General features: G+C 67.7%; 52 protein-coding genes. 17 read left to right on the top strand and 35 right to left on the bottom strand.

Going from position 1 to position 56,252, the window contains the following annotated elements; genetic code table 11:
- Positions 1-371, bottom strand: a 371-nt coding sequence (locus tag GL279_RS14790; protein WP_155065415.1) for a GTP-binding protein, incomplete at its 3' end; no start/stop codon positions are given.
- 266 nt (positions 372-637) lie between these two features.
- Here GL279_RS14790 and GL279_RS14785 point away from each other — a divergent pair.
- Complete coding sequence (locus GL279_RS14785; protein ID WP_155065414.1) at positions 638-1,567, top strand: DUF533 domain-containing protein; 930 nt, start codon at positions 638-640, stop codon at positions 1,565-1,567.
- On the opposite strand, the gene dinB is transcribed toward GL279_RS14785, so the two are convergent.
- From dinB to GL279_RS14770, 3 genes are read right to left on the bottom strand one after another with little or no spacing between them, the layout of a single operon-like run.
- Positions 1,558-2,649 (bottom strand): DNA polymerase IV, encoded by a 1,092-nt coding sequence (gene dinB, locus GL279_RS14780; protein WP_343039823.1) that lies wholly within the window; start codon positions 2,647-2,649, stop codon positions 1,558-1,560. The genes GL279_RS14785 and dinB overlap by 10 nt on opposite strands.
- On the bottom strand, positions 2,646-3,362 hold the full coding sequence (gene ygfZ, locus GL279_RS14775; RefSeq protein WP_155065413.1) for a CAF17-like 4Fe-4S cluster assembly/insertion protein YgfZ: 717 nt from the start codon (positions 3,360-3,362) through the stop codon (positions 2,646-2,648). The genes dinB and ygfZ overlap by 4 nt, the downstream gene beginning before the upstream one ends.
- Positions 3,362-5,101 carry an ABC transporter ATP-binding protein gene (locus GL279_RS14770; RefSeq protein ID WP_155065412.1) on the bottom strand — a complete coding sequence of 580 codons (1,740 nt, stop codon included), beginning with the start codon at positions 5,099-5,101 and terminating at the stop codon, positions 3,362-3,364. The genes ygfZ and GL279_RS14770 overlap by 1 nt, the downstream gene beginning before the upstream one ends.
- A 162-nt stretch (positions 5,102-5,263) precedes the next feature.
- Here GL279_RS14770 and GL279_RS14765 point away from each other — a divergent pair, with 162 nt between their 5' ends.
- A complete protein-coding gene (locus GL279_RS14765; RefSeq protein ID WP_155065411.1) occupies positions 5,264-6,436 on the top strand; it encodes a pyridoxal-phosphate-dependent aminotransferase family protein in 1,173 nt (390 codons plus the stop codon).
- Positions 6,437-6,551: 115 nt separating this feature from the next.
- On the opposite strand, the gene GL279_RS14760 is transcribed toward GL279_RS14765, so the two are convergent.
- Genes GL279_RS14760 through GL279_RS14745 form a run of 4 tightly spaced genes read right to left on the bottom strand, consistent with a single transcriptional unit; the run spans position 6,552 to position 10,304 of the window.
- The gene (locus tag GL279_RS14760; RefSeq protein WP_343039822.1) at positions 6,552-7,325 is read right to left on the bottom strand and encodes a heme ABC transporter ATP-binding protein; all 774 of its coding nucleotides are present in this window, start codon (positions 7,323-7,325) and stop codon (positions 6,552-6,554) included.
- Entirely contained in the window at positions 7,322-8,389 is a 1,068-nt protein-coding gene (locus tag GL279_RS14755) for a FecCD family ABC transporter permease (RefSeq protein WP_155065410.1), read from the bottom strand. The genes GL279_RS14760 and GL279_RS14755 overlap by 4 nt, the downstream gene beginning before the upstream one ends.
- Complete coding sequence (locus GL279_RS14750) at positions 8,389-9,267, bottom strand: heme/hemin ABC transporter substrate-binding protein (protein ID WP_155065409.1); 879 nt, start codon at positions 9,265-9,267, stop codon at positions 8,389-8,391. Before GL279_RS14750 ends, GL279_RS14755 begins: the two co-directional genes overlap by 1 nt.
- Entirely contained in the window at positions 9,264-10,304 is a 1,041-nt protein-coding gene (locus GL279_RS14745) for a hemin-degrading factor (RefSeq protein ID WP_155065408.1), read from the bottom strand. The genes GL279_RS14750 and GL279_RS14745 overlap by 4 nt, the downstream gene beginning before the upstream one ends.
- Before the next feature lie 165 nt (positions 10,305-10,469).
- Between GL279_RS14745 and GL279_RS14740 the strand changes: the two genes are divergently transcribed.
- From GL279_RS14740 to GL279_RS14720, 5 genes are all read left to right on the top strand, one after another.
- On the top strand, positions 10,470-12,533 hold the full coding sequence (locus tag GL279_RS14740; protein WP_155065407.1) for a TonB-dependent receptor domain-containing protein: 2,064 nt from the start codon (positions 10,470-10,472) through the stop codon (positions 12,531-12,533).
- 117 nt (positions 12,534-12,650) lie between these two features.
- Positions 12,651-13,685, top strand: coding sequence for a siderophore-interacting protein (locus GL279_RS14735; RefSeq protein WP_155065406.1), 1,035 nt, complete (start codon positions 12,651-12,653; stop codon positions 13,683-13,685).
- Positions 13,686-13,837: 152 nt separating this feature from the next.
- Positions 13,838-14,980, top strand: coding sequence for a tonB-system energizer ExbB (gene exbB / locus GL279_RS14730; RefSeq protein WP_155065405.1), 1,143 nt, complete (start codon positions 13,838-13,840; stop codon positions 14,978-14,980).
- Positions 14,981-14,982: 2 nt separating this feature from the next.
- Positions 14,983-15,471 (top strand): TonB system transport protein ExbD, encoded by a 489-nt coding sequence (gene exbD / locus GL279_RS14725; RefSeq protein ID WP_155065404.1) that lies wholly within the window; start codon positions 14,983-14,985, stop codon positions 15,469-15,471.
- Positions 15,468-16,310, top strand: coding sequence for a TonB family protein (locus tag GL279_RS14720; protein WP_155065403.1), 843 nt, complete (start codon positions 15,468-15,470; stop codon positions 16,308-16,310). The genes exbD and GL279_RS14720 overlap by 4 nt, the downstream gene beginning before the upstream one ends.
- Before the next feature lie 40 nt (positions 16,311-16,350).
- Here GL279_RS14720 and GL279_RS14715 read toward each other — a convergent pair whose 3' ends face one another.
- Both GL279_RS14715 and GL279_RS14710 read right to left on the bottom strand, forming a co-directional pair.
- The gene (locus GL279_RS14715; protein WP_155065402.1) at positions 16,351-17,298 is read right to left on the bottom strand and encodes a hydrogen peroxide-inducible genes activator; all 948 of its coding nucleotides are present in this window, start codon (positions 17,296-17,298) and stop codon (positions 16,351-16,353) included.
- Positions 17,299-17,352: 54 nt separating this feature from the next.
- A complete protein-coding gene (locus tag GL279_RS14710; protein ID WP_155065401.1) occupies positions 17,353-18,627 on the bottom strand; it encodes a hemolysin family protein in 1,275 nt (424 codons plus the stop codon).
- A gap of 572 nt (positions 18,628-19,199) precedes the next feature.
- Between GL279_RS14710 and GL279_RS14705 the strand changes: the two genes are divergently transcribed.
- Positions 19,200-20,351 (top strand): patatin-like phospholipase family protein, encoded by a 1,152-nt coding sequence (locus GL279_RS14705; protein ID WP_155065400.1) that lies wholly within the window; start codon positions 19,200-19,202, stop codon positions 20,349-20,351.
- An 11-nt stretch (positions 20,352-20,362) separates the two neighbouring features.
- Here GL279_RS14705 and GL279_RS14700 read toward each other — a convergent pair whose 3' ends face one another.
- From GL279_RS14700 to hutI, 11 genes are all read right to left on the bottom strand, one after another.
- The gene (locus tag GL279_RS14700; RefSeq protein ID WP_155065399.1) at positions 20,363-21,451 is read right to left on the bottom strand and encodes an acyltransferase family protein; all 1,089 of its coding nucleotides are present in this window, start codon (positions 21,449-21,451) and stop codon (positions 20,363-20,365) included.
- A 73-nt stretch (positions 21,452-21,524) separates the two neighbouring features.
- Positions 21,525-22,295: an amino acid ABC transporter ATP-binding protein gene (locus GL279_RS14695; RefSeq protein WP_155065398.1), complete on the bottom strand. Its 771-nt coding sequence runs from the start codon at positions 22,293-22,295 to the stop codon at positions 21,525-21,527.
- 1 nt (position 22,296) lies between these two features.
- Positions 22,297-22,953 (bottom strand): amino acid ABC transporter permease, encoded by a 657-nt coding sequence (locus tag GL279_RS14690; protein ID WP_155065397.1) that lies wholly within the window; start codon positions 22,951-22,953, stop codon positions 22,297-22,299.
- Positions 22,953-23,600: an amino acid ABC transporter permease gene (locus tag GL279_RS14685; RefSeq protein WP_155065396.1), complete on the bottom strand. Its 648-nt coding sequence runs from the start codon at positions 23,598-23,600 to the stop codon at positions 22,953-22,955. Before GL279_RS14685 ends, GL279_RS14690 begins: the two co-directional genes overlap by 1 nt.
- A 60-nt stretch (positions 23,601-23,660) precedes the next feature.
- On the bottom strand, positions 23,661-24,470 hold the full coding sequence (locus tag GL279_RS14680; RefSeq protein ID WP_155065395.1) for a transporter substrate-binding domain-containing protein: 810 nt from the start codon (positions 24,468-24,470) through the stop codon (positions 23,661-23,663).
- A gap of 67 nt (positions 24,471-24,537) precedes the next feature.
- On the bottom strand, positions 24,538-26,217 hold the full coding sequence (gene hutU / locus GL279_RS14675) for a urocanate hydratase (RefSeq protein WP_155065394.1): 1,680 nt from the start codon (positions 26,215-26,217) through the stop codon (positions 24,538-24,540).
- A 12-nt stretch (positions 26,218-26,229) separates the two neighbouring features.
- Positions 26,230-27,384 (bottom strand): acyl-CoA dehydrogenase family protein, encoded by a 1,155-nt coding sequence (locus tag GL279_RS14670; protein WP_155065393.1) that lies wholly within the window; start codon positions 27,382-27,384, stop codon positions 26,230-26,232.
- A complete protein-coding gene (locus GL279_RS14665) occupies positions 27,381-28,514 on the bottom strand; it encodes a CaiB/BaiF CoA transferase family protein (protein ID WP_155065392.1) in 1,134 nt (377 codons plus the stop codon). Before GL279_RS14665 ends, GL279_RS14670 begins: the two co-directional genes overlap by 4 nt.
- Positions 28,511-29,302 (bottom strand): N-formylglutamate deformylase, encoded by a 792-nt coding sequence (gene hutG, locus GL279_RS14660; protein ID WP_155065391.1) that lies wholly within the window; start codon positions 29,300-29,302, stop codon positions 28,511-28,513. Before hutG ends, GL279_RS14665 begins: the two co-directional genes overlap by 4 nt.
- Positions 29,299-30,840 carry a histidine ammonia-lyase gene (gene hutH, locus GL279_RS14655; RefSeq protein ID WP_155065390.1) on the bottom strand — a complete coding sequence of 514 codons (1,542 nt, stop codon included), beginning with the start codon at positions 30,838-30,840 and terminating at the stop codon, positions 29,299-29,301. Before hutH ends, hutG begins: the two co-directional genes overlap by 4 nt.
- Complete coding sequence (hutI, locus tag GL279_RS14650; RefSeq protein ID WP_155065389.1) at positions 30,833-32,035, bottom strand: imidazolonepropionase; 1,203 nt, start codon at positions 32,033-32,035, stop codon at positions 30,833-30,835. Before hutI ends, hutH begins: the two co-directional genes overlap by 8 nt.
- A 96-nt stretch (positions 32,036-32,131) precedes the next feature.
- Here hutI and GL279_RS14645 point away from each other — a divergent pair, with 96 nt between their 5' ends.
- The 4 genes from GL279_RS14645 to GL279_RS14630 all read left to right on the top strand — a co-directional run bounded on the left by GL279_RS14645 (position 32,132) and on the right by GL279_RS14630 (position 36,071).
- Positions 32,132-33,490, top strand: a complete 1,359-nt coding sequence (locus tag GL279_RS14645; RefSeq protein WP_155065388.1) for a formimidoylglutamate deiminase — start codon at positions 32,132-32,134, stop codon at positions 33,488-33,490.
- Positions 33,487-34,188, top strand: coding sequence for a histidine utilization transcriptional repressor HutC (locus GL279_RS14640; protein ID WP_343039821.1), 702 nt, complete (start codon positions 33,487-33,489; stop codon positions 34,186-34,188). The genes GL279_RS14645 and GL279_RS14640 overlap by 4 nt, the downstream gene beginning before the upstream one ends.
- 74 nt (positions 34,189-34,262) lie before the next feature.
- Entirely contained in the window at positions 34,263-35,051 is a 789-nt protein-coding gene (locus tag GL279_RS14635; RefSeq protein WP_155065387.1) for an inositol monophosphatase family protein, read from the top strand.
- A 90-nt stretch (positions 35,052-35,141) separates the two neighbouring features.
- Positions 35,142-36,071: a DMT family transporter gene (locus tag GL279_RS14630; RefSeq protein WP_246175329.1), complete on the top strand. Its 930-nt coding sequence runs from the start codon at positions 35,142-35,144 to the stop codon at positions 36,069-36,071.
- Here GL279_RS14630 and GL279_RS14625 read toward each other — a convergent pair.
- Positions 36,022-38,208, bottom strand: coding sequence for a lytic transglycosylase domain-containing protein (locus tag GL279_RS14625; RefSeq protein WP_155065385.1), 2,187 nt, complete (start codon positions 38,206-38,208; stop codon positions 36,022-36,024). The genes GL279_RS14630 and GL279_RS14625 overlap by 50 nt on opposite strands.
- A gap of 128 nt (positions 38,209-38,336) precedes the next feature.
- Here GL279_RS14625 and dapA point away from each other — a divergent pair, with 128 nt between their 5' ends.
- A complete protein-coding gene (gene dapA, locus GL279_RS14620; protein ID WP_155065384.1) occupies positions 38,337-39,212 on the top strand; it encodes a 4-hydroxy-tetrahydrodipicolinate synthase in 876 nt (291 codons plus the stop codon).
- 57 nt (positions 39,213-39,269) lie between these two features.
- On the opposite strand, the gene GL279_RS14615 is transcribed toward dapA, so the two are convergent.
- The 6 genes from GL279_RS14615 to GL279_RS14590 are packed head-to-tail and all read right to left on the bottom strand — an operon-like array spanning position 39,270 to position 45,006.
- The gene (locus GL279_RS14615) at positions 39,270-39,638 is read right to left on the bottom strand and encodes a Na+/H+ antiporter subunit G (RefSeq protein WP_155065383.1); all 369 of its coding nucleotides are present in this window, start codon (positions 39,636-39,638) and stop codon (positions 39,270-39,272) included.
- Positions 39,639-39,649: 11 nt separating this feature from the next.
- Complete coding sequence (locus tag GL279_RS14610) at positions 39,650-39,919, bottom strand: K+/H+ antiporter subunit F (protein WP_155065382.1); 270 nt, start codon at positions 39,917-39,919, stop codon at positions 39,650-39,652.
- Positions 39,916-40,407: a Na+/H+ antiporter subunit E gene (locus GL279_RS14605; protein WP_155065381.1), complete on the bottom strand. Its 492-nt coding sequence runs from the start codon at positions 40,405-40,407 to the stop codon at positions 39,916-39,918. Before GL279_RS14605 ends, GL279_RS14610 begins: the two co-directional genes overlap by 4 nt.
- The gene (locus GL279_RS14600) at positions 40,404-41,897 is read right to left on the bottom strand and encodes a monovalent cation/H+ antiporter subunit D (protein ID WP_155065380.1); all 1,494 of its coding nucleotides are present in this window, start codon (positions 41,895-41,897) and stop codon (positions 40,404-40,406) included. Before GL279_RS14600 ends, GL279_RS14605 begins: the two co-directional genes overlap by 4 nt.
- Positions 41,894-42,244: a Na+/H+ antiporter subunit C gene (locus GL279_RS14595; protein ID WP_155065379.1), complete on the bottom strand. Its 351-nt coding sequence runs from the start codon at positions 42,242-42,244 to the stop codon at positions 41,894-41,896. The genes GL279_RS14600 and GL279_RS14595 overlap by 4 nt, the downstream gene beginning before the upstream one ends.
- Positions 42,232-45,006: a monovalent cation/H+ antiporter subunit A gene (locus GL279_RS14590; protein WP_155065378.1), complete on the bottom strand. Its 2,775-nt coding sequence runs from the start codon at positions 45,004-45,006 to the stop codon at positions 42,232-42,234. The genes GL279_RS14595 and GL279_RS14590 overlap by 13 nt, the downstream gene beginning before the upstream one ends.
- Before the next feature lie 117 nt (positions 45,007-45,123).
- Between GL279_RS14590 and ruvC the strand changes: the two genes are divergently transcribed.
- The 4 genes from ruvC to ruvB are packed head-to-tail and all read left to right on the top strand — an operon-like array spanning position 45,124 to position 48,257.
- Positions 45,124-45,618 carry a crossover junction endodeoxyribonuclease RuvC gene (gene ruvC, locus GL279_RS14585; RefSeq protein WP_155065377.1) on the top strand — a complete coding sequence of 165 codons (495 nt, stop codon included), beginning with the start codon at positions 45,124-45,126 and terminating at the stop codon, positions 45,616-45,618.
- 20 nt (positions 45,619-45,638) lie between these two features.
- Complete coding sequence (gene ruvA / locus GL279_RS14580; RefSeq protein ID WP_155065376.1) at positions 45,639-46,313, top strand: Holliday junction branch migration protein RuvA; 675 nt, start codon at positions 45,639-45,641, stop codon at positions 46,311-46,313.
- Positions 46,314-46,317: 4 nt separating this feature from the next.
- Positions 46,318-47,232 (top strand): zinc metalloprotease HtpX, encoded by a 915-nt coding sequence (htpX, locus tag GL279_RS14575; protein ID WP_155065375.1) that lies wholly within the window; start codon positions 46,318-46,320, stop codon positions 47,230-47,232.
- Positions 47,229-48,257 carry a Holliday junction branch migration DNA helicase RuvB gene (gene ruvB / locus GL279_RS14570; protein ID WP_155065374.1) on the top strand — a complete coding sequence of 343 codons (1,029 nt, stop codon included), beginning with the start codon at positions 47,229-47,231 and terminating at the stop codon, positions 48,255-48,257. Before htpX ends, ruvB begins: the two co-directional genes overlap by 4 nt.
- A gap of 147 nt (positions 48,258-48,404) precedes the next feature.
- Here ruvB and GL279_RS14565 read toward each other — a convergent pair whose 3' ends face one another.
- From GL279_RS14565 to GL279_RS19600, 7 genes are all read right to left on the bottom strand, one after another.
- A complete protein-coding gene (locus GL279_RS14565; protein WP_155065373.1) occupies positions 48,405-48,722 on the bottom strand; it encodes a chorismate mutase in 318 nt (105 codons plus the stop codon).
- A gap of 318 nt (positions 48,723-49,040) precedes the next feature.
- Positions 49,041-50,939 (bottom strand): ATP-dependent zinc metalloprotease FtsH, encoded by a 1,899-nt coding sequence (ftsH, locus tag GL279_RS14560; protein WP_155065372.1) that lies wholly within the window; start codon positions 50,937-50,939, stop codon positions 49,041-49,043.
- A 60-nt stretch (positions 50,940-50,999) separates the two neighbouring features.
- Positions 51,000-52,253, bottom strand: a complete 1,254-nt coding sequence (gene tilS / locus GL279_RS14555) for a tRNA lysidine(34) synthetase TilS (protein WP_155065371.1) — start codon at positions 52,251-52,253, stop codon at positions 51,000-51,002.
- Positions 52,240-53,169: a tetratricopeptide repeat protein gene (locus GL279_RS14550; RefSeq protein WP_170293988.1), complete on the bottom strand. Its 930-nt coding sequence runs from the start codon at positions 53,167-53,169 to the stop codon at positions 52,240-52,242. Before GL279_RS14550 ends, tilS begins: the two co-directional genes overlap by 14 nt.
- Positions 53,170-53,183: 14 nt before the next feature.
- A complete protein-coding gene (gene pal / locus GL279_RS14545; protein WP_211371323.1) occupies positions 53,184-53,699 on the bottom strand; it encodes a peptidoglycan-associated lipoprotein Pal in 516 nt (171 codons plus the stop codon).
- A 24-nt stretch (positions 53,700-53,723) separates the two neighbouring features.
- A complete protein-coding gene (gene tolB, locus GL279_RS14540; protein WP_155065369.1) occupies positions 53,724-55,049 on the bottom strand; it encodes a Tol-Pal system beta propeller repeat protein TolB in 1,326 nt (441 codons plus the stop codon).
- Between the two features lie 60 nt (positions 55,050-55,109).
- Positions 55,110-56,252: cell envelope integrity protein TolA (locus tag GL279_RS19600; protein WP_170293987.1), on the bottom strand; the 1,143-nt coding region annotated here is incomplete at its 5' end.

The following is a 56,252-nucleotide window of genomic DNA, read 5'->3' as shown; positions in this document are numbered from 1 at the left end:
GGGATGCCGACCTGACGGCCCAGCAGGATGTGCTCGCGGGTTTGCGGCATCGGACCGTCGGCGGCGTTCACCACCAGGATCGCGCCGTCCATCTGCGCCGCACCGGTGATCATGTTCTTCACATAGTCGGCGTGGCCGGGGCAGTCGACGTGCGCATAGTGGCGCGCGTCCGATTCGTATTCCACGTGAGCGGTCGAGATCGTGATCCCGCGCGCACGCTCTTCCGGAGCGCCGTCGATCTGGTCATAGGCGCGGAATTCACCAAAATACTTGGTGATCGCTGCCGTCAGCGTCGTCTTGCCGTGGTCAACGTGACCAATGGTCCCGATGTTGACGTGCGGCTTGTTACGTTCAAACTTTGCCTTTGCCATCATGGCCTCCTATCGGGGGGGCCACCCGCGCGACAGCCCCCGTCGTGAAACATCCGCCGCGACTTATAATCGTGCCGGGGAAAAATCAAGGGCAGCAAGGCTTGACAGCCCGGCCGGCGTGGCTCTTCGTGAAGGCACCGGAGAAAAGCGGAACCGCCGCCAGTCCAAGACGTTGGAAAGCCGGTCCGCGCCCCATCCGGTGACGGTCGCAGGCAGCATCGCTGCCCCGGCGCGCAAGCCGGCCCTGTATCCAGTTGGAGGTCTTGATGAGCCTGATGAAATCCCTTGCCCGCGTCGCCGCAGGCGTGATGCTGGCCAAAGGCATTGGCACGATGATGCGCAATGCCCATGAGCGCAAGGCGGCCGGACAGGCCACAGGCCAGAGCGCAGGCCAGACCGGCGCCCCGTCCGGCGGCATCCTTGGCGATCTGTTGCAGAACAACGCGACCCGCGGTGGCGCGGCTGGCGGAGGTCTGGGCGATATTCTGGGTCAGGTGCTGGGCGGGCGCAGCGGTGCCGGCAGCGGCACGCCCTATGGCGGCGCGCATTCGCCCGCAGGCGGCGGGCTGGGCGGCATCCTTGACCAGCTGACCGGCGGCCGGGGCGGAAGCACCGGCGCCTCGTCGGGCGGTGGTCTGGGCGGCATTCTGGGCGGGGCTGCGGCCGGCGGCCTTGGCGGTATCCTTGGCGATCTTCTGGGCGGCCGGGGCGCGGCTGCGGCCGGCGGTGCCGGCGGGCTGGCGCAAAAGGGCTCGCAGCCCAGCAATGATTCCAGCTTCGGCGATCTCTTCAACCAGTCGCTGGCCAGCGGCGACGAGCCCGAGACCGCGCCCACGCCGGAGCAGAACGCGCTGGCCGGGCTGATGCTCAAGGCGATGATCCAGGCGGCGAAATCCGACGGCCAGATTGACGATGCCGAAAAGGCCCGGCTGATGGAACAGTTCGGCGAGCTCGACGACGAGGAACGCGCCTTTATCCGCGACCAGATGGCCGCTCCGGTCGATGCTGCGGCGCTGGCGGCCGAGGTGCCGGCGGGCGCCGGCGCGCAGGTCTATCTGATGTCGTTGATGGCCATCGATTTCGACAACCGCAAAGAGGCCGAATATCTGCACGCGCTGGCGCAGGGGCTGGGTCTGGACCGCGAGGCGGTGAACGGCATCCACGCTCAGGTCGGCGCGACCAATCTTTACGCCTGATCGAACAGGCCCAACTGCTGCGGGGGCGGCTCGCCCTGCCCCCGCAGCTCCAGCCCCGAAAGCGTGATCCCCAAAAGCCGCACCCCATGCGGATCGGCAAAGACCGGCGCCAGCAGCTCGCAGGCGATGGCGAGGATCGCGGCCTGGTCGCGCAGCGGCTGCGCCAGCGACCGCGCCCGGGTGATCTGGCGAAAATCCCCGTATTTCACCTTCAGCGTTACCGTCCGGCCCTGCCGCCCGGCCTTGTCGGCATGGCGCCAGACCTTTTCGGCCAAGGGCGCCAGCGCCGCCTCGGCGTCCTCGATCCGGCGCAGATCCTCGAAATAGGTGTTCTCGGCGCCGATCGACTTGCGGATGCGGTCGGGGCGCACCTCGCGATGGTCGATGCCGCGCGCGATGTTCCAATAGAACTGGCCCGACTTGCCAAAGCGCGCGGTCAGAAACTCAAGGCTTTGCCGCAGCAGATCGGCGCCGGTCTCGATGCCATGCGCCTGCATGCGCGCGGCGGTGGCGGGGCCGACGCCGTGAAAGCGGCCGATGGGCAGGGATTGCACGAATTCCGCCCCTGCCTCGGGCGGGATCACGAACAACCCGTCGGGCTTGCGCTGGTCCGAGGCCAGTTTCGCCAGAAACTTGTTGTAGCTGACCCCGGCCGAAGCGGTCAGCCCGGTCACCTCGCGGATGCGCGCGCGGATCTCCTGCGCGATGCGGGTGGCGGTGCGCCCTTCAAGGTGGTCGGTCAGATCCAGATAGGCCTCATCCAGCGACAGGGGTTCGATCAGCGGCGTGTAATCGGCAAAGATCTCGCGGATCTGCTGGCTGACGGCGCGATAGACGTCGAAGCGCGGCTTGACAAAGATCAGATCCGGGCAGAGCCGCATCGCCCGCATCGAGGGCATCGCCGAGCGCACGCCAAAGCGCCGCGCCTCATAGCTGGCCGCCGCCACCACCCCGCGCTGGATACCGCCCACGGCAACGGGCCGGCCACGCAGCGCCGGATCGTCGCGCTGTTCGACCGAGGCATAGAAGGCATCCATGTCCACATGCACGATGCGGCGGATGCGCTCCGCGCCTTCGGTCACGGGCTGATGCGGGCGTCCCCCGCCACCAACCCCTCACCCATGCGGTCAAAGCGCATGTAAGCGATGGCGCGCCCGCCGGACTGGGTGAACAGCGTCCCCGCCTCGCGCCCGTCGGGCATCAGGATAGGCGTGCCAACGGCAGCGGCGCCCTCGATGCCCACGGTGATCAGCCCCTTGCGCAACTCGGTCTTGTGCTTCATCCGCGCGGTGACCTCTTGCCCGACATAGCAGCCCTTGCGGAAGTCGACGCCATGCAGGCGCTCGAACCCGGCCTCAAGGATGAAGGTCTCGTTCGGGATCAGCTCGATCAGGGTTTCGGGGATGCAATGCGCGACCCGGATCGCGTCCCAATCGCTGCCATCGTCGCCCTGCCCGCCGTAAAGCCGCCACCCAAGCGCCGGGTGGCGCGGATCGGCAATCCCCGCATCCGGCATGTCGCCGGTGCCGCGCGCGACGGTCAGATCGGTCGCCGCGATCTCGACCTTCGAGCGCAGCCGATACATCGACAGCCGACGCAACAGGTCATCGGCCAGCCGCGCATCGACATCTACCAGCAGCCGGCCGCCATCGGGCACGACGAGAAAATCGGCCAGATACTTGCCCTGCGGGGTCAGCAGCGCGGCCCAAGCGGGCAGATCACCCACCTTGTTGGTGACAAGCCCCTGCAGAAAGGCGACCCGATCCTCGCCCGTAACCGCCAATATGCGTCGCATCACTTGTCTCCGAACTGCAGCTTGACCAGCGCGGCATAGGCGCCATCCTCGGCCATCAATTGGTCATGTGTACCTTCTTCGACAACCCTGCCGGCCTCGATGACGACGATCTTGTCGGCCTGACGCACGGTGGATAGCCGGTGCGCGATGACCAGCGTGGTGCGGCCCGCCGACAGCTCGTCCAGCGCCTGCTGCACCAGCCGCTCGCTTTGCGCGTCCAAGGCACTTGTCGCCTCGTCCAACAGCAGGATCGGCGCATCGCGCAGCACGGCGCGCGCGATTGCCACGCGCTGACGCTGCCCCCCCGACAGGGCCGAGCCGCGCGGCCCCGCCGGCGTGTCGAGCCCGCCGGGCAGCTTGTCCGAGAAATCGGCGACATGGGCGGCAACGATGGCCTGACGCAGCGCCTGATCTTCCTCGGGATGGCCCAGCAGGATGTTTTCGCGCAGCGTCTCGTCAAACAGCGCCGCATCCTGACTGACGGTCGAGAACTGGTCGCGCAACACGCCCAGATCGAAGTCCTTCAGCGCCACCCCGCCCAGCGTGATGCTGCCCGAATCCGGGTCCACCATGCGGGTCAGCAGGTTGAAGACCGTGGACTTGCCCGCCCCCGACGGCCCGACCAGCGCGGTGGTCCGCCCCGCCTCGGCCACCAGATCAAGCCCGTTCAGCACCGGATGGCCGTCATAAGACATGCGCACATCCTGCAACCGGATGGTGGTGTCCTGCGGCGGTGCGCTGCGCGTCCCCGAGGTGATCGAGGGGCGCAGGTCCATGACGGCATAGATCCGCTCCAGACTGGCGGCGGCGATCTGCCAGGTGCCGGTCAGGCTGCCCAGCCGGCGCAGCGGCTGAAAGGCCAGCGCCATGGCCGTAAAAAACGCCATGAAATCGCCGACCGTGCGCTCGCCCGAAGTGACCTCAGCGCCGCCCATCCACAGAACGCCCATGAAGCCAAGGCCGGTGACCACATCGACCAGCGCCGGAATGGTGGCGCCGATGCCCGACATCTTGATCTCGGAGGTGCGGATGCGGCCGACGATCTCGCCAAAACGCCGGGTCTGGTAGTCCTCCATCCGGTTCAGCTTGACGGCGTTGATGCCGTGCAGCACCTCGTCCAGCCGCGTGGCGCGCTGGCTGGCATTGACGCGGTTTTGCCGCATCTTGCGCCGGATATAGCGCTGCACCAGCAGCATCGGCAGGATCAGCAACGGCGCGCCGATCAGCGCGGCCAGCGTCCACTCCGGGTCGGTGGCGATGGCCACGCCAAACAGCGACACCAGCGAGACGATGTCGCGCCCCATCCCCGAGATGAAGGTCGACCATACCCCTTGCACGGCGATGGTGTCACCCTGCACCCGCTCGATCATCGCGCCGGGCGGGTTCTTCTGGAAAAAGCCGCCGTCCAGCGTCATGATATGGCGCAGCATATCCGTCTGCATCTTGGTCGAGACCGCCAGCGACACCGAGGTCATCAGGCTGCGGTTGATGACAAAGGTCGTGGCCCGGATCAGGAACAGGCCAAAGATCGCGCCGCCGACCCACCAGATCGCCGCCGTGTCACCGCCGACGAACACCCGGTCAAAGAGTGGCTTCAGCATCCAGCTGAGCAGGCCCAGCGTCGAGCCCTCGACGATCAGGAAGAACAGCGCCAGCAGGATGCGGCCCCAGTAGACATGCAGATAGTCCCGCCACATGCGTGCGAACAGATTGGCGGTTTTCTGGATCTTGTCGGCCATGGGCACCTCGGCTGGGACTTGGCCAAGGGATAAGGCCGCGGGCATCTCAGGGCAAGGCGGGCCGCGCACACCGGGCAAGGGGCCGGACCACACCCTGGCGGACGTTGACCTTGGCCCGGCCCCGGCCTACCGATGAGCCGATCTTTCGAAAGGTAGCTTGCCATGAGCCTTGCCCAAGGCCGCCCGGTCATTGCGATTCCCGGTCCCTCGCCCGTTCCCGACCGCGTGCTGAACGCCATGCACCGGCCCTCGCCCGACATCTACGGCCCGGAGCTCGCCGCCAAGAACCGGGACCTGATCGCCCGGCTGAAGCGGCTCGCCGGCACCATGGCGCATTGCGTGCCCTATATCGGCAACGGCCACGCCGGCTGGGAGGCGGCGAACCTGAACCTCTTCAATCGCGGCGACCGGGCATTGGTGCTGACCTCGGGCCATTTCGGGCGCAGCTGGGCCGAGACCGCCCGCGCCGTCGGCATCGATGTCGAACAGATGGACTTCGGCCTTGCCCCGCCCGATCCGCAGCGTCTGGCCAAGCGGCTGGCGCAGGACCGCAGCCATGCGATCAAGGCGGTGCTGGTCTGTCAGGTCGATACCGCCAGCTCGGCGCGCGCCGACATCCCGGCGCTGCGGCAGGCGATGGGCGATCACCCGGCCTTCTTCGCCGTCGATGCCATTGCCTCGCTCGGATGCGAGCCGATGCTGATGGACGCATGGGGCGTCGACCTTCTGGTCTCGGCCAGCCAGAAGGGGTTGATGGTGCCACCGGGCCTCGCGCTTTTGTGGTTCTCGGAACGGGTCCGGGCGCAGCCGCGCAGCAACCTGACCACGCCCTATTGGGACTGGACCCCGCGCTGCGAGGCCAGCGAGCTTTGGCAATATTGGGGCGGCACGCCGCCGGTCCAGCATATCTTCGGCATGAACGAGGCGCTGCGCCTGCTGCTGGACGAAGAAACCCTGCCGACCGCCTGGGCCCGGCACGAGGCGCTGGCCGAAGCGACCTGGGCCGCGCTCGACGCCTGGGGCCAAGGCGGCAGCGGCATCGCGCCGGTGGTCGCGGACCGCGCCGGCCGCGCCCGCTCGGTCACGGCGGCAACCATCCCGCGCGCGGCAGAACTGCGCCGCTGGACACAGGACCGCACCGGCGTGACGCTGGGCGTGGGCCTTGGCGCAGCCGATCCCGAACACGGGCTGCGGATCGCCCATATGGGCCATGCCAACGCCCACCAATTGCTGGGCACGCTGGCGGTGATCGAGGCCGGCATGGACGCCCTTGGCATCGCACATGGCGCCGGCGGCATAGAGGCTGCAGCCCGGCGGATCGCCCGACTGGCCTGAGTCCATCTCTTGCGGAACGCTCGCATGGGTATTTGGAAAATGGTGAATGGCGGGCGCGGCGCTTGGTTTTCACCATTTCACAAATACCCATGCGGCATCTGCCACAGGCGCAAGCTCAGGCTGCCGTATGCGGCAGGATCCATGTGCCCTGCGGCGGCGGGGTATTGACCCGCAGGCTGCAACCATAGGCATCGGTCAGGGCGACGTCGGTCAGCACCTGATCGGGGCGCCCCCGCGCCAGAACCAGCCCTCTGGCCATCAGAACGACGTGGTGGGCGAACATGGCGGTAAGGTTCAGGTCATGCATGACCGCGACCACGCCGCCGCCGCGCCGGGCGTAATCGGCGGCCAGCCGCATGACCGTCAGCTGATGCGCGATGTCGAGGCTTGAAACCGGCTCGTCCAGCATCAGCCAGCGCGCACCATAGCGATCAAGAGGATGCCAGACCTGAGCCAGCACACGGGCGAGCTGCACCCGTTGTTGTTCTCCGCCGGAAAGCTGCTGGTAGAGCCGGCCGGCAAAGCCCGGCAGGCCGACGGCGGCCAGTGCCGCCGGGACCGGCGCCTCGGCCCGCTCGCCGCGCGCCTGAAGGCCGATGCGCACCACTTCGGCCACAGTAAAGGGAAAGGATAGCGCCGCGAATTGCGACAGCACCGCCCGACGGGAGGCCAGTTCCTCGACACTCATGCCCGCCAGATCGGCGCCGCCCAGGGTGATCCGGCCCTGATGCGGCAGTTCTCCGGTCAAGGCGCGCAAGAGCGTGGTCTTGCCCGAGCCGTTCGGCCCGACGATGGCGGTCAACTGGCCGGGCCGCGCCTGAAAGGACAGGTCGTGCAGGATCCGGGCGCGGCCAAGGCTGACGCTGATGTTTTCGGCGATCAGGCTCACAGCTCCAGCACTCCGCGATTGCGCAACAGGATCCACAGAAAGAACGGCCCGCCGAGCATGGCCGTAACGATACCGATCGGCAGCTCGGCCGGAGCGACGGCGGTCCGGCTTGCCATATCCGCGAGCAGCAGGACGACCGCGCCCAGAAGCCCGCTGTTGACCAGAAGCCAGCGATGATCCGGCCCGCTGGCCAGCCGCAGCAGATGCGGCACCACGATGCCGACAAAGGCGATGCCGCCCGAAACCGCGACCGCTGCCCCCGTCGCCGCCGCCGCCGTCAGGACGGCGCGGTTCTTGACCCGCTGCACGCGGATGCCGACATGGCCCGCCGCCGCCTCGCCCAGCGCCAGGGCGTTCAGCCCACGCGCCAGGCTGGGGGCATAGAGCAGCGCAAGCAGCATGATCGGCGCCGCAGCGGCGAGTTTGGGCCAGTTCGCGCCGGCAAGCGAGCCGAGCCCCCAGAAGGTCAGGTCGCGCAATTGCGCGTCAGTGGCGCGCAGGATCAAAAGCCCGGCCACCGCGCTGAGGATCGCCGCCAGCGCAATTCCGGCCAGCAGCATGGTCGCGACCGAGGTCCGCCCCTGCCGCGTCGCGATGCGGTAAAGCGCCAACGTGGTCAGCCAGCCGCCGAAGAAGGCCGCGACCGGCACCAGATACCAGCCAAAGAGCCCCGCCAGCGCCGGCGGCAAGAGCCCGCCCAGCACGATGGCAAGGATCGCGCCAAGCCCGGCCCCCGCCCCCACGCCGACGATGCCCGGATCGGCCAGCGGATTACGGAACAAGCCCTGCATCACCGCCCCCGACACCGCAAGCGAGGCGCCGACCAGCGCGCCCATCAGGATGCGCGGCAGGCGGATGTCCAGGAGCACCACGCGGTCCTGCACGGCCAGCTCACGCCCGGCCAGCGCATCTGAAACCGCCCGCGTCAGCGAGGTACCCGAGGCGCCCCAACCCAGCGACACCAGCGCCGTCACCGCAAGCGTCAGTGCCAGCAGCAGCGCCAGCCGGCGGCCGCGCTGGCTGCGGTCGCCAGCGAGCGGCAAATCGGGACTGATCGCCACCATCACGAGCCCTCGTAAAGCAGATCGTGCAATTCCAGAGCCGCCTCACCCGTGCGGGGACCAAAGCCCAGAAGCTTCAAGCCGTCCATCATCACCACCGCGCCGTTGCGACCGGCGGGCGTCTGCGCCAGCGCCGGCAGAGCCAGTGCCGCGGCGCGGGCCTCGGCCTGACCATCGCCACCATTGGCCTGCGCATCGGCCCGCGCATCGCCGCGCCGCATCATCAGGATCACGTCCGGCGCTGCGGCAATTACCGCCTCGTCGGTCACAGGCTTGTAGCCCTGCACGCCGGAAATGGCATTCTGCCCCCCGGCCAGCCGGATGATGCCATCCGCCGAAGTGCCCGCGCCGCCGACCGTCAGCTTGCCGCCCTGCATCGACAGGATGAACAGCACCTTGCGCGGCGCACCCACTGCCGCCGCCTTGGCGGAGACCTCGGCCAGTTCCTCGGCCAGCCGCTGATGCAGCGCACGGCCCTGTTCGGGCACGGCCAGCACCTCGGCCACCTCATCGACCTTGCGCAGCACGCCTGCAGGATCGGGGCTTTCGGCGACACTGACATAGGGCACACCGGCCGATTTCAGCACCGAAACCGCCTCGGGCGGGCCGGCGCCCTCTTCGGCCAAAATCAGATCGGGCGAGACCGACAGCACCGCCTCGGGCGACAGCGCGCGCATGTAGCCGACATCGGGCAAAGACGCAGCCTCGGGCGGCCAGGTCGAGGTCTGGTCACGCCCGACCAGCCGGTCCTGTTGCCCCAGCGCATAGACAATCTCGGTCACCGCGCCGCCGATGGCCAGCACGCGCCGCGCCTCGGGGTGGCTGTCGGCCGCTGCCACGGCGGGCAGAACCGCCATCAAGGCCAGCAGCGCGGCTTTCATTCCGCCGCCTCGGCCATGGCCGGCAGACCCGCGACAAGCCCCGCCCATTGCGCCGCATCGCCGCCCTTTTCGGGGCGCAGGCCGAAGCATTGAAAGATCAGCGCGCCCTCGGCATCGAACGCCTCGACCGAGATCGCCGGACCGCGCCGGGTCGGCTTTTCCACCGCCCAGACCTCGGCCACATGATCGCCGCGCAGATGCAGGTTGAAGCGCGGATCCATCACGTTCAGCCACGGCCCCATCGGGCGCAGGTTCTGGAAATGGCCAGAGTGGATCTCGATACAGCCCTGATTGCCGACGAACATCATCACCCCGCAATGATCGTCATGGACGCGCTGCAACAACGCCGGGACGGCCTCGACCGCCAGGGGCCGCACCCAGGGCGCGCCCGCGATGCGATAGGCGCCCAACCGGTTCATCTTCAGCCGCCGGATCAGCGTGTTGAACTGATGCGTGTCGGTCATCGCCGCCCATTCGCGCAGCAGCGTGTCCAGCCGCTCGGGCTGGGCGCGCGGCGGCTCGACCGGGGCGCGCGGCTCGAATGTGGCATGGTCGGACTGGTCCTGCAGCGCCAGATCGCGCGTCAGCGCCTGCCACGCCGACAGATCGGATCCGGGCCGCAGATGCACCTTGTGGATCGCGTCCCCCGCCGCGTCGAACACCTGGATCGAGCGGCGGATGCCCTGCGCGGACTCGGCCTCGACCGCGAAACCATGCACCCAATGGCGCGGGAACATGCGCATGTCGATTTCCTCGTCCACCGTCATCGCGGCATGTTCGCCGTCGTGGAAATCGTTGTAGGTGCCGATCTTTTCGATGACGCAGGACCGGTTGCGGGTCAGGGCCATCACCTCGCCCAGAGCCTGCACCGCCGGGATCAGCTGACCGGGCACAGCGTCGATCCGCAGCACACCATGGCCCACGCGCGCGGCGACCAGCGCCGCCTCGGGCACCCCCAGCTTGTGGGCCAGATCGAAGGGCCGGCCCTCGTCCTCGGCCTGAAGGCGGCGCAGTTCGGCGGGAGAATGATCTGTCATGACGGGCCCCTTGCAGTTCGTCCTGCGGTGGCCGCATTCCGATGTCGGATGCGGCCTTCGCGATTATTGACAGATTTAGTCAGAAAATATAACGCAGCGCAAGTCGCCAGCCCCGTGGCCAGCTTTCGCAACCCGAAAATCCACTCCGAACAGCCACGGGAACCCATGTCACGTCACTCTCTGAACGTCGCGCTGCTTGCCGGCTCGACCTGCCTGACGGCATTTGCCGCTGCCTTTGTCCTTGCCGCGCCGGTGCTGGCCCAAGACAGCGCCACGGCAAAGACGCCCTTTACGCTCGACCCGCTGGTGCTGCGCGCCGGCCAGCCGAAAGTCGCCTCCGAGGTGCCGCAATCGGTCAGCGTGGTCGACGCGGCGCAGCTTGATGACATCGCGCCGGTGCATATCGGCGAGGTGCTGGCCACCGTGCCGGGTGTCGCCGGCGTCGGCTCGGGCAGCTTCTTTGGTCAGGGCTTCAACATCCGCGGCTTTGGCTCGTCCAGCGCGGCGGCGGCCGAAGCCGGCATCGTGCAGATGATCGACGGCGAAGAGAAATATTACGAATCCTATCGGCAGGGCGCGCTGTTCGTCGAGCCGGACTTCCTGCGTCAGGTCGAGGTGCTGCGCGGTCCCGGCGCGTCCACGCTTTATGGTGCCGGCGCGCTGGGTGGCGTGATCGCGATGGAGACCATCGAGGCGAGCGACCTGCTGAAACCCGGGCAAACCTTCGGCGGCCGCGCGAAACTGGGCTATGCCAGCAACCCCGAGACATGGCTGGGCAGCGTCGCTCTGGGATGGCGGCCGACCGAGGATTTCGAGGCGCTGGCGGCATTCGCCTGGCGCAAGCTGGGCGATACCGAGGATGCGGACGGCAAGACCACCGTGCGCTCGAACTCAAAGACGCCGAACCTGCTGCTGAAAGCGAAAAAGACCTTCGGCGACCAATATGTCGCCTTTTCCTATCAGCATCTGGAAGCCAAGGGCCGGGATCAGGATTACAACCAGCTTGAGGGTGCACAAGTCGGCGTGTTCTATCCCGGCTTCCCCGGCTGGGGCGTCGGCGACATCACCACGCGCGACCAGACCGCAAAGCTGGTCTGGGGCTGGAACCCGGCCGAAAACCGCTATGTCGATCTGACCGCGACGCTGTCCTATACCAATACCATGAAGAACATCGAGCAGGGCGACAACCCGGCCGAGCCGATCATGCCGTCGCTTTTGGGCGAGCGCCAATACAAGCTGTGGAAGTTCAAGCTGGCCAATACCGCCGATCTGTCCGGCGAGGGCTATCAGCACCTCCTGACCACCGGCGTCGAGATGCTGAAACAGGACCGCGCCAATACCGCGCCTTCGTCCAGCCATCCCGAGGGTTTTACCCGCGCCTGGGGCGCCTATGCGCAATCCGAACTGACGTGGCAGCGGCTGAGCGTAACCACCGGGCTGCGCTATGAACGCCAGCGCACCGAACCCAAGGATACGCTGGGCTTTGCCTCTGACCGGCGCGATTTCGAATCGATCGAGCCTCAGGTGGCGGCGCTTTATCGCCTGAACGAGCAGTGGTCGGTGTTTGGCTCGGTCGCCTTTGTCCAGCGCATGCCGACGGTGGACGAGCTTTACGACGGCGCGATGGCCGCCGCGCCGAACCCGGACCTGAAGGACGAAAAGGGCAAGAACATCGAAATCGGCACCTCGTATCGCGCCACCGGCCTTTTGGCGGGCGATGACGAGGCGGTGCTGAAGCTGACGCTGTTTCGCAACCATATCGACGACATGATCGCCCGCTCGGGACCGGGGCCGGACGCCTATTACACCAATATCGCGCGCGCCTATCTGCGCGGCGGCGAGCTGGAGGGCAGTTATGCCATCGGCGCCTGGGAACTGGGCGCCGCCGTCTCGGTGGTGAACGGCGTCAATCAGGACGGCACCGATCTGGACACGCTGCCCAACAACCGCGTGACGCTGAGCGCGATCTGGCAGGCCAATGACGCCTGGCGTCTGGGCGCGCGCAGCACGCTGGCCGCTGGCCGGGACAAGCCCGATGGCTCGCGCCGCGCCGGTTATGGCGTGCATGACATCTTTGCCACCTGGACCGGCCAAAGCGGCATGGCCGAGGGGCTGGAGGTGCATGTCGGCGTCGATAACCTGTTTGACCGCGATTACACCCCGGCCACATGGCTGACCGGGCCGGCTCCGGGCCGGAATATCAAGCTCTCGGTCTCGCGCAGCTTCTAGGCGGCGGGATTCACTTGCCCGCCCGGCCATCTCGTGCCGGGCGGGTCTTTTATTCCGGCGGTTGCGGCGCAGGCCCGCAACCGCCATCCTTGTTCCGGTTCCAACAAGGCCAGCCCGATGCGCACCACCCCCCTTCCCGAATTTCAGGCCGAGGCCATGCTGCCCGCCACCGATTTCGCCCCGGTCGAGACGCTGCTGCGCGCCATGGCCCGCGCGCAGGGGCTGGAGCTGCACGAAGGCCATGGCCGCTCGGTCTGGTGTGTGCTGGATCAGGGCGAATTCGGCGCCAAGAAACGGGGCGAGAACGTGCTGGTCTTTGCCCGTGCACACCGGCCCGGCGATCTGCCCGGCCTGCAGGACCGGATCACGCAAGAGCTGGCCGTGATCGCGCCCGAGCGGGTGGAGGAGATGCGCTGGCCCTCGCCCGCCGATGCCGGCAAGCCGCCGACGAATTTCGGGCTGGTCCGGGTGGGGACCACCCAGCGTATCGCCCGCGATTTCCTGCGATTGCGGCTGCATGGCGCGGATCTGGACCGGCTGGCCCATGCGGATTCGATGCATTTCCGGCTGGTCCTGCCGCCCCAGGGCGATGCTGCCCCCGAATGGCCCCGGATGGGCGCGAATGGCCAGACCCTCTGGCCCTCGGGGGCCAAGACGCTGCATCGGCCGGTCTATACCGTGCGCGCCATCGACGCCGCAGCCGGCTGGCTCGATACCGACATCTTCCTGCATCCCGGCGGGCGGGTGACGGATTGGGCGCTGTCGGCACCGGCGGGCCAAAAGGTTGGCCTGTCGGGTCCCAGCGGCGGCGGCGTGCCCTTCCGGTCCCGCCTGCTGCTGGCTGGCGACGAAACCGCCTATCCCGCCATGGCGCGAATCATCGCCGCCCGCCCCGATGCGCAGGGACAGGTCTGGCTTCTGGGCGCCTCGGGTGATTACCCGTTTCCCGACAGTCCGGGCCTGATGCGGCAGCATTTGCCGGGCGGCGCCCCGGCGCTGACGGCGCGGCTGCGCGATGACCCGCCGCCTGCCGATGCCTTTCTGTGGATGGCGGCGGAAAAGGCCGCGATCGGGGCGCTGCGCGAGCTGATCTTTGATCAGATCGGCCATGACAAGCACCAGACGCATCTCGCCGCCTATTGGTCGGCCTGAGCCCGGACAAATCCGGCCCTAATAGTTGACAATTTTACCATGGTGTTCGATACCCGGCCCCGACACCCGCAGGCCAGCGGCCGGGAGCGCCGTATTCGCCCCTCCCGAAGCCAGAAGCGGACGGACCCATGCCGAAGATACGAAGGATCGCAATGAGCCACTCGTCGCTACCGCGCCGCAGCGCGGGCCCCGCCCTTATGCTGGCCTGCATCATGCTGACCGCCCCCGTGCTGGCACAAGAGACTGCCGCCCCCGCAGCGGGCACCGCCCCGACCGAGGCGGCGGGGGCAGGGGTTCCCGCGCCTGCTCCGGCAGTTCCGGCCCCCGCCGCGCCCGGCCCCGAGGCTGCTGCGACGACCCAAGACCCGGCGCCGGTGGCAGCCGCGCCGCAAACCCCTGCCCCCGCCGCCTCGGCCGCAAATGATCCGGCGGCCTCGCCCGGCAATGCCGTACCGGTCGAGACCGTGCCAAGCCCGCAACCGGCGCCCGTGGCAGAGCCGAAACCCGCCGCCGAACCGGCGCGGGACAGCATCCTGCCGCAGGTGATCCAGGACGCGCTGGCGCCGCTCGCGCCGCAGGAACGCGATCCCAACCTGCCCCATGACCTGTCGCCGATCGGCATGTTCTGGGCCGCCGATATCGTGGTCAAGGCGGTGATGCTGGGCCTGCTCTTTGCCTCGGTGGTGACCTGGACCGTGCTGGTGGCCAAGCTCTTGGAGCTGGCCGGGGCGACGAAACGGGTGAAATCGGGCATCCACCGCGCCGAAAGCGCCACCAGCCTTGCCGCGGCGCTCAACAGCGCCGGCAATCGCCGCGACCCGGTCTCGCGCATGTTCCGCGCCGCGGCCAGCGAATACAACCGCTCGCTGCCGGCGCTGGCGGTGGCGGGCGACAGCGGCGTGAAAGAGCGTGTGGACAGCCATCTGGACCGGATCGAGGCCGTGGCCAGCCGCCGCATCGGGCGCGGCACCGGGGTTCTTGCCACCATCGGCTCGACCGCGCCCTTCGTCGGGCTGTTCGGGACGGTCTGGGGGATCATGAACGCCTTTATCGGCATCTCGCAATCACAGACCACCAACCTTGCCGTGGTCGCGCCGGGCATCGCCGAGGCGCTGCTGGCCACCGCCATCGGTCTGGTCGCCGCCATCCCGGCCGTGGTGATCTACAACGTCTTTGCCCGCGCCATCACCGGCTACCGGCTGCAACTGGCCAATGCCAGCGCCGGGGTGCGGCGGCTGGTCAGCCGTGATCTCGATTTCCGCGATCTCGGCACCACCTCCCGCCGGGAGGCCTGAGCATGGCCGGCGGCATCAAGGAATCGGCGGGCGACGATCTGGCCGAAAACCACGAGATCAACGTCACCCCCTTCATCGACGTGATGCTGGTGCTGCTGATCATCTTCATGGTCGCGGCGCCGCTGGCCACGGTCGATGTCAACATCGACCTGCCGGTGTCGAACGCCACCCCGGCGCAGCGGCCCGACCAGCCGGTCTATGTCACGATCAAGCCCGACCTGACGCTGGCGATCGGCAATGAGGACGTGGCCGCCGACGGGCTGGCGGCGGCGCTGGCCGGGGCCACCGGCAATGACCGCGAACAGCGGGTGTTCCTGCGCGCCGACAAGGCGGTGGCCTATGGCGATCTGATGGAGGTGATGAACCGCCTGCGTCAGGCCGGCTATCTCAAGATTGCGCTGGTCGGGCTGGAAACCACCGCCGCCGTGCCCGCGCCCGATCCGGCCGCCGCACCGGCACCTGCCGCCGCCGGCGGGGCGGCCCAGCCATGAGCCCGCGCTCTGCCATACTGCGCGATGGCGCGCTGTGGGGGTCGGCGGCGCTGGTGGTGCTGGCGGCGCATCTGGGCGGCGCGCTGTGGCTGCTGCACCGGGCCGAGGCGGCCCTGCCCCCCGGCATGCCCGAGCCGGTCTTTGTCGAGCTGGCGCCCCTCCCCGAGGCCGCGGCCCCTCCGGACGAGGCCGAGACGCCCGAGATTCAGGAGGCCGCGCCGGAACCCCAGCCCGAGCCGGAACCGGAGCCCGAACCCCAGCCCGATTTCGCCATGGACACGCCCCTGCCCGAGCTTGAGCCGCTGCCCGACATGAATTCGCTGTTCCCGCCGCCACCCGAGGCGGTGGTGCTGCAGAAATCCGAACGCCCCAAGGACCGCCCGAAACCCCGCGAGCCTGACCCCGAACCCCAGCCCAAGCTCGTCAAGAAAGAGCCGCCGCAGCCGAAAAAGGAAAAGGCCCCCGAAGAGCAGCAGGCCCGCAAGGCCAGCACCACGGTGCGCGGGCAGGCCTCGGACCGCTCGGCAGCGCCGACGCAGGGCGCGCGGGTCTCGCCCCGGCAAGAGGCGAGCTGGCAGAGCAAGCTGCAGGCCGCCGTAGCGCGGCACATGAACCACACCCGGATTCCGGGCGCGCGCCGCGGCGATGTGCGGGTGACGGTGGCCTTTACCGTGACCGGCAGCGGCGGCGTCACCGGGGCGCGGCTGGTCGGCTCGACCGGCGACAGCCAGCGGGACGCGGCGCTGAACCGGCAGATCAGCCGGCTGAACCGTCTGCCGCCGCATCCTTCCGGCACCGCCACGCCCATCGCCTTGCCGGTGCTGATCCAGCAACGGTGATCTGCATGCCGGCGCCCCTTGCGCGCCGGCCTTTCGCATATCAGCCCCGACCGGCCACGGCGGGTGCGCCGCCCAGCGGCTCGACATCCAGCAGCGGCGCCAGTTCACGGATCACCCCGGCCAGAGCGCGGGCATCGCTGCCGGCCTCGGCATTGCGGCGCCAGACCACGGCCAGATCGCGCGACGGCGCCGGCTCGGCAAAGGGCAGGATGCGCAACCGGCCATCGCGGTTCTCGTCGGCCATGGCCAGTCGCGGGATCAGCGTCATCCCCATGCCACTTGACACCATCCGCATCAGCGTCGCCAGTGAGGCCGCTTCAAGGTTCAGCTTGCGGCGCGGGCCGCGCAGGCCACAGACCTCCAGCGCCTGATCGCGCAGGCAATGCCCGTCGGCCAGCAACAGCAGCCGTTCGGTCGCCAGACTCTCGGGGCGGCAGGGCCCGGCCAGATAGGTGTCGTCATCCTCGGAGGTGGCGATCAGAAAGGGATCGCGCAGCACCGGCAGCGCCTCGATGGCGGCATGGCCGACCGGCAGGGCCATGACCCCCGCGTCGAAACGGCGCTCCTCGATCCCGGCCAGCAGCTCGTCGGTCACCACCTCATGCAGCGACAGATCCAGCGCCGGATGGCTGACCCGCAGTGCCGGCACCAGATGCGGGATCAGATAGGGCGCGACGGTGGGGATGATCGCCAGCCGCATCCGCCCCGCCAAAGGCTCGCGCCCGGAACGCGCCAAGGTCTGCAAGCGCTGCGCGGCATCCATCAGCTCTTGCGCGGCAGGCAGCAGCCGTTCGCCAAGGCCCGTCAGCCGCACCGGCCCGGCCCCGGCGCCCCGCTCGAACAAGGCGCCGCCCAGCCGCGCCTCGATCTGGGCGATCTGGCTGGACAGACCCGGCTGCGAGACATGGCAGCTTTCGGCGGCGCGGCCGAAATTGCGCAGCCGCGCCACGGCAAGGAAATAGGTGATCTGGCGCAGGGTAAAGTTCATAACGGCAACTTATCACGCCAGCCGCTGGACAAAAGCCCCGATGATGGCGCCGGCTCAGCGCGCCTCGCGCTGGACCAAGAGCTTGTCGATGCGGCGGCCGTCCAGATCCACCACCTCGATGCGCCAGCCGCCCCAGGTCACGCTGTCGCCGACCTGTGGCAACAGCCCGGCCAGATCCAGCACCAGCCCGGCCACGGTGGAATAGTCGTGATCCTCGGCCAGCGGCACGCCCAGCTTGTCGGCGAATTCATCGACCGGCATCCAGCCGGCAACCAGCAGGCTGCCATCCTCGCGCTCGACGATCTTGGGCTCGTCATCGTCGACCCCGGCGAATTCGCCGGTGATCGCCTCCAGCACGTCCATCGGCGTCACCACGCCCTCGAAATGGCCGTATTCGTCATAGACCAGCAGCATCTGCCCGGGCGCCACGCGCAGGCGGGCGATGACCTCGGGGGCGTCCATGGTCTCGGGGATGATCGGCGCGGGCTTCATCAGCGCGCGGATGTCGAAGTTCTGTGCGTTGACGGCGATGAGGTCGGCGCTGGCAACGACGCCGATCAGGTCGTTTTCATCGCCATTGCTGACCGGCAGCCGGGTGCGGTGGCTGTCCTTGAACTTATGCGCGACCGCGGCATAGCTGTCACCGACATCCACCGCCACGATGTCGCGGCGCGGCGTCATCAGCCCGCGCGCACTGCGGTCGGCGATGCGCATGACGCCGGCGATCATCTCGGTCTCGGCGCGGTGGATCACGCCGGCATTCTCGGCCTCGGCGATCACCAGACGGATTTCCTCGTCCGAGATGCTGGGATTGTCGTCGCCGGTCTGGCGCAAGAGCGACAGCACCAGCTTGCCCGAACGGTCCAGAAGCCAGACCAGCGGCGCCCCCACCCGCGAGATGCTGCGCATCAGCGGTGCGACGCGCGCAGCCACCCCTTCGGGCTGGCGCAGCGCGATCTGTTTGGGCACCAGCTCGCCCAGAATCAGCGACAGATAGGTAATCGCCACGACCACGCCGCCCATGCCAAGCGGATCGGCCAGCCCCTGCGGCACACCCCAGCCCGGCAGCGCCGCCGCCAGACGCGCGCCCAGCGTGGCGCCGGAAAACGCCCCCGACAACACGCCAACCAGCGTGATGCCGATCTGGACCGAGCTGAGAAAGCGGCCCGGATCCTCGGCCAGACGCATGGCCGTTTCGGCGCCGTGGTCACCCCGGTCGGCCAGCACCTTCAGCCGCGCCGGGCGCGACGAGACGATGGCCAGCTCGGACATGGCCAAAAGGCCATTCACCAGGGTCAGAAGGACGACGATCGCGATTTCGATCCACATGGGCGGGGCTCAATTCCGGTGAAGATGCAGCGGGGCCATATCCCGGCACGCCGCGACTGGCGCGGAGCAAGCAGGCCGCGCGAAAAGGACCGGCGCGCAGGATCTGCGCCCGGCCGTGACTGCCCGACCCTTGCGCGGCCGGGAGATAGGGGAATGGTCCGGTCCGCAGCCATGAGGGCGCAGACCGGGCGCCATGCCCGTCGAAATGCAGGGGGGCGCACCTTGCGGTGCGTTCGGCCGGGCTCGGGCCTGGCGCGCCCTGTCCGTCAGGAGGGGCGCTGTTTCGACCTGGCCCGGCCCGCATCGTCGCGGCGGCTCGGCGTGGTCGGCTATCTCGTCGATCATCAAGGGGACGGCGGCCATTGTCGCAATACTCGATCAATCCCTACAGCAAGCCGGCGCGAGAAACAACCGCACGACCGCCATCGGGCGCGATTGCCGCAATGCGGCATGATGCAAAGCTGCAGATGACGTAACGGAACGTGCAATTATATTGCGTGCAGACAGATGGAAAATCCCCGCCGCCGCTCATAGCCTGCGCTGCAATACTGAATGCAAGGGTATGATTCATCATGGACAGGCTGGCAAAGGTTCCCGAAAAGATCGTCCTCGTGCTGCAGGGTGGCGGCGCGCTGGGGGCCTTTCAGGCCGGGGCCTATGAGGCGCTGTGCAAGGCCGGGCAAGAACCGGAATGGCTGGCCGGGATCTCGATCGGCTCGATCAATGCGGCGCTGATCGCGGGCAATCCGCCCGGCCGCCGCCTGCAGGCGCTGCGCGCCTTCTGGGAGGGGATCACCCGCGCGCCATGGCTGTCGGGCACCCTGCTTGAGGGCGGGCCGATGCCGGGGCGGGTGCGTTCGATGTTCAACGAGGGCCGCGCCGCCGCCTCGACCATGTTCGGCGTGCCCGGGTTTTTCCGGCCGCGCATGCCCGACCTGATGTCGCTGTTTCCCGGCATGATGCGCCAGACCAGCTGGTATGACACCGGCCCGCTGCGCGAGACGCTGCTGCGGCTGGTCGATTTCGACTATCTCAACGACGAGGGGCCGCGCCTGACCGTCGGCGCCGTGGATGTGCAGACCGGCAATTTCCAGGTCTTTGACAACCGCGAGACCCGGATCGGCCCCGAGCACATCATGGCCTCGGGCGCGCTGCCGCCGGGCTTTCCCGCCGTCGAGATCGACGGGCGGGAATATTGGGACGGCGGGCTGGTATCGAATTCGCCGCTGCAGGTGGTGCTTTCGGCGCCGTCGAACCGGCCGCTCTGCATCTATCAGGTCGATCTTTACCAGTCGCGCGGGCCGATGCCGCGCACCATGGCCGAGGTCGATCAGCGCGAGAAAGAGATCCGCTTTTCCAGCCGCACCCGGCTGAACACCGACGATTTCCGCGCCCGCCACGCCATCTCGCGCGCGGCGCGGCGGCTGCGCGCCAAGCTGCCGGCGGATCTGCAACAGGACGACGATCTGGTGACGCTGATCAACGGCGGCTCGACCCATCCGGTCAGTCTGATGCACATGATCTATCGCCATGCCGATTACGAAAGCGGGTCCAAGGATTACGAATTCTCGCGCCTGTCGATGCTGGACCATTGGCGCGCCGGGCTGCATGACGCCGAGCAGTCGCTGAATGACAACCGCTGGACCACCCGCGTCGTCCCCGAGGACGGGCTGTTCATCTTTGACCTGCATGCCCCCGACGGGCATGAGGCCGAGATGGAATAGACCCCCAAAGATCAGACCAGCGCCGCCGGGACCGCCTTGTCGGCGTCCCGGTCCCCAGCCAGCAGGCGCCGGCGCAGCCAGCCCGTCACCCGGCCCTCCAGCAGGCGGGCGCTGATCCATGCGATCAGCAGGCAGGGCGGCAACGTGGCCAACAGAAAGAACGGCTGGCTCCAGTTCCCCAGCGTGGCGGACAGATGCAGCTTGTGCATCACGCTTTTGCAGGTGCCCAGCACCAGCGGGTGCCAGATATACAGGCTGTAACTGATCGTCCCCAGCCATAGCAGCGGCCGCGATTGCAGCAGTTGCGACAACATCCCCCGGCCCTGCGCCAGCCCGTTGATCGCCGCCGTCGCCGCCAGAAAAGCCAGCGGCCCGGTCAGCCAGTGGAATGCCCGGCCCCATTGATAAACCGGGTCGATATGCGGCGAGGTGTCGTTCGAGGTCGCCTGCCACAGCCCCAGAAAGGCGATCAGGCACAAGCCCGGCGCCCGCGACAGGTGGCGCAGCGGGCTTTGCTCGGCCAGCCCGGTAGCGACCAGCACGCCCGCCAGAAAGAACAGCGCGCGCGGCGCAAAGACGCAATAGCTCAGCCCGACCAGCAGCGCGAGCCATGTCAGATCCAGCGCCCGTCGCCGGCCCAGAAGCACCGCGAATCCCAAGAGGTAAAAGGCGAATTCATAGCTGAGCGTCCATGCCACGCCATAGATCACCGGCACCGGCAGCACCGGTCCCAGCGCAAGGAAATTGCCGATGACGATGCCCAGACTGGCCAGCGGCCCCTGCCCGTCGAAGGTGGTGTCGCCCGCCAGCAGCATCGCCGGGATCGCAACAGGCAGCACCGCCCAAAGCACCGGATAGATCCGCGTCGCCCGATCACCGATGAAGGCCAGCGGCGAGCGTGCCCGCGCCATGGTGCCGACGATGACGAAACCGCTGATGGCAAAGAACAGCTCGACGCCGAATTTCAGCGCGCCGAAGCCCTGCTGCACAAGCGAAGGCACCGGCAGGGCCGGCAGCCCCGAATTGTGGACATGGAACAGGACGACCGCCAGTGCAAAGACACCGCGCGCGCCGTGAATAGGCCATGAAAAGCCTGCCACTGGTGAACCTCATGCGGATGCAACCGCGGCAGGCTAACACGGGCCGGGCCAGTCTCAAACCGTTCGGTTCGGTTTAGAACGCATTCCGTTCGCGATAGGTGCGCAGGAAATTCCAGATCCGCTCGTCCTTGGGGGCGTGGAAGATGCCTTGCGGGCTGTCCACCGCGACCAGTTCGCCCTTTTCCATGAAGGCGACCTGATCGGCGACATGGGCGGCAAAGCCCATCTCATGCGTCACCACCACCATGGTCATGCCTTCGCTGGCCAGCGTTTTCATGACGTTCAGCACCTCGCCCACCAGTTCGGGGTCGAGCGCGCTGGTCGGTTCATCGAACAGCATCAGCTGCGGTTCCATGGCGATGGCGCGGGCGATGGCCACGCGCTGCTGCTGGCCGCCGGACAGGCGCGCGGGGTGGTTGCCGGTCTTGTCGGCCAGCCCGACCTTGCGCAGCGCGTCAGTGGCGCGGGCCTCGGCCTCGGATTTCGGCAGGCCGCGCACACGGATCAGCCCCTCGGCCACGTTCTGCAGCGCGGTCATATGCGGCCACAGGTTGAACTGCTGGAACACCATGCCGACGCCGCGCCGCATCTGGCGCAGCTTCTTGCCCGACATTTTCCGGCCCGGCGCGTCATAGCCCATCAGCTTGCCGTCGATGCGCACCTCGCCCGAGTCGTATTCCTCAAGGAAGTTGATGCAGCGCAAGAGCGTCGACTTGCCCGAGCCCGAGGGCCCGATCAGGCAGGTCACCTTGCCCGGCGGTATGGACAGATCGACATCCTTGAGCGCGTGAAACGGGCCGTAGAACTTGTTGACCTTGCTGATTTCGACAGAGGATGCCTGCATCTCAGGTCCTTTCGATCAGATGTTGGGTAATGCGCGCCTCAAGCCTGCGGCCAAGGCGGCTGATGGTTTCGACCAGCGCCCAGAAGAACAGCGCCAGCACCAGATTCGCCTCGACATAGCGGAAGGTCTCGGCCGACATGCGGCTGACCTGATACATCAGCTCGGGCACGGTGATGATCGACAGGATCACGGTTTCCTTGGTCAGAATGATCGAGAAGTTGACCAGCGCCGGCAGCGCCGAAACCAGACCCAGGGGCAAAAGGATGCGGCGGATGATCGTCGGCTCGGTCATGCCGATGGCGCGGGCGGCCTCGATCTGGCCATGGGCAACGGCGCGAAAGCCCGAGCGGAAGATCTCGGCGAAATAGGGGCTGCCATAGATGGTCAGGCCCAGCAGGCCCGCCGGCAGCGCGTCCAGCCGCAGCCCGATCAGCGGGCCGCCGTAATACAGCACGAACAGCTGCACCAGAAAGGGCGTGCCCCGGATCACCTCGATATAGATCTGGATCAGCCAGCGCACCGGGCGCGGCGCGTAACGCTGGATCAGGGCGATGACCAGCCCCAGCGCCATGCCGAAGATGGTGCCAAGGATCCAGCAGATGACGGTGATGCCGAAACCGCGCAGCAGGGCGGGGCCGTATTGTGAAACCAGATCCATCACACGGCCGTCCTGTGTTCAAGATAACGCCCCAGCGCCGCAAGGCACAGGTTGATCGCCAGATAGATGCAGGCCGCCGCGATATAGACTTCGAGCGGGCGGAAGGTGGTCGCGGCCTGCGCCTGACTGGCGCGGGTGATTTCCAGAATGCCCACGACCGAGACCAGCGAGCTGGCCTTGACCAGCAGGATCAGTTCATTCACCAGCGCCGGCAGCGACATGGAAAAGGCCTGCGGCAGGATGATGCGGATCCAGGTGTCGCGCGGGCTCATGCCGATGGCACGGGCGGCCTCGGCCTGCCCGCGCGGCAGGGCGGCGATGGCGCCGCGCCAGATCTCGCTGATATAGGCGCTGGCACAGACACCGACGCAGATCACCGCCGCCGCCGTCGGCGCGACATCCAGCCCGATCACCGGCAGCGCATAGTAAAAGACCAGAAGCTGCACCAGCAGCGGCACACCGCGCAGGAAGCTGACCCAGAGCCCGCCAAAGCCCCGAAGCAACCGCGACCCCGACAGCCGTGCCGCGCAGATCAGCGTGCCGATCACCAGCCCCAAGAGGATGCCCAGAACCGAGATCAGCAGGGTATATTGCGCCGCCCACATGAGCGGCTGAAAGCTTTCCAGAAAGACGGGGATTGAGAACATGCGCCTCGTCCTGAAGGCATCGGGAATGCGGGCGGGGTCGGCCCCCGCCCGGCGGGCGACTTACTTCGCGGGAACTTCGCGCGGCAGCTCGGTATAGGTGCCCAGCCATTTCTCCTGAATCGCCTTGACGCGGCCGTCATCGGTCATCTTCAGCAGGGCGTCGTTGATCGCCTTGTCAAAGCCCTCGCTGTCGGCATGCTTGCGCAGCACCCAGGCGAAATATTTCGGCTCGCCGAATTTCGCCGGCTCGAACATGGCAAAGGTCTCGGGGCGGCTTTTCACCAGATAGGTCAGGTTCGGCAGCGAGCCGGCGACCGCGTCCAGACGGCCGGCGGCCAGATCGGCATAGGCCTCGTCGGTGGTGCCGTATTCCTTGATGGTGACGCCGCCCAGCTTTTCGCCAAAGGCTTCCAGCTGCTTGAACTGCGCGGTGCCCTGCTGGACGCCGACGGTCTTGCCCTTGATGTCCTCGGGCTTTTTCAGGTCGCTGCCGGCGGCCTTGACCAGCGCTACGGTCGCATCGGCGATCGGCAGGGTAAAGGTGTAACGCTCCAGCCGCTCGGGGGTGATGGTCACCGGGGCGATGACGATGTCGAATTTCTTGACCTCGAGGCCCGGCAGTTCGGCGGTCCAGGGAATGTCCTGATAGACCGGCGTCACGCCGATTTCCTTCGACACTTCGTCGAACAGATCCTTGGTCATGCCCTCATAGGTGCCGTTCACCAGCATGTCGAAGGGGGCATAGTGCATGTCGGTCGCCGTGACGATCTTGCCGGCCGCCTTGATGTCGGCCAGCTGATCGGCATGGGCCGCCGTGCCAAGGGCCAGCAGGCTGATCGCCGCCGCTTTCAGGGTCATTTGGAAGGTCATGTCGTTACTCCTAGTTGGACGGGATTAAGGCGCGGTCCCGGTGCGTTGCGTCACCGCGCCCCTTGGATCAGAGAATGCCCGGCAGATTCAAGCCGTGCTCACGCGCGCAGTCCAGCGCGATCTGATAGCCCGCGTCGGCGTGACGCATCACGCCGGTCGCGGGGTCGTTCCACAGCACGCGGGCCAGCCGCCGGTCGGCATCTTCGCTGCCATCGCAGCAGATGACCATGCCGGAATGCTGCGAAAAGCCCATGCCGACGCCGCCGCCGTGATGCAGGCTGACCCAAGTGGCACCTGACGCCGTATTCAGCAGCGCGTTCAACAGCGGCCAGTCCGACACCGCGTCCGAGCCGTCCTGCATCGCCTCGGTTTCCCGGTTGGGGCTGGCGACGCTGCCGCTGTCCAGATGGTCGCGGCCGATGACGACCGGGGCCTTCAGCTCGCCATTGCGGACCATTTCGTTGATGGCCAAACCCGCGCGGTGGCGATCCCCCAAACCGATCCACATGATCCGCGCCGGCAGGCCCTGGAACGCGATCCGCTCCTGCGCCATGTCCAGCCAGTTGTGCAGATGATGGTTGTCGGGGAACAGCTCCTTCATCTTGGCATCGGTTTTATAGATGTCCTCGGGATCGCCCGACAGCGCCGCCCAGCGGAACGGGCCGATGCCGCGGCAGAACAGCGGGCGGATATAGGCGGGCACGAAACCGGGGAAGGCAAAGGCGCGCTCGAACCCCTCCTCCAGCGCCATCTGGCGGATGTTGTTGCCATAATCGACGGTGGGGATGCCGGCATCGGCGAAGGCCACCATCGCCTCGACCTGCTTGCGCATGGATTTCTTCGCGGCTGCGGCGACGCCTTTGGGGTCGCTCTCCTGTTTCGCGCGCCATTCGGCCACGCTCCAGCCCTCGGGCAGATAGCCGTGCACCGGGTCATGCGCGCTGGTCTGGTCGGTGACGATGTCGGGGCGCAGGCCGCCGTCGTTCATGCGGCGCAGGATTTCCGGGAACACCTCGGCGGCATTGCCGATCAGGGCCACGGATTTCGCCTCACCGGCCTTGGTCCAGCGCTCGATCATCGCCAGCGCCTCGTCAAGGCTGTGGGTCTTTTCATCGACATAGCGGGTGCGCAGGCGGAAATCGGCGCGGGTTTCGTCGCATTCGACGGCCAGACAGCAGGCCCCAGCCATCACGGCGGCCAATGGCTGGGCGCCGCCCATGCCGCCAAGCCCGCCGGTCAGCACCCATTTGCCCTTCAGGTCGCCGTCATAATGCTGGCGGCCTGCCTCGACAAAGGTTTCATAGGTGCCCTGAACGATGCCCTGCGTGCCGATATAGATCCACGATCCGGCGGTCATCTGGCCGTACATCGCCAGACCCTTTTTATCCAATTCGTTGAAATGGTCCCAGTTCGCCCAATGCGGCACAAGGTTCGAGTTGGCGATCAGCACGCGCGGCGCGTCCTTGTGGGTCTTGAAGACGCCGACCGGCTTGCCGGACTGGACCATCAGAGTCTCGTCCTCTTCCAACTTTTTAAGGCTGTCGACGATCAGGTCGAAATCCTTCCAGGTGCGGGCGGCGCGGCCGATGCCGCCATAGACCACCAGCTCATGCGGGTTCTCGGCCACGTCGGGATGCAGGTTGTTCATCAGCATCCGCATCGGCGCCTCGGTCAGCCAGCTTTTCGCGGTGATCTCAGTGCCGGTCGCGGGATAGATGTCGCGGGTGTTGTGACGCGGATTGTCCATGATGCTCTCCGTTCAGGCCAGCATATTGCCGGAAATGATGATGCGTTGGATCTCGCTGGATCCTTCGTAGATCCGCATGATGCGCAGATCGCGGTTGATGCGTTCGACGGGGAAATCGCGGGTATAGCCATAGCCGCCATGCAGCTGCAGCGCCGTATCGGCGATCTTGCCCGCCGCCTCGCTGGCGGCCAGCTTGGCCATGCTGGCGGCCAGAGAAAAGCGCCCGCCATGGTCATGCGCGTGCTGGCGCTGGCGCGCGGCGTCCTGCGAAAGCAGCAGCGCCTGACGATAGGCCAGCCCCATATCGGCGATCATCCAGCGGATGCCCTGCCGGTCGGTCAAAGCCTCGCCGCCGATGATGCGGTCTTTCGCATAGGCGATGGCCGCATCCATGGCTGCCTTGGCCAGCCCCAGACATTGCGCCGCCACCTCGATCCGGCCATTGTCCAGAACCTGCATGGCGGTGCGAAAGCCTTTGCCCTCATCACCCAGCAGCGCGTCAGCGGGCAGCTGGCAATCAAGGTTCAATGTGAACACATGACCGCCCTTCAGGCCCATGGTGCGTTCCGGCGCGCCCGGCTCAAGCCCCGGCGTGCCTTTCGGCAGGATAAAGGCCGAGATGCCGCGATGGCCCTTGTCGGGATCGGTCACCGCATAAAGCACGATGAAATCCGCCACCCCGCCGTTCGAGATGAAGCATTTCGTGCCCTTCAGGTGCCAGCCGTCCGGCGTCCGGCGGGCGCGGGTCTTCATGTCGGCGGGGTCAGAGCCGGCAGTCGGCTCGGTCAGGGCGAATGCGCCCAGCGCCGCGCCCGTCGCGGCCTTGGGCAGCCAGAGCTGTTTCTGCGCCTCGGACCCGCCGATCAGGATCGAATCCGTCGCCAGATAATGCGCCGTCAGCGCCGAGGCCGTGGACCCGCAGGCCCCCGCCACGATCGCCACCGCATTCAGCAGCGCCGGCGCAGAGATGCCCGAGCCGCCATATTCCTCGGGCAGGTTCGCGCCCAGCATCCCGGCCTCGGCCAGCGTGGCCAGCTGATCATGGACAAAGGACGCGCGCTCATCGGTTTCGGCGGCCTTGGGCGCGATCTGCTCGGCGCAGATGCGGGTCAGCACGTTGCAGAACAGCCGTTCTTCCTCGGCCAGCATGTGCCAGTCGTCGCTCATGCGGTTTCCTCCAATCCGAATGCACGCAGGATGGCGGCGCGGTCGCCGCCCAGCGCCGGGGCCGGGGTTCCGGCCAAGGGCTTTTCGCCGTCAAAACGCACCGGCTGGCCGACGACCGGGGTTGCCCCCAGCAGGCTGACCAGACCGCGCGCCCGGGCATGGTCGCTGTCTGCGGCCTGTGCAATATCCCAGATGGGCGCGGCGGGCAGGCCGACACCAGCCAAGGCCGCGACGGCCTCTTCCGTAGTGAGGCCCTTCGACCATGCCTCAATCAGTGCCTTCACGGCGGGTTCGTGTTCGGTGCGGCTCTCATCGCTGGCGAAACGCGGATCGCTGGCCGCCTCGGGCGCGCCGATCAGCCCCGCCAGCGCGGCAAATTGCTTGCCCGAAAGCACCGCGATCACCACCTGTCCGTCGCTGGTGGCAAAGCAGCCAAAGGGCGTCGACAGGGGATGGCGGTTGCCCACCCGCTGCGGCAGTTTGCCCGCATAAAGATGCAGCGCGTGGCTGGTCGTCAGCATGGAAAACAGCGCGTCATACATCGCCACATCCAGCGTCGCCCCCTGCCCCGAGGCATTGCGCCCGACCAGCGCCGCCATGATCGACCAGCTGGCAAACAGCCCCGCGATCAGATCGGCGACGCTTTCCCCGGTTTTCAGCGGGGCGCCGCCTTCCTCGCCGGTCCCGGCCATCAGACCCGACATGGCCTGCACGACCAGATCATAGGCCGGCAGATCACGGAACGGCCCCTGCTGCCCAAAGCCCGAGATCGAGCAATAGATCAGCCCCGGGTTCGCCGCGCGCAGATCCTCGGCGCCAAGGCCCAGCCGCGCCGCGACACCGGGGCGGAAGTTTTCCACCACCACATCCACCTGCGCCGCGATCCCCTTGGCCAGCGCCAGATCGGCGGGGTCTTTCAAATCCAGGACAAGGCTTTGCTTGCCCCGGTTGTTCAACGTGAACAGCGCGCTTTCGCCATCCTTGAACGGGCCGATATGGCGGTAATCGTCGCCCGAAGGCGGCTCCAGCTTGATGATCTCGGCGCCCAGATCGGCCAGCAGCGCCGTGCAATACGGCCCCGCCAGCACCCGCGACAGGTCAAGAACCCTGATCCCGGCCAGCGGCTTCATGCCCGCAGCTCCGGCGCCAGCGCAGCCAGCCGCGTCAGGATTTCGCGCAGCGGCGCGCGCATCGCCTCGGCCTTCGCCTCGTCATAGGCAAAGGGCGGGGTCTCGCTCGCCAGATGCGTCGATTGCGCCAGCTCCATCTGGATGGCGTGCACATTGTCCTGCGGCTGGCCGTAATGGCGCGTGGTCCAGCCGCCCTTGAAGCGGCCATTCACCACATGGGTCCGGCCGGTCGCGGCTGCGACCTCCTGCGTGGCGGCCTCGATGGCCGGCGCGCAGGACGCCCCCGAATTGGTGCCGATGTTGAAGTCGGGCAGCGTGCCCTCGAACAGGAACGGGATATGGCTACGGATCGAGTGGCAATCATACAGGATTGCCACGCCATGTTTCGCCTTCACCCGCGCAATCTCGGCCGCCAGCGCCGTATGATAGGGCGCGTGGAACTGCGCCTTGCGGGCGGCGATATCGGCCTCGGTCGGCTCAGTGTCCCAGATCGGCACTCCGTCGAAATCGGTCAGCGGCACCAGCCCGGTGGTGTTCTGGCCGGGATAGAGGCTCGCATCATCCGGCCCGCGATTGGCGTCGATGACATAGCGGTGAAACGTTGCCCGCACCGTCGTCGCGCCGGGCAAAAGCCCGTCATAAAGCCGCTCGATATGCCAGTCCGTGTCGGCCAGAACCCGACCCCGGTCATTCAGTGCCGCCGTGATATGGGCGGGCAGCCACGTCCCGGTATGCGGCAGGCCCAGAATGACCGGGCTGTCGCCTTGCACCACCTCGACAGGGATCATGCCACCACCTCCGACAGCAGATCGGCCGGCACGGCGGCCACCAGCGTGCCGTCGTGGAGCAGCCGCGCCGCCTCGGCCAGATCGGGGGCCATGTAGCGGTCTTGCGCCAGCGCCGGGATGGTGGCGCGCAGCGTCGCGATCACGGCCTGCAACACGGGCGAGGTCTTCAGCGGCGCGCGGAACTCAACCCCCGCGCTGGCGCACAAGGCCTCGATCCCCAGGATATGGGCAAGGTTCGCGTTCATGCGTTTCAGGCGGCGCGCGCCATGCGCAGCCATGCTGACATGATCTTCCTGATTGGCGCTGGTGGGCGTCGAGTCAGTCGAACAGGGGTTCGCCAGATGCTTGTTTTCGCTCATCAGTGCCGCGCTCGTCACCTCGGCGATCATCAGCCCCGAGTTCAACCCCGGATCGGGCGTCAGGAAGGGCGGCAGGTCATGCGACAACGCCGGGTCGACCATCAGCGCGATGCGGCGCTGGGAAATCGCGCCGATCTCGGCAATGGCCAGCGCGATCTGGTCGGCGGCAAAGGCCACCGGCTCGGCATGGAAGTTCCCGCCCGAGACAATCGCGTCCACCTCGGTCAGCACCAGCGGATTGTCGGTCGCGGCATTGGCCTCGATCTCCAGCGTGCGGGCGACCTGGTTCAGCAGGTCGATGCATGCGCCGGTCACCTGCGGCTGGCAGCGGATGCAATAGGGATCCTGCACGCGGGTATCGCCGGTCCGGTGGCTTTCGCGGATTTCCGATCCGTCCATCAGCGCCCGCATGCTGCGGGCAGCGACGATCTGGCCGCGATGGCCGCGCAGGGTGTGGATCTGGTCCAGAAACGGCGCGGTCGAGCCCATGATCGCATCGGTCGACAGCGACGAGGTGACCAGCGCCGCCCGCGCCGAACGGAAGGCATCGAAGAGCCCCGCCAGCGCGAAAGCGGTCGAGACCTGCGTGCCGTTGATCAGCGCCAGACCTTCCTTGGCGGCCAGCACCACGGGCGACAGACCGGCCTCGGCCAGCGCCTCTGCCGAAGCCATCTCGCGGCCCTGATAGACGGCGCGCCCCTCGCCCAGCATGGCGGCGGCCATATGCGCCAGCGGCGCCAGATCGCCCGACGCACCCACCGAGCCCTGCGACGGGATCACCGGCAGCACGCCTTTCGCCAGCATCGCCTCGATCAGCGCGATCACTTCCGGACGCACGCCCGAGGCGCCACGGCCCAAGGACAACAGCTTCAGCACCATGATCAGGCGCACGGTTTCCGGCTCGACCGGCTCACCCACGCCGCAGCAATGCGACAGGATCAGGTTCCTTTGCAGCGTGGCCGTATCCTTGGCCGCGATCTTGATCGAGGCAAGTTTGCCAAAGCCGGTGTTCACGCCATAGACCGGCACATCGCCATTGGCGGCGGCCGCGATGCGGGCGGCGGATGCGGCGATGCCGGGCCGCGCGCTGTCGGCCAGCCGCACGGCCAGCCCCTCGCGCCAGACACGTTCCAGCTGGGCAAGCGTGGTCTCGCCGGGGGTCAGGATCAGTTCAGACAAAATCGCCTCCGAAGATGCGGGAGTGAAGCGGGTTGAAGCCGATGCGATAGGTCAGCTCGGCCGGGTGCCGGACGTCCCAGATCGCCAGATCGGCGCGCAGGTCCGGGGCGATCACGCCCCGGTCGGTCAGGCCAAGCGCGCGGGCGGCATGGCGGGTGACGCCGGCCAGACATTCGCTGGGGGTCAGGCGGAACAGCGTCGCGCCCATGTTCATCGTCAGCAAAAGCGAGGTCAGCGGCGAGGTGCCGGGGTTGCAATCGGTGGCCAGCGCGATCGGCACGCCAGCGTCGCGCAGCGCCTGCACCGGCGGCAACTTGGTCTCGCGCAGCGTATAGAAGGCGCCGGGTAGCAGCACCGCGACGGTGCCGGATGCGGCCATGGCCTCCACGCCATCCTGCCCCAGCCATTCCAGATGGTCGGCAGAAATCGCGCCATGCTCGGCAGCCATCGCCGCGCCATGCAGGTCGGACAGCTGCTCGGCATGCAGTTTCACCGGCAGGCCAAGGCGGCCGGCGTGGTCAAAGATCGCGGCCATTTCCTCGCGCGAAAAGGCGATGCCCTCGCAAAAACCGTCGACCGCGTCGATCAGATCCTCGGTATGGCCGGCATCCATTCCGGCGATGACCACGCCGCGGATATAGCCCGCGCGATCATCGCGATATTCCGGCGGCAGGGCATGGGCGGCCAGCCATGTCGTGCGCACGGTGATGTCGCGGCGCGCCTCGATCAGCCGGGCCACGCGCAGCATCTTCAACTCGTCGGCGACGGTCAGGCCATAGCCCGACTTGATCTCGATGGTGGTCACGCCCTCGGCGATCAGGTGATCGACGCGCGGCAGGGCTGCGGCCAGCAGCGCGGCCTCATCTGCCGCGCGGGTGGCATTCACGCTGGACAGGATGCCGCCGCCGGCGCGGGCGATTTCCTCATAGCTGGCGCCCTCCAGCCGCATCTCGAATTCGCGGGCGCGGTCGCCGCCAAAGACGATATGGGTGTGGCAGTCGATCAGCCCCGGCGTCACCAGCCGCCCGCCCAGATCCTGCCGCACCGCGCCGGCATAGCGCGCGGGCAGATCGGCCTCGGGCCCGACCCAGCTGATCCGGCTGTCCTCGATCACCAGCGCGCCCTGCCCGATTTCCCCGTAACCACCCGATTCATCGGCCATGGTCGCGATTCTGGCATTGCTGAGAAGCTGCATCGGTTCTGGTCCCGGATTGATTTCTCGATGGTTCTATGTCTAAACTTAATTCATCTCTATGTCTAAACTTATTTTCGCTTGAAAAAGGGCGGCGCGATGGAAAAGATCTGGGCAGAACGGGCCTTGCTGCCTGACGGATGGGCAGAGAATGTCTGCGTGACCGTGGATCAGGGCCGAATCACCGGCGTCGAAACCGGCGTGACCGGCGGGGCCGGCGTCGGGCTGTTGCTGCCGGCGATGGCCAACCTGCACAGCCACGCCTTTCAGCGCGCCATGGCGGGCCTGTCCGAAGCGCGCGGCCCCGAACCGCGCGATACCTTCTGGACTTGGCGCCAGATCATGTATCGTTTCCTTGACCACCTGACGCCCGAGGATGTCGAGGCCATCGCAAGCCTCGTGCAGATGGAGATGCTGGAGGCAGGTTACGCCACCAATGTCGAATTCCACTACCTGCACCACCGCCCCGGCGGCGGGCATTACGACAATATCGCAGAAATGGCCGCGCGCATCGCCGCTGCCGCCCGGCGCACCGGCATCGGACTGACCCTGCTGCCGGTGCATTACCAGTTCGGCGGCGTGGACCGCCGGGCATTGGCGCCCGGCCAGAACCGCTTTGGCACCACGCCCGAGGAATTCGCCCGGCTGGTCGAGGGCTCCGAGGCCGCGCTGCGTGACCTGCCCACCGACGCGGGTATCGGCATCGCCCCGCACAGCTTGCGCGCCGTCTCACCCGAGGGGCTGGCGGCCTGCGTGGCCCTGCGCCCCGATCGCCCGCTGCATATGCATCTGGCCGAGCAGATCCCCGAGATCGAGGAAATCAGCGCCGCCTATGGCCGCCGTCCGGTCGAATGGCTGTTGGACAATCACCAGCCCGACCGGCGCTGGACGCTGATCCACCTGACCCATATGACCGAGGACGAGACCCGCCGCCTTGCCGCCACCGGCGCCGTCGCGGGCCTGTGCCCGATCACCGAATCCAGCCTTGGCGACGGCATCTTCAACGGCACGATCTGGGCCGGCGCCGGCGGGCGCTACGGCTTTGGCTCGGACAGCAATATCCGCATCTCGCTGACCGAGGAATTGCGGACGCTGGAATACAGCCAGCGCCTGCGCGATCGCGGCCGGGCGATCCTTGCCACGACTGATCGCTCGACCGGCCGCGTCATCCTTGACGCCGGCCTCGATGGCGGCGCCACGGCGGCGGGGCGCGCGACCGGGGCGATCCGCGCCGGGCTCTGGGCCGATCTGGTCGGCATCGACACCGCAAACCCGGTCATGGCCGGACGCAAAGGCGACCAGATGCTCGACAGCCTGATCTTTGCCGGCCATGACGGGCTGGTCACCGACACATGGGCGGCAGGCCGCCATGTCGTGAAAGGCGGCAGACATATGGACCGCGAGGCGATCATATCCGATTATCTGGCCACCATCCGTCGGCTACAGGATCGCATGTGATCGAAAAACCAGCCAGCAAGGCGCAAGCCATCACCAGCGAGGTGCGCCGCCGCATCGTCGATCGCGAATGGCGTCAGGGCGACCGCATCCCCGATGAGGCCGAGCTGGCCGTCGAATTCGGCGTCGCCCGCGCCACGGTGAACAAGGCGCTGCAATTGCTGGCCGAAGAGGGGCTTTTGGACCGCAAGCGCCGCGCCGGCACCCATGTCACGGTGAACCCGGCGCGCAAGACCACGCTGACCATCCCCATCGTGCGCGAGCAGGTCGAAGGCGCGGGCATGGAATACAGCCACCGGGTCGTGGCGCAAAAGCTCAGCCCCCTGCCCGCCGACATCGCCGCCCGCATGGCCCTGACCGAGGGCGCGGCCCTGATCCATCTGCGCACCGTGCATTACGGTGACAGCCGCCCGTTTCAGGTCGAGGACCGCTGGATCAACCCCGAGGCCGCCCCCGGCGCCGAGCTGATCGATTTCCAGCGCATCAATGCCAACGAATGGCTGGTGCGCAACTTTCCATGGTTGCGCAACGACATGGCGTTTTCGGCCGAAAACGCTAATGCCCGCGATGCCCGGCTGCTGGAAACGCGCCAGGGCGCGGCGCTGCTGGTCCTGCAACGCACCACCTTCAACGACCTTGGCGCCATCACCTCGGTCCGGCTGGCCTTTCATCCCGGTTACCAGATGCTTGCCACGCCCTGAGCCAGATTTTCGCTTGGCTTCACTTTCGCCCGGCCTTGCCCTATGAGAGCGCCAATCCCGAAAAAGGAATCCCCATGGCCAGCGCCAATCTCAACATCATGATCAAGGCCGCGCGCAAGGCGGGCCGCAGCCTCGTCAAGGACTTCCGCGAAGTCGAGAACCTTCAGGTCTCGGTCAAGGGCGCCGGCGATTTCGTCACCCGCGCCGACCGCGAGGCCGAGCGCATCATCAAGGAAGAGCTGCGCACCGCCCGCCCGAACTACGGCTGGCTGGGCGAGGAGACCGGCGAAGAGGCCGGCGAGGATCCGACCCGGCGCTGGCTGGTCGATCCGCTGGACGGCACCAACAACTTCCTGCACGGCCTGCCGCATTGGGCGGTCAGCATCGCGCTGGAGCACAAGGGCGAGATCGTCGCCGCCGTCGTCTTCGACGCCGCCAAGGACGAGATGTTCACCGCCGAGCGCGGCGATGGCGCGTTCCTGAACGACCGCCGCATCCGCGTCTCGGGCCGCCGCCAGATGGGCGAGTCGATCTTTGCCACCGGCGTGCCGCATTCCGGGCGCGGCTACCTGCCCGCCACCATCCGCGACCTCAGCCGGCTGATGCCGGTCTGTTCGGGCATGCGGCAATGGGGCGCTGCGGCGCTGGACATGGCCTATGTCGCCGCCGGCCGCTTTGACGGCTATTGGGAACGCGCGGTCAAGCCGTGGGACGTGGCTGCCGGCATCTTGCTGGTCAAGGAGGCCGGCGGCTTTGTCGAGGCCCTGAACCCCGAGGACAACCCCGTCGAAAGCGGCAAGCTGGTGGCCTCGAACACCCAGCTTTTCGAGGAGTTCTCGGAAATCATCCGCAGCCGCGACTAGGCCGGTTGACCTTTCGGGAAGGCGGGCGCAAGGCTACCATACCAAGCCTGAAAGCCCGCCATGACCAAGACTAACCCCACGGGGCCATTGATGGCCCCGACCGACCGGCCGCTGGCCGTTCCGCCGCCGCAGGCCGGGCCCCTTCAGGACCGTCAGGGCAGCGCCATCCTGCTGATCTGCGCCTCGGCCTTTATCTTTGCCGCGCAGGACGGGGTGTCGCGCTATCTGGGCAGCACCTATTCGCCGGTGCTGATCACCATGCTGCGCTATTGGTTCTTTGCCGTCGTGGTGCTGGCCATGGCCCTGCGCCAGCCCGGCGGCCTGCGGGCGATGCGCAGCAACCGCCCCGGATTGCAGATCTTTCGCGGCGTGATCCTTGCGCTGGAAATCGTCGTGACGATCGAGGCCTTTGTCCAGCTGGGGCTGATCAACACCCATGCGATCTTTGCCTGCTATCCGCTGCTGATCTCGGTGCTGTCGGGGCCGGTCCTGGGCGAAAAGGTCGGCTGGCGGCGCTGGCTGGCGGCAGGGATCGGTTTCCTTGGCATCCTGATCGTGCTGCAACCGGGCAGCGGCGTATTCTCGGCCAAGGCGGCGCTGCCGCTGCTGGGCGCGGTGATGTTTGCCACCTATGGGCTGGCCACGCGCAAGGTCGGGCGCGATGACACCGCCGCCGTCAGCTTTTTCTGGACCGCCATCACCGGGGCAGTGGTGATGACGGCGATCGGCCTGCCCAGTTGGCAGCCGATCGCAGCGCCGGACCTGCCCTGGCTGCTGGCGCTGTGCATCGGCTCGGGCGTGGCGCATTTCATGCTGATCAAGGCCTATGAGCTGGCCGAAGCCTCGGCCCTGCAGCCGTTTTCCTATACCCAGCTGGTCTGGGTCAGCATCTTTGCCGTGGTGATCTTTGGCGAAAGGATGGCGCCGCATGTCGCCGTCGGCGGGGCCATCGTGGTCGGCGCGGGCCTCTTTACCTGGTGGCGGTCACGCCAGCGGGAACGGGCAGCGCGGAGGGGCTGATCCCCCCGACCAGCGGCTCGGAGCCGGCGGTGCTGGCGGCCTCGATCACCAATGCGGGGCGGATCACCTCGGCCAGCACGCCGCCGGCACCCATAAAGGCCAGCGCGCGCGCCGACATCGGCGGGCGCGGCGAGAACGCCAGCCGGATCGGCGGCTGCGGCGGCACCGGCATCAACCCGCCGCCGCTCAGGTCGAAACTGGGCACGATGGGCGCGGGATGGCCCATGATGCGCGCGCGATAGACCGGCAGTGCCTCGGCCACGCGCATGACGTAATTGCGCGTCTCGTCAAAGGGGATCATCTCGACCCAGTCCACCGGATCGGCTGTCTTGCGCAGATCGCCGAAATCCTGCAGCCAGCGCGCCGAACGTCCCGGCCCGGCGTTGTAGCCCCCGGCGACCAGCGCGATCGAGGTGCCGAATCGTTCGCGCAGCCCCTCCAGATAGGCAGCGCCCAACCGGGCGTTATAGGCCGCATCGCGGGTCAGCCGGGACTGGTCAAAAGGCTCGCCCAGCTTGCGCGCCATGGCGCGCGCGGTATCGGGCATGACCTGCATCAGCCCCAGCGCACCGGCGGACGAGGCGACGCGGTGGTTGAATTCGCTTTCGCGCCGGGCGATGGCCAACACCAGCTCGGGCGGCGGGCCCAGCCATTGCCGCTCCAACCCGGTCAGCGGGAAATAGGCGGCGGGATAGACCACGCCCTTGGCCGCCGCCGCCTTGGCCAGACGCAGCGCATGCCAGGGCTGGCGCAGCTCCAGCATCAGCCGGGCCATGCGGCCGATATCCTCGGGCACGGCGGTCTCGGCCAGATGCAGGAAAAACCGCGCGCCCTGATCGCTGTCGCCGGCGGCGATCAGCCAGACGCCGGTTTGCCAGACCGGGTTCTGCTCCAGCGCGCTGCCCCGCCATTCAGGCAGGCTGTCCGAGGCGACACCCGGCACCGCCAGCGCCGGCTGCATCGGCTGGCGCAGACGCTCGGCGGCCAGCTGGCCGTAATAGGCGGTCTGCCAGCTTGCCGCCTGACGATAAGCGGCCTCAGCATCGGGAGCATGGCCCAAGGCCTCTTGCGCCCGGCCCTGCCAGTAAAGCCCCCGGCTCAGCGAGATCGGGCTGCTGACATTCTGTTGCAGCCGGATGAAATGCGCCAGTGCCCGGTCCGGCGCGCCGCCACGCAGCGCGGCATAGCCGGCCAGCCATTCCAGATCGACGACGGTTTCCGACCCATCGGCCGGCAGGAAATGCCCCGCAGCCAGCTTTTCGGCCAGCACCCAGTCATTGGCGCGCAGCGCGGCACGGGCGAAATCGGCGCGCGGCCTGGCCCAGGCGGCGGGATCGCGCAGCGCCTGCGCGCTGGTCGAACGTTCGATGATCAGATCCTGCGCCAGATTGTTCATCCGCGCCCGCACCCGCCAGCGAAACCGGTCCAGCGCCAGCCCGGCATCGGCCCGCACCCCCGGCGGCAGCGCCAGAATCAGCGCGTCCACCCCGGCCTGCCCCGATTGCACCGCGATCCGCGCCCGCCCCAGCGCCTGCGCGGCGGGCGAGGCGACCGCCAGCATGTCGCGCGCCGACTGCCATTCTCCCTGATCCAGCAGATTCATCAGCCGTTGGTCATAAAGATCGATGACCTCGGGACTATGCGCGGCCATGAAGGCCTCGGCCTCGGGTTTGGTCAGCGGCTGGCTGGTCCAGAAGCGCTGGATCTCGGCGCGGGCGGCGGCAGGATCGCGCACCGACAGCGCCGCGATCAGCGCCTCGGCACCGTTCAGCGTGACCGGCCTGCGCGCGCCGAACCACGCGATCACCTGATCGGGCGGCAGGTCCGGGCGCAACAGCGCATCGCCGCGCCGATACAGCAGTTCCATCCCCGGCCAGTCGCGATGCGCCAGCGCAAAATCCAGATATTCCCGCCAGTTGCCTTGCCCCGCGCGCAGCTTTTGCCAGCGGATCAGATTGGCCGCGATCGGCCCCGAGACATCGGCCGCGCGCTCGGCCGCGCTCCAGTCGCGGGCGGCGGACAGGTCCAGCGCGCGGGCCAGCACCTGCGCATCCTCGGCTCTTGCCGGTGCCAAGCCAAGCACCAGTGCAAGCGCCATCAGCGGGCCAAGGATCCTGTCGCGCAAGGCATGAGTCATGCCGCCATTTCTGCGTGTATCCGCCCGGCGGCGCAACTCACTTCCTTGGCACGCGGACCAGATGCCGCACTTGGCAAGAGCCGCGCCCGGTTGTAAGGGCTTTTTGCATTCAAAAGCAGGATATCGTCATGTTCAAAGGCTCAATGCCCGCGCTGGTCACACCCTTCACCCCCGACGGGGAGCTGGATCTCCCCGCGCTGGAGAAGCTGGTTGAATGGCAGATCTCGGAAGGTTCGCATGGTCTGGTGCCGGTCGGCACCACCGGCGAAAGCCCCACCCTGTCGCATGACGAACACCGCAAGGTGGTCGAGGTGGTCGTGCGCGTGGCCGCCGGCCGCGTCCCGGTGATCGCCGGCGCCGGCTCGAACTCGACCCGCGAAGGCGTGGGACTGGTCCAGCACGCCCAATCCGCCGGCGCCAGCGCCGCGCTGGTGGTGACGCCCTATTACAACAAGCCGACGCAAGCCGGGCTGATCGCGCATTACACCGCGCTGCATGATGCCAGCGACCTGCCGATCATCATCTACAACATCCCCGGCCGCTCGGTCGTCGACATGACGCCCGAAACCATGGGCGAGCTGGCGAAACTGCCGCGCATCGTCGGCGTCAAGGACGCGACCGGCAGGCTGGAGCGCGTGTCGATGCAGCGCGCCAGCTGCGGGCCCGAGTTCATCCAGCTTTCGGGCGAGGACGCGACCGCGCTTGGCTTCAACGCGCAGGGCGGCGTCGGCTGCATCTCGGTCACCGCGAACGTGGCGCCGCGCCTGTGCGCCGAGTTCCAGGAGGCGACGCTGGCCGGAGATTATGCCCGCGCGCTGGAATATCAGGACCGGCTGATGCCGCTGCATGTCGCGATCTTCCTTGAGCCGGGCGTGGCCGGGGCGAAATACGCGCTGTCGCGGCTGGGCCTGTGCGAGAACCGCGTGCGCCTGCCGCTGGTCGAGCTGACCGCCACCACCCGCGCCCGCATCGACGAGGCCATGGCCCATGCCGGGCTGATCTAAGCGCGGTTTTTTCCGCGACGACGGATCGGGCGCGTTCCTTGCGGGACGCGCCCTTTTTCATGGCTGGCGGTCGTCGGCCGGTGGCGGGTCCGCGGCCAGCGCGCTCCAATCCCCGCCGGGGGGCCCGGCCTCGCCCCGGCGCCGGGCGCTGGCGATATTGGCCCGCGCCAGCATCAGCCCGGTGACCGGTGCGGTCAGCAGCAGGAACAGGGTGATCAGCAACTCGTGCCAGTCCTGCCCCAGACCTTGACTTGGGAACCAGATCAGCGAGGCCAGCAGCACCGCGCCCACGCCCAGCGTTGCCGATTTCGTCGGCGCATGCAGCCGCGACATCGCGTCGGGCAGCCGCACCAGCCCCCATGCGCCGACCAGCCCAAAGCCGCCGCCCAGCACCAGAAGCAGCGACACCAGAATCTCGCCGATCATCGCGCCCGCCGTCATTCGATAATATCGCCGCGCAGGACGAATTTCGCGAAGGCCACGGTCGAGATGAAACCCAGCATGGCAAACAGCAGCGCGGCCTCGAAATATAGCCCGGCGCCACGGTCGATGCCGAACAGCGTCAAAAGCGCGATGGCGTTCAGCGTCATCGTGTCCAGCGCCAGCACCCGGTCCGGCAGGCCGGGGCCACGAATGGCGCGAAACAGGCACAGCAGCATGGCCAGACCGAAGCAGCCATAGGCAAAGGTAAGCGCAATGCCGATCATCCGAAAATCTCCTGCAGGCGGGATTCGTAACGGGTCTTGATCTCGGCCAGCACCGCCTGCGGATCGGGCGCGTGCAGGCAATGCACCAGAAGCGCCCGGCCGTCCCGTGACAGATCGCAACTCAGCGTGCCGGGCGTCAGGGTGATCGTGGCCGCCAGCGCGGTGATCGCCTCGGGCTGATGCAGATCCAGCGGCACGCGCAGCCATGCCGGGCGCAGGTCGCGGCGCGGCATGAACAGCACGATCCGCGCGACGGTGAAATTGGCGCGCAGGATGTCCCATCCCAGCACCGCCAGATAGGCCGGCACCCGCCAGGGCCGGCGCAGCCGCGCCCCACCACGCAGATAGGGCGCGACCAGCAAGGGCAGCGCCAGCCCCACGATCAGCGCCAGCAGCAGCGTGCCGCGCCCGAACCCGTCCGACAGCAAAAGCCAGACCGCCACCAGCGCAAGGCTAAGGACCGGATGCGGCAAGAGCCGGCGGATCATTTCACCCCCTCCTGCCCCTGCAGCACCGCCGCGACATAGGCCGAAGGGGTCATCAGTTGCGCCGCCGTCGCCTCGGCCAGCCGCAGCGCCGGGGCGGCAAAGACCGTCAGCGCGATCAGCGCCGCCACCAGCAGCCCGATGCCCGCCCGCGCCAGCGCCGGGGCCGGTCCGCGCGCAACCGGCAGGGGCGCACCCCTGCTGGCCCAGAACAGCACGCTGCCGGCCCGTGCCATGCCACAGATCGCCAGCAGCGAGCTTGCCAGCACCGCCACCCAGATCCAGACCATGGCCGGGCTTTGCCAGCTGGCTTGCAGGATCAGCAGCTTGCCTAAGAAACCCGACAGCGGCGGCATGCCCGTGACCGCGATCGCCAGCAGGAAATACAGCACCGCCAGCCCTCCGGGCAGCGCCGCTCCGGGCCGCAGCCATGCCTCGGCGCGCCGCGTCAGGATCATGTCGGCGGCCAGAAACAGCGCCCCGGCGGCCAGTGTCGAATGCAGCAGATAATACAGCCCCGCCGCCAGCGCCTGCGGCGTCAGCTGCGCCACCGCCAGCATCAGCGTGCCGACCGAGCCCAGCGCGGCAAAGGCCGCCATCCGGCCCAGACTGCGCGCGCCGAGCAGCCCCGTCTGCCCCACGATCAGCGTCAGCCCCGCCGCCGGCAGCAGCAGCGCCGGCAACAGCGCCATATCGGGAAAGATCAGCGTGGCGCTGCGGATGATGCCATAGACGCCCACCTTGGTCATGATGGCAAACAGCGCCGCCACCGGCCCCGGCGCATTGGCATAGGTCGCGGGCAGCCAGAAATGCATGGGCACCAGCGCCGCCTTCAGCGCAAAGACCAGCATCAGCAGCACCGCGCCCAGACCGACCAGCCCGCCCTGTCCCGGCGGCATCTGCGCCACCCGCGCCGCCATATCGGCCATGTTCAGCGTGCCGGTCGCGGCATAAAGCACCCCCAGCGCCGCCAGAAACAACGTCGAGCCGGCAAGGTTATAGGCGATGTATTGCACGCCTGCGCGCAGCCGCATGGTGCCCGCGCCATGGATCATCAGCCCATAGCTCACGATCAGCAGCACCTCGAAGAACACGAACAGGTTGAAGGCGTCGCCGGTCAGGAAGGCACCATTCAGGCCCATCAACTGGAACTGCCACAGCGTATGGAAATGCGCGCCGCGCCGGTCCCAGCCACTGCCGATGGCATAGGCCAGCACCGCCAGCGCCAGCACGCCGGTCAGCACCAGCATCAGCGCCGCCAGCCGGTCCAGCATCAGCACGATGCCAAAGGGCGCCGCCCAGTTGCCCAGCCGATAGACCAGAATCTGGCCCTGCCCGGCCATGGCCAGCAGCTGCAACCCCAGCCCCAGGATCGCCGCCGTGCCCGCCAGCGAAACCAGCCGCTGCGCGCCGGGGCGCCCGCCCAGCAGCAACAGGATCAGCGCGCCAAGCCCCGCAGGCAGCAGCACGGGCAGGATCGGCAGATAGCTCATTCCCGCTCCTCCGGGGGCACGCGGTCGGCGCGCGGCATGTCGATGCGGTCATCGCCGCCCGACAGATGCGCGCCCAGCGCCATCATCACCGTCACCGCCGTCATCCCGAACGAGATCACGATCGCCGTCAGCACCAGCGCCTGCGGCAGCGGATCGCCGGGCGCAGACCCCTGCCCCAGCACCGGCGGCGCCGCCACCGCCAACCGCCCGCTCGCGAACAGAAACAGGTTGATGGCATAGCTGAGCAGCGTCATCCCCAGCACCACCGCGAAACTGCGCGAGCGCAGGATCAGGTAGCAGCCGCAGGCGGTCAGCATGCCGATGGCGCTGGCGATCAGGAATTCCATTCCGCCTCCTTTGCGCCCGGGGCCCCGCGCAGCGCCCGCGCCAGCCGGGCCAGCGCATCCAGCGCCAGCATCACCGCGCCCAGCACGCATAGAAACACCCCAAGGTCGAACCCCATGGCCGAGGCCAGCTCAAAGGGCTCAAGCCCCGGCAGCGCGATCTTGTCATGCCATGAGGTCAGAAACGGCCGCCCCGCCAGCCATGCGCCGATCCCGGTCAGCCCGGCCACGGCGACGCCGGCGCCGATCAGCCCCTGCCACGCCAGCCGGTTGCGGTCCTGCACCCAGGCCTGCCCCATGGCCATGTATTGCGCCATCAGCGCTGCCGCGACGATCAGCCCGGCGACAAAGCCGCCGCCCGGCAGGTTGTGGCCACGCAGGAACATGTGCAGGCCCACGGCCAGCGTCATCGGCAGCACCAGCCGCGCCACCACGGCCAGCATTTGCGGGTGATCACCCGGACCGCGCACCGGATGGCGCGGCAGCGCCCCCGCCAGCAGCGCCTGCGCCAAGGCAAAGATCACCAGCGCGGCGATGCCCAGCACGGTGATCTCGCCAAAGGTGTCATAGCCCCGGAAATCCACGAGGATCACGTTCACTACATTGTCGCCGCCGCCCAGCGCATGGCTGTTGCGCAGCATATAGCCGGAAATCGACGGCAACTCGGGCTGCGAACGCATCACCACCCAAGCCAGCCCGCCAAAGCCCAGACCGGCCAGCACAGAGAGCCCCGCATCAAAGCCGCGCCGCGCGCCGGCACTGCCCCTGCGGCTGCGGCGCGGCAGAAAGTTCAGCGCCATCAGCAGCAGGATCACCGTGACCACCTCGACGGTGATCTGGGTCAGCGCCAGATCCGGTGCGGACAGATACAGAAACAGGCCCGACACCATCAGCCCGACGATGCCGACCAGCACCAATGCCAGAAGCCGGTCGCGGTGACAGGCGGTCATCGCAAGACAGGCCAGCATCAGCACCAGCCAGCCGATGACCGCAACCGGCGGCGCCGGCAGCATCGGCCGGGTCAGCGCCGGCTGGCCGGGCCCGGCATAGGCCAGCACAGCGCAGGCCAGAATGACCACCAGCAGCGCCGCCAGCGCCCGCGCCATCGAGCCATTGCCGAGCCCGTCACCCAGCAGGCGCGCCAAGCGCAAGACGCCCGCCGCCACCCGGTCAAAGATCCGCCGCGCATCGGGCAGCGGCAGCTGCCACACGCCACGCCGCGCCAGCAGCGCCAGACCCGCCGCCACCGCCAGCGCCGACAGGCCCAGCGCGCCGCTCCAGCCATGCCACAGCGCCAGATGCGCCTGCGCCTCGGCCCCGGTCACCGCGGTTGCTGCCGCGCGCACCAGCCAGCCCGCCGCCTGATCCGGCATCAGCCCGATCAGCACGACCAGCGCCACCAGCAGCCCCGGCGCCAGCCACAGGCCCGCGCCCGGATCATGCGGCGGGCGCGGATAATCGCCGCGCACCGGGCCCAGAAACACCGCCCTGACAAGGCGCAGCGAATAGCCGACCGACAGCGCCGCGCTTAGCGTGGCGGCGATGGCCCAGCCGATGCCGGGCGCATGCAAGCTGGCCTCCAGCATCAGCTCCTTGGACAGGAACCCGTTCAGCGGCGGGATGCCGGCCATGGACAGCGCGGCCAGCGTGCCGATGGCGAAGGTCACCGGCATCAGCCGGCGCAGGCCACCCAGCCGCGCGACCGAACGCGTGCCGGTCTCGTGGTCGATGATCCCGGCGGTCATGAACAGCGCCGCCTTGAAGATGGCATGGTTCAGGATATGCAGCACCGCCGCCAGCGCCGCCTCCGCCGTGCCAAGCCCTAAAAGCAGGCAGATCAGCCCCAGATGCGAGACGGTGGAATAGGCCAGGAGCGCCTTGAGATCATCGCGCGACAGCGCCACCCAGGCCCCCAGCAGCATGGTCACAAGCCCCGTCCCCGAAACCAGCCAGAACCATTCCGGCGTCCCCGACAGCACCGGCCACAGCCGCGCCAGCAGGAACACCCCGGCTTTGACCATGGTCGCGGAATGCAGATAGGCTGAAACCGGCGTCGGCGCGGCCATGGCATGGGGCAGCCAGAAATGGAACGGGAACTGCGCCGATTTGGTAAAGGCGCCCAGCAGGATCAACAGCAACGCCGGCAGGTAAAGCGGGCTCGACTGGATCGCCCCACGCGCCGCCAGCAGATCCGAGATCTGGTAGGTGCCCGCGACATGGCCAAGGATCATCAGCCCCGCGATCATCGCAAGCCCGCCCATCCCGGTCACGACCAGCGCCATGCGTGCGCCGCGCCGCGCCTCGGCCTGACCGCTCCAGAACCCGATCAGCAGGAACGAGGACAGTGAGGTCAGCTCCCAGAACACCAGCAGCAGCAGCATGTTGTCCGACAGCACGACGCCCAGCATCGCGCCTTGGAACAGCATCAGGAAGCTGTAGAACCGCACCACCGGCTCGGCCGGGGCAAGGTAGTGGCGGGCATAAAGCTGGATCAACAGGCCGATGCCAAGGATCAGCAGGCCGAACAGCAGGCCCAGCCCGTCGATGCGAAAGCTGGCTTGCAGCCCCAGTTGCGGCAGCCAGTCCAGCCGGCTTGCCACCGTCTGACCCTGCAGGATGGCGGGAACATGCAGGCACAGCCCGGCCAGCGCCAACCCGGTCATCGCCGCCGCACCACCCGCGACGGCCGCCCTGCCCCGGCCTGCGGCCAGCATGGTCAGCAGCGCACCGGCAAAGGGCAACAGAACGATCAGGGCAGGCGACATGGGTTCCTTTCAGTTGGCCCCATGTCCCAGAGACGGCGACACAATGTCAACCGCAACTAGTTACCGCTGGCCGATGTTCGCGTTTCGTGCTAACTACGGGGGAAAATCGGGACAGGCATGAAGATCATCGGCATCGACCCTGGGTTGCGCAACATGGGCTGGGGCGTCATCGCCATCGACGGGCCACGCCTGCGCCATCTGGGCAACGGCATCATCCATTCCGAAGGCAGCGATCTGGGACCAAGGCTTTCGACGCTCTATCGCGGGCTTTGCGCGGTGATCGCCCAGCATCGCCCCGATGCGGCGGCGGTCGAACAAACCTTCGTCAACAAGGACGCGACCGGCACGCTGAAACTGGGTCAAGCGCGCGGAATCGCCCTGCTGGCCCCGGCCGAGGCCGGGCTGGAGATCGGCGAATATGCCCCGAATGCGGTGAAAAAGGCCGTGGTCGGCGTCGGCCATGCCGCCAAGGAACAGATCCAGCACATGGTCCGCTTCATGTTGCCGGGGGTGGAACTGGCCGGGCCGGATGCGGCGGATGCCCTTGCGATCGCGATCTGCCATGCCCATCACTTGCAAGGGCGCGCCCTGCGCATCAAGACCGGCGCGTGAACGAATAGGAAAGGTTTCAGATGATCGGACGCATCGCCGGCATCATCCTGCACCGGGGCCATGATCAGGTGCTGATCGACGTGCGCGGCGTGGGCTATATCGTCCATGTCAGCGAACGCACCTCGGCCAGCCTGCCGCCGGTCGGACAGGCCACCGCGCTTTATACCGAGCTTTTGGTGCGCGAGGATCTGTTGCAGCTCTTCGGCTTTCCGACGCTTCTGGAAAAGGAATGGCACCGGCTGTTGACCTCGGTGCAGGGGGTGGGCGCGCGGGTGGCGTTGGCGATCCTTGGCACGCTGGGCACGGACGGGCTAAGCCGGGCCTTGGCGCTTGGCGACTGGTCGGCCCTGCGCAAGGCCCCCGGCGTCGGCCCGAAACTGGCGCAGCGCGTCACCATGGAGCTGAAAGACAAGGCCCCGGCCGTGATGGCGATGGGCGGCAACCTGACCGTCGATCCGGGCCCCCTGCCCAGCAACGCCGATGAGGTGATCGAGCCCGCGCCCGCGCCGAAACCCGCCCGCGCGGCCAGCAGCGCGGCGCAGGCCACTTCGGATGCGCTCTCGGCCTTGGGCAATCTGGGTTATGCTCCGTCCGAGGCGGCGCGCGCCGTGGCCGAGGCCGCCTCTGCGGATCCCGAGGCGCCCACGGCGAGTTTGATCCGTGCCGCGCTGCGCTTGCTGGCGCCCAAGGAGTAAGACGATGGGAAACATGCGGACCTTTGTGCTGATGGCCATGCTGACCGCGCTGGTCATGGCGATGGGCGGATTGGTCGGCGGCCGGGGCGGCGCTGTGATCGCGCTGGTTTTTGCCGGGGCGGGCAACCTGTTCGCGTGGTGGAACAGCGACAAGATGGTGCTGCGCCAGCAGGGCGCGCATCTGGTCACCCGCCAGCAGGCGCCCGAACTGGTGGACATGGTGGCGGAACTGGCGCAGCGAGCCGGCCTGCCGATGCCGGCGGTCTATGTGCTGGAAACCGAGCAGCCCAACGCCTTTGCCACCGGCCGCGACCCGCAGAACGCCGCCGTGGCGGTGACGCAGGGCATCATGCGCATCCTCAGCCGCGACGAACTGGCGGGCGTCATCGCGCATGAGCTGGCCCATATCAGACATCGCGATACGCTGACGATGACGGTGACCGCGACCATGGCGGGCGCCATCGCCATGCTGGGCAATATGCTGATGTTTTCCTCGATCTTCGGCGGGCGCGAGGACAATCGCGGCGGCGGGCTCGCCGGGTTGCTGGCGATGATCTTTGCGCCCATGGCAGCGGGTCTGGTACAGATGGCCGTCTCGCGCACCCGCGAATACGAGGCCGACCGCAGCGGCGCCGAAATCTGCGGCCAGCCGCTGGCCTTGGCGGGCGCGCTGGCCAAGATCTCGCGCGCGGCGGATCAGGTGGTCAATATCCCGGCCGAGCGCAACCCGGCTTCGGCCAGCATGTTCATCGTGAACCCGCTGCATGCGCTGCGCATGGACCGGCTTTTCGCCACCCACCCGCCGGTTCAGGACCGCATCGCCCGGCTGCAGGCCATGGCCGGCCGCACGGCCAGCGCCCCTGCGGCACCCTCGCGCATGCCCCGCACCGGCCAGCGCGGCCCCTGGAGCGGCGCATGAGCCAGCCCGACCCCATGCTGCGCCCCGAACCGCTGGAGGGCGAGACCGAGGACCGCGCCCTGCGCCCGCAGATGCTGACCGATTTCGTGGGTCAGGCCGAGGCCCGTGCCAACCTGCGCGTATTCATCGAAAGCGCCAAGATGCGCGGCAAGGCCATGGACCACACGCTGTTCCACGGCCCGCCCGGCCTCGGCAAGACCACGCTGGCGCAGATTATGGCGCGCGAACTGGGGGTGAACTTCAAGATGACCTCGGGCCCGGTGCTGGCCCGTGCCGGTGATCTGGCGGCGATCCTGACCAATCTGGAAGCGCGCGACGTGCTTTTCATCGACGAGATCCACCGCATGAACCCGGCGGTCGAGGAAATCCTTTATCCCGCGATGGAGGATTTCGAGCTGGACCTGGTGATCGGCGAAGGCCCCGCCGCCCGCACCGTGCGCATCGAGCTGCAACCCTTTACCCTCGTCGGCGCCACCACGCGGTTGGGCCTCTTGACCACACCGCTGCGCGACCGCTTCGGCATCCCGACCCGGCTGCAGTTCTACACCATCGAGGAACTCGACCTGATCGTCACGCGCGGCGCCCGGCTGATGGGCATCCCCTCGGACCCCGAGGGCACGCATGAGATCGCCCGCCGCGCCCGCGGCACCCCGCGCATCGCCGGCCGCCTGCTGCGCCGGGTCATCGACTTTGCTCTGGTCGAGGGCGACGGCCGCCTGACCCGCGAGATCGCAGATTCTGCCCTGACCCGCCTCGGTGTCGATCATATCGGCCTCGACAGTGCCGACCGCCGCTATCTGACGCTGATGGCCGAACATTATGGCGGCGGCCCCGTCGGGGTGGAAACGCTATCTGCCGCGCTGTCGGAAAGCCGCGATGCCATCGAAGAGGTGATCGAACCCTATCTGATGCAACAGGGGCTTGTCGCCCGCACGCCGCGCGGCCGCATGCTGGCGCGCCTGGGCTGGCGGCATCTCGGGCTGGATGCCCCGAAACAGCAGCAAGACAGCCTCTTCGACGACTGAACCCGCAGCAGGGGGCTCCGCCCCCGTTCGTCGCTGACGCTCCTCACACCCCCGGGATATTTCGACACGAAAGAAGCGCCGGCCGGATTTCTTTCGTGCAAAAGTATCCTGGGGGAGCGCGGAACGCGCGGGGGCAAAGCCCCCTTGTCAGCGTTGGACGCCGGGGGACAGCTGCCGGTCTTCTTGCGCGATGAAATGATCCATCATCACCCGCCAGACGGTTTCGATCATGTCCGGGTCGGCGCCATGTTCCAGCGCTAGGCGGCGGACGTTCGCGGCGACTTCCTCGACGCGGCTGTCGATGCGCGCCGGCAGGTCCTCGCGCGACTTGATGCGCGCCGCCTCGTCGATCAGGGCGGTGCGCTCGGCCAGTAGGGCGACCAGCCGGGCATCCAGCGCGTCGATCCGCGCGCGCAGATCGGGCATGGCTGAATCGGGGGACAGAGGTTTTTCGGATTGGGTCATGGCTTGGCCTTACCCCGGATCGGCCTGGAGGCAAAATTCAAGGCGGCAATATGTTGCCGAAAGATCGCAGAGCATCGGCGAAATTCCGCGCATTACACGCGAGGCTCGCGAAATGCGCGATTCTGCCGCTCAATATCGGCACGGGCAGTTTCGGGTCGAGAGGAGCGGCGCATGAATCCGGCAGTTTTCGTCATCAATATCGGCTTTGGCATCGGACTTGCGCTTGGGGCGCTGGCGCTGCTGCTGATCTGAATCGCGACAGGCATTGCCAGGTCGCAAGAAACACCCCCGATGCTTGGCATCGGGGGTGTTTTTCGATCAGCCTTGCGGTTGCGGCGCCGCGTCTGGCGTGGGTGCCGCGCTGGCCGTGCGGGGCACGGCGGTCACCGACGGGATGGACGAGCCGGGCGTATTGTCGTCGCCGCCCAGCGCCTCGCCACGGATAACGCGACCGATGTCCTCGCCGGTCAGGGTCTCATATTCCAACAGACCCTTGGCCAGCCGCTCGAACTCCTCGGATTTCTCCAGAAGGATGCGGCGGGCATCGACATAGCCCTGTTCGATCAGGTCATGCACTTCCTGCTCGATCAGTTCCTTGGTCGCGGCCGAGACCGAGAAGCCGCCGGTATTGCCCTGATAACCCTCATGCGCCTCGGCATAGTCGATATTGCCGACCTTGTCCGACATGCCCCAGCGCATCACCATGGCCCGCGCCAGCGCGCTCGCCTGCTGGATATCACCGGCCGGGCCGTTCGATACACCCTCTTCGCCGTATTTGATGATCTCGGCGGCCTTGCCGGCCATGGTCATCGCCAGCTTCTGCTTGGCCTCGTCCTTGTGATAGTTCAGCCGGTCCATTTCCGGCAGGCTGACCACCATGCCCAAAGCGCCGCCGCGCGGGATGATCGTCGCCTTGTAGACCGGATCGCATTTCGGCAGCGACAGGCCGACGATGGCATGGCCGGCCTCGTGATAGGCGGTCTTTTCCTTCTGCTCGGGCGTCAGGACCATACTGCGGCGTTCGACGCCCAGCATGACCTTGTCCTTGGCATTCTCGAAATCCTCCATCGCAACGAAGCGACGGCCAAGGCGCGCAGCGGTCAGCGCGGCCTCGTTCACGAGGTTCATCAGATCCGCGCCGGAAAACCCGGGCGTGCCGCGGGCGATGATGCGCAGATCGACATCGGGGCCGATCGGCACCTTGCGGGCATGCACCGACAGGATCTTTTCGCGGCCCTTGATGTCGGGGTTCGGCACATAGATCTGGCGGTCAAAGCGGCCGGGACGCAGCAGCGCAGGGTCCAGAACGTCCTTACGGTTGGTGGCGGCGATGATGATGACGCCTTCATTGGCGTCGAAACCGTCCATCTCGACCAGCAGCTGGTTCAGGGTCTGTTCGCGTTCGTCATTGCCGCCGCCGATGCCGACGCCACGCGCCCGGCCCACGGCGTCGATCTCGTCGATGAAGACGATGCAGGGGGCGGATTTCTTGGCCTGCTCGAACATGTCGCGCACACGGCTGGCGCCGACGCCGACGAACATCTCGACGAAATCCGAACCCGAGATGGTAAAGAACGGCACGCCCGCCTCACCCGCAATGGCACGGGCCAGCAGGGTCTTACCCGTGCCGGGCGGACCGACCAGCAGCGCGCCTTTCGGGATCTTGCCGCCCAGACGGCTGAATTTCTGCGGGTTGCGCAGGAATTCGACGATCTCTTCCAGTTCTTCCTTGGCCTCGTCGATGCCGGCCACGTCGTCGAAGGTCACGCGGCCATGCTTTTCGGTCAGCAGCTTGGCCCGCGACTTGCCAAAGCCCATCGCGCCGCCTTTGCCGCCGCCCTGCATCCGGTTCATGAAGAAGATCCAGACGCCGATCAGCAGGATGAAGGGCAGCCAGACGCCCAGAAGCGACATGAAGCCCGATTGCTGCTGGCGTTCGACGCGCACATCGACGCCCTTGTCCACCAGTTTCGAGGCGATGTCCTCGCCCATCGGCCGCACGGTGGCGAGCTGTTTGCCGTCCTTGGTGGTGATGCCGACGTTCTCACCGTCGATGGTGACGGCGGTAACCTGATCCTTATCCACCCGCTGGATGAAGTCGGAATAGCTGATCTGGCGGCTGTTCATCTGGCTCGAGCCATCGCTGAACAGATTGAACAGCGCCAGGATCATCAGGAACAGAACCACCCAGAAGGCTATATTGCGCGCATTGCCCAAAAGGGTCCTCCTCGGGGTAGATAAGGCTTTCGCCTGAAAATAGGGATTCCGCCGCCGGGTTCAATGCGTATAGAGCACCGCACGGAATTGTTCGGGCCCGCGCAGGGCGTTGGCGGTGATGCGCGGATGCGGCCGCAACAGCGGCGCGGCCAGCAATTCACCATCACGGCGCACCGCCGGACTAGCCGCCGCCTCGTCCCGGCCCAAGCCCGACTGCCGCCAGTTCAGGTCGGGCAGCGCCTCATGGCCCAAGGCGCCGACCGTCTCGCCGGGGGCAAGCCCGGCCAGCCGCCAGCGCCCGTCCCAAAGTGCGACACCCGCCGCGTCGGGTTGCGCGGCAGGGGCGCGAAGCGCGGCGGCGGGTTCGCGGATCAGGCGCAGACGGTCGCAGCGCGGCTCGGCCAGAACGCCGTCCAGCGCGATGCGCGCGCCGGTGTTGATCGCGGTCAGCGCATGCAGCACCGATTCTCGCCGGGGCGGATAGTCGGCGCCACTGACCCAGCGCAGCCCGGCGACCAGCACCCGGCGGCGAATCTCCAGCGGCGCGTGGCGAAACCGCGTCAGCGGCAGGATCAGGCTGGCGGCGCGGGCCTCGGCCCCCTCGGCGACCTCAGCGGCAAATTCCTGCAAGGCATCGCGCGCCATGGCGAGGTTGGCCGCCGATTGCGCCAATTGCGCCGCCGGCAGGTCCAGCGCCGCCAAGGCCTTGCGGATCCGCACCCGATCATAATCGGGATTGTCGTTCGAAGGATCGTCGGTCCAGCCGATGTCGCGCACAGCCAGCCAGTCGCGCAGCTCGGCGCGCGACACGTCCAGCATCGGCCGCAGCCAGCGCATGTCAAAGGCGGTGCGCGCCGGCGCCATGCCCGACAGCCCGTCCACCCCCGCCCCGCGCCCCAGCCGCATCAACAGCGTCTCGGCCTGATCGTCGCGGGTATGACCCAGCAGCACCGCGGACAGCTCGTTGCGCGCCGCCCAGCCGGCCAACAGGCGCAGCCGGGCATCGCGGGCCGCCGCCATCAGATTGCCGCCCGGATCATCGCGCCGCCACAGCAGCGTGGCATGCGGGATTTCCAGCGCCTGCGCAGCGCGATGCGCCTGACGCGCCTCTTCGGCGGATTCGGGACGCAGACTGTGGTCGACGGTGGCGGCCATCAGACAGCGCCCGCGCGCCCAGCCCTTGGCCAGATGCATCAATGCGGTGGAATCGCCGCCGCCCGACAGCGCGATGCCAAGACGCGGCAGATCGCCCGCCAGCCGGTCCAGCGCCGCATTGACCCGGCGTGCCACGGGGTCGGCACTATTGCTGGGCATCAAGCATGTCGGCGGCAGCCTCGGGATCGGCCTCGGGATCGACCGGGGGCGCCATGGCGGGATCATCGGCCTGGGTCGCATCGCATTCGGCGGCGCTCAGGCGCTTTTCGGCCTCGGCGGCCTGCGGCGCATCGGGAAAACGCGCGAGAATTTCCTGAAGGTAATAGCAGCCCTCGGCGGGGCCAGCCTTGGCTGACATGGCCCGCGACAGGCCCAGCAGCGCATCGGACGCCTGCGGTCCGTTGGGATTGGCGGCAAAGCTTTCCAGCCATGCGATGCCGGCTGCGGGCAAATCACCGGCCGAATCCAGCGCTGCACCGCGCAGAAACAGCGCCTCGGCGGTCAGTGGACCGCCAGCATGGGTTTCGGCGACGGCCGCGAGGAGGTCCGCAGCACGACGAAAGTCACCTTGACCGAGCACCTCCCGGGCCCGGTCGAAATCGGCCTTTTCCGCAGCGGTCGCGGCCCCGGCCGAGGGGGTGGCGGGGGCGGCAAGCGCCCCCTGCTTGTTCGACGACGGCAGCGGCGCTGCGCTGCTTTGATCGCCCAGTTTCGGCGTGGTCAGGCTGCCCAGATCGCAGCCCTCTTCCATTTCGCACAGGCGAAATTCGATATCGCCGATGCGGGTGGTGCCGTCCTTGACCACGCGGTCGATGCGGTTTTGCAACTGCTCGGTCTGGCCGGTCAGCTGCGACAGCTGCGCCTCCATCGCGTTCATGCGATCGATAGCGCTGTCGCCGCCGGCGGCGGCATAGCCCGCCGGCCCCTCGGCCTGCAACTGACCGCGCAGATCCTGCAACTGCCCCGAAAGCTGGTCCAGTTCCTGACGGATGTCCGCCAGGGTCTTGGCCTTGTCCTGCGCCAAGGCCGGCATCGCTGCCAGCGCCAGCCCGGCGGCAAGGATCAGGCCACGCAAGGACGGGCTGCGCCTCACGACCCGGCCCCCGGCGACACCACCGTCACCGCGCGGCGGTTCTTGGCATAGCACTCCTCGGTCGAACAGATCGCCAGAGGACGCTCCTTGCCATAGCTGACCGTGCGCAGCCGACCCGCGGCCACCCCTTGCGAGATCAGGTATTCCTGCACCGAGTTCGCGCGCCGCGCACCCAGCGCAAGGTTATATTCGCGCGTGCCCTGTTCATCGGCATGGCCCTGGATCACCGCAGAAAAGCCGGCGTTCTGGTTCATCCAGCCGGCCTGATTGGTCAGAATGGTGCGCGCATCCGGGGTCAGGGTCGACTGATCCACCGGGAACAGCACGGTATCGCCCACGGTCGATTTGAAATACTCGGCCGAGCCGGGCAGCGCACTGCTGTTCACCCCAGCGGCACCGTTCATGCCGGCATAGGGGTCATTGACCATCGGCCCACCCGGCCCCGCCGGGCGCGAACAGGCCGCCATGGCCAGAACCGCGCCGATCGCGGCAATTTTCACGAATGTCTTCATCAACCTGTCCAGTTTTCCCGCGCGTTACGGCAGCAACGGACCCCAATCCGGGTCCGAGGCCGCGCCATTGATCTTGACGGGACGCATGTTGCGCCCGGTGATATCCACCGAATGCAGACGCGGCTCGCCGTTGCCGCCGGGCGTCACGCGGGTGAACATCACGACGCGCCCATTGGGGGCCCAAGTCGGGCCTTCGTCAAGGAACGATTCTGTCAGCATTTTCTCTTCCGAGCCATCGGTGCGCATGACGCCGATGTGGAACTTGCCGTCGACCTGCCGGGTAAAGGCGATCATGTCACCGCGCGGCGACCAGACCGGGGTGCCATAGCGCCCGTCGCCAAAGCTGATCCGCTTGGGCTCGCCGCCGTTCGCGCCCATGATGTATAGCTGCGGCACGCCCGAGCGGTCGCTTTCAAAGACGATCTGGCTGCCGTCCGGGCTGTAGCTGGGCGAGGTCTCGATCGAGGGGGCATTGGTCAGCGCACGCTGCGCGCCCGACGAGGCATCCATCTGATAGATGTCGGTATTGCCGTTTTTCTCCAGCGAATAGACGATCCAGCGCCCGTCGGGCGAGAAGCGCGGCGAAAAGCTCATCGTGCCCTGCTGCTGGCCGGTCAGCGGTCGCGCGGCCAGCGAGTTCACATCCATCATCATCGCCTGCGGGAAGCCGCTGGCATAAGAGGTGTAAAGGATCTTCGATCCGTCCGGCGAAAAGCGCGGCTTCAGCACCAGCGCGGAATCGTCGGTCAGGTATTTCACGTTCGCGCCGTCGTAATCCATCACGCCTATGCGCTTGAGCCGGTTGTCCTTGGGCCCGCGCTCTTGCACGAAGGCGACACGGCTGTCGAAATAGGGGCCCTCGCCCGTCAGGCGGGCATAGACCTGATCGGCGGCCTTGTGCGCGGCGCGGCGCCATGCCCCGGTCGAGGCGTCGAACTGCATGCCGTCGCCCAGCGGCTGGCCGGCAAAGACGTCGAACAGGCGGAACTTGACCACCACCTTGCCGCCCTGGACGCTGACCGCGCCGGTGACCAGCGCCTGCGCATTGATCGCCTTCCAGTCCTCATAGGACACCGGCGCGGTAAAGCCTGCCGGCTTGGCGATATAGGCGCTGGCCGGGATCTGCCGGAAAAGGCCGGTGCCGGTCAGATCGGCCGCGACCACGTCCTGCACCTGTTGTAGGTATTGCCCGGCACCGCCGTCATCAAAGAACTGGATGGCAAAGGGCATCGGCTCGATCACGCCATCGGTGATCTCGATCCGCAACGGCCCGTCCTGAGCCAGAACCGGCGCGGCCACGCCAAAGCCGGCGAGAGCCAGCACGGAAGTCAGCAAAAGTTTACGCAACATGAATCGCCTCTGGAGCTTTGGTTGCAGAATACCGGGTCGCGCGGCGGGATGCCATGGCGCTCACTTGACCGCCGCGCTGCCACTGGGGTTGAAGTCGATGATGGTTTCTTTCCACCGATTGTATTTTTCGGCCGGCAGCTTGTAGCCGCCGCTGCGCGCCGCGCACATCAGGATGGCGCGCCGCCCTGCCTCATAGGCCTGTTTCGCCGCCGCATCCGAGCCGCCGCTGCTGCCGATCATCTTCAGCGACCCGGGATCGGGCATGCCGTCGGGCGACATGGTAAAGCGGATCGACACCTTGGTCTGCGAGGCCTCGGTCGACAGCGAGCCACGGTTCCAACAGGCCTCGACCGCAACGCGGAAGCCGTCCTTTTCACCCTGGCTGAGCGGCGGACCGCTGGCGGCAGCACCGCCCCCGCCCTGCCCGCCGGCGCCGTCCTTCTTGGCATCGGCTGCGGCCTGCGCCTTTTTCTCGGCGGCGGCAGCGGCCTTGCGCTCGGCATCGGCCTTTTCCTTGGCCTTGGCTTCGGCGGCGGCCTTGTCGGCGGCCTTCTTCTCGGCCGCAGCTTTGTCCGCAGCCTTCTTCTCGGCGGCAGCCTTTTGCGCCGCCTCGGCCTTGGCCTTGGCTTCCTCGGCCTCTTTCTCGGCCTGCTCGGCGGCCTTCTTCTCGGCGGCCTTCTTGGCCGCAGCGGCCTTGTCCGCAGCAGCTTTCTCAGCAGCGGCCTTTTTATCGGCAGCAGCCTTGTCCGCAGCCTCCTGCGCGGCGGCCTCTTTCTCGGCAGCGGCCTCGGCAGCGGCTTTGTCGGCGGCAGCCTTGTCTGCCGCGGCCTTCTTGTCGGCAGCGCGCTTGGCAGCCTTGTCCGCCGCAGCCTTCTCGGCCACCTTTTCCTCGGCAGCAGCCTCAGCATCGGCAGCAGCCTGCGCCTCGGCGGCGGCTTGACGACGGGTGCGTTCGCGGGCGGCATCGGCCTTGCGCTCGGCCTCGGCGGCCTTCTCGGCCTCGGCCTCGCGGCGGTCCTGCTCGGCGCGCTCGGCGGCGGCCCGTTTCGCGGCAGCGGCCTTGGCGGCGGCCTGTTCGGCGGCGGCTTCCTCGGCCTGCCGCGCCAGCAGCGCCTCGCGCGCGGCAGCGGCCTCGGCGGCCCGGCGGGTCGCGGCAGCCTCACGCGCAGCGGCAGCGTCTCGGGCCGCAGCTTCCGCGGCTTC

This window comes from Paracoccus limosus (assembly GCF_009711185.1).
Classification (GTDB): Bacteria; Pseudomonadota; Alphaproteobacteria; order Rhodobacterales; family Rhodobacteraceae; genus Paracoccus; species Paracoccus limosus.
The sequence above is the reverse complement of the archived record's forward strand: the minus strand, read 5'-3'. Positions and strand labels throughout refer to the sequence as shown.

Bases quoted from the DNA above. Each gene is read 5' to 3' on its own strand.
- hutU (WP_155065394.1), bottom strand. From the start codon at position 26,217: ATGGACAATCCGCGTCACAACACCCGCGACATCTATCCCGCGACCGGC.
- GL279_RS14755 (WP_155065410.1), bottom strand. From the start codon at position 8,389: ATGGTGGCGATCAGTCCCGATTTGCCGCTCGCTGGCGACCGCAGCCAG.
- dapA (WP_155065384.1), top strand. From the start codon at position 38,337: ATGTTCAAAGGCTCAATGCCCGCGCTGGTCACACCCTTCACCCCCGAC.
- GL279_RS14685 (WP_155065396.1), bottom strand. From the start codon at position 23,600: ATGTTCTCAATCCCCGTCTTTCTGGAAAGCTTTCAGCCGCTCATGTGG.
- GL279_RS14765 (WP_155065411.1), top strand. From the start codon at position 5,264: ATGAGCCTTGCCCAAGGCCGCCCGGTCATTGCGATTCCCGGTCCCTCG.
- GL279_RS14625 (WP_155065385.1), bottom strand. From the start codon at position 38,208: ATGACTCATGCCTTGCGCGACAGGATCCTTGGCCCGCTGATGGCGCTT.
- GL279_RS14715 (WP_155065402.1), bottom strand. From the start codon at position 17,298: ATGAACTTTACCCTGCGCCAGATCACCTATTTCCTTGCCGTGGCGCGG.
- GL279_RS14690 (WP_155065397.1), bottom strand. From the start codon at position 22,953: ATGGATCTGGTTTCACAATACGGCCCCGCCCTGCTGCGCGGTTTCGGC.
- pal (WP_211371323.1), bottom strand. From the start codon at position 53,699: ATGAAGACATTCGTGAAAATTGCCGCGATCGGCGCGGTTCTGGCCATG.
- GL279_RS14600 (WP_155065380.1), bottom strand. From the start codon at position 41,897: ATGAGCTATCTGCCGATCCTGCCCGTGCTGCTGCCTGCGGGGCTTGGC.
- GL279_RS14770 (WP_155065412.1), bottom strand. From the start codon at position 5,101: ATGGCCGACAAGATCCAGAAAACCGCCAATCTGTTCGCACGCATGTGG.
- ygfZ (WP_155065413.1), bottom strand. From the start codon at position 3,362: ATGCGACGCATATTGGCGGTTACGGGCGAGGATCGGGTCGCCTTTCTG.
- GL279_RS14615 (WP_155065383.1), bottom strand. From the start codon at position 39,638: ATGATCGGCGAGATTCTGGTGTCGCTGCTTCTGGTGCTGGGCGGCGGC.
- GL279_RS14750 (WP_155065409.1), bottom strand. From the start codon at position 9,267: ATGAAAGCCGCGCTGCTGGCCTTGATGGCGGTTCTGCCCGCCGTGGCA.
- GL279_RS14610 (WP_155065382.1), bottom strand. From the start codon at position 39,919: ATGATCGGCATTGCGCTTACCTTTGCCTATGGCTGCTTCGGTCTGGCC.
- GL279_RS14720 (WP_155065403.1), top strand. From the start codon at position 15,468: ATGAGCCCGCGCTCTGCCATACTGCGCGATGGCGCGCTGTGGGGGTCG.
- GL279_RS14630 (WP_246175329.1), top strand. From the start codon at position 35,142: ATGGCCCCGACCGACCGGCCGCTGGCCGTTCCGCCGCCGCAGGCCGGG.
- GL279_RS14665 (WP_155065392.1), bottom strand. From the start codon at position 28,514: ATGAAGCCGCTGGCCGGGATCAGGGTTCTTGACCTGTCGCGGGTGCTG.
- GL279_RS14565 (WP_155065373.1), bottom strand. From the start codon at position 48,722: ATGACCCAATCCGAAAAACCTCTGTCCCCCGATTCAGCCATGCCCGAT.
- ruvA (WP_155065376.1), top strand. From the start codon at position 45,639: ATGATCGGACGCATCGCCGGCATCATCCTGCACCGGGGCCATGATCAG.
- ruvC (WP_155065377.1), top strand. From the start codon at position 45,124: ATGAAGATCATCGGCATCGACCCTGGGTTGCGCAACATGGGCTGGGGC.
- GL279_RS14745 (WP_155065408.1), bottom strand. From the start codon at position 10,304: ATGACAGATCATTCTCCCGCCGAACTGCGCCGCCTTCAGGCCGAGGAC.
- hutG (WP_155065391.1), bottom strand. From the start codon at position 29,302: ATGATCCCTGTCGAGGTGGTGCAAGGCGACAGCCCGGTCATTCTGGGC.
- GL279_RS14735 (WP_155065406.1), top strand. From the start codon at position 12,651: ATGCGCACCACCCCCCTTCCCGAATTTCAGGCCGAGGCCATGCTGCCC.
- htpX (WP_155065375.1), top strand. From the start codon at position 46,318: ATGGGAAACATGCGGACCTTTGTGCTGATGGCCATGCTGACCGCGCTG.
- exbD (WP_155065404.1), top strand. From the start codon at position 14,983: ATGGCCGGCGGCATCAAGGAATCGGCGGGCGACGATCTGGCCGAAAAC.
- GL279_RS14740 (WP_155065407.1), top strand. From the start codon at position 10,470: ATGTCACGTCACTCTCTGAACGTCGCGCTGCTTGCCGGCTCGACCTGC.
- GL279_RS14645 (WP_155065388.1), top strand. From the start codon at position 32,132: ATGGAAAAGATCTGGGCAGAACGGGCCTTGCTGCCTGACGGATGGGCA.
- GL279_RS14670 (WP_155065393.1), bottom strand. From the start codon at position 27,384: ATGAGCGACGACTGGCACATGCTGGCCGAGGAAGAACGGCTGTTCTGC.
- GL279_RS14710 (WP_155065401.1), bottom strand. From the start codon at position 18,627: ATGTGGATCGAAATCGCGATCGTCGTCCTTCTGACCCTGGTGAATGGC.
- GL279_RS14605 (WP_155065381.1), bottom strand. From the start codon at position 40,407: ATGATCCGCCGGCTCTTGCCGCATCCGGTCCTTAGCCTTGCGCTGGTG.
- tilS (WP_155065371.1), bottom strand. From the start codon at position 52,253: ATGCCCAGCAATAGTGCCGACCCCGTGGCACGCCGGGTCAATGCGGCG.
- GL279_RS14590 (WP_155065378.1), bottom strand. From the start codon at position 45,006: ATGTCGCCTGCCCTGATCGTTCTGTTGCCCTTTGCCGGTGCGCTGCTG.
- tolB (WP_155065369.1), bottom strand. From the start codon at position 55,049: ATGTTGCGTAAACTTTTGCTGACTTCCGTGCTGGCTCTCGCCGGCTTT.
- GL279_RS14595 (WP_155065379.1), bottom strand. From the start codon at position 42,244: ATGGAATTCCTGATCGCCAGCGCCATCGGCATGCTGACCGCCTGCGGC.
- exbB (WP_155065405.1), top strand. From the start codon at position 13,838: ATGAGCCACTCGTCGCTACCGCGCCGCAGCGCGGGCCCCGCCCTTATG.
- GL279_RS14680 (WP_155065395.1), bottom strand. From the start codon at position 24,470: ATGACCTTCCAAATGACCCTGAAAGCGGCGGCGATCAGCCTGCTGGCC.
- GL279_RS14785 (WP_155065414.1), top strand. From the start codon at position 638: ATGAGCCTGATGAAATCCCTTGCCCGCGTCGCCGCAGGCGTGATGCTG.
- hutI (WP_155065389.1), bottom strand. From the start codon at position 32,035: ATGCAGCTTCTCAGCAATGCCAGAATCGCGACCATGGCCGATGAATCG.
- GL279_RS14695 (WP_155065398.1), bottom strand. From the start codon at position 22,295: ATGCAGGCATCCTCTGTCGAAATCAGCAAGGTCAACAAGTTCTACGGC.
- GL279_RS14635 (WP_155065387.1), top strand. From the start codon at position 34,263: ATGGCCAGCGCCAATCTCAACATCATGATCAAGGCCGCGCGCAAGGCG.
- ruvB (WP_155065374.1), top strand. From the start codon at position 47,229: ATGAGCCAGCCCGACCCCATGCTGCGCCCCGAACCGCTGGAGGGCGAG.
- GL279_RS14705 (WP_155065400.1), top strand. From the start codon at position 19,200: ATGGACAGGCTGGCAAAGGTTCCCGAAAAGATCGTCCTCGTGCTGCAG.